We start from the raw sequence: 53,254 nt of genomic DNA, 5'->3' as shown, positions 1-53,254 counted from the left end.
GGGGGTCTACAGGTGACCGCCCACCTCAACCTCGCGCCCCGCACCCGACCAGCGCCCCTGGCCCCGCGCGGGTTTGCGCACGCGCCCACCCAGCCCAGCCCCGCGCGGGTTCGCGCACGTGTCCACCCAGCCCAGCCCCGCGCGGGTTCGCGCACGCGCCCACCCAGCCCAGCCCCGCGCGGGTTCGCGCACGTGCCCACCCAGCCCAGCCCATGCGGGTTTCCCACACCCAACCAACAACCTCCAGCCCGCGCGGGGTCAGGAACAGACGCCCAACAACCTCCCCCCGCGCCGGCCCACCGACCTCACTCCCACCCCCACCCTCTACCCCCACCGCCAACTTTGTCCTCCCACAGGACAAAGATCAAAGAATCTAGTGAAAAGGTCTTCCCCTCCCAGCAAAAGCCGGTTACGTTCTCGCCAAGCCCGACCCCCGCACCCCCCGCACCCCCGCACCTCGACCCGCCCACCCCCCAAAACCCCGAAGGGACGGCGTGATGCGCATGACCGCCCGCCCGCAGAACCCGCATCAGGCCACCCTGCTGCGGCTCCTGCGCGATGAGGGGTCCACCTCCCGTGCCGAGTTGGGCGACGTCGTCCATCTCTCGCGCTCCAAGCTGGCCGTCGAGTTGGAGAAGCTGGTCGCGCTCGGGCTCGTCGAGACCGCCGGGCTCGCCGCTTCGCGTGGTGGGCGGCGGTCCGGCATCGTCCGGCTCGCGCCCTCGCTCCGCTTCGTCGCCTTCGACATCGGCGCCACCTCCGTCGACGTCGCCGTCACCAACGGTGAGCTCGAAGTCCTCGGGCACGTCGGTGAGGAGTGCGACGTCCGCCAAGGCGCCACCGCCGTCCTGGAGCGGGCGCTCGAACTCCTCGGCAAGCTCCGTCAGGAAGGGCTGATCCCCGGCCCCGTCCACGGCACCGGCATCGGCGTCCCCGGGCCCGTCTCGTTCCGCGAGGGCATGCCGGTCGTGCCGCCGATCATGCCCGGCTGGGACCGCTTCCCGGTGCGGGAGGCCATCGGCCAGGAGCTCGGCTGCCCCGTCCTGGTCGACAACGACGTGAACATCATGGCCCTCGGCGAGCTGCACGCCGGGCCCGCCCGGTCGGTGGCCGACTTCCTGCTGGTCAAGATCGGTACCGGTATCGGGTGCGGTGTCGTCGTGGACGGCGCCATCTACCGGGGCGTCTCCGGCAGTGCGGGCGACATCGGGCACATCCGCGTCGACGACGAGGGCCCGCTCTGCGTCTGCGGCAACACCGGGTGCCTGGAGGCCTACTTCGGCGGTGCCGCGCTCGCCCGCGACGCCACCGAGGCCGCCCGTTCCGGCGCCTCACCGGCGCTCGCCGGGCTGCTCGGCGACCGGCCTTCGCTGACCGCCCAGGACGTCTCCATCGCCGCCGCCGGCGGCGATGCCGCGTCGGTGCGGCTCATCCGCGAGGGCGGGCGGCACGTCGGCCAGGTCCTTGCCGGGCTGGTCAGCTTCTTCAATCCCGGACTCGTCGTCATCGCGGGCGGCGTCGCCGGGCTCGGCCACACGCTGCTCGCCGAGATCCGCTCGGTGGTCTACCGCCGGTCGTTGCCGCTGGCGACCGGCAACCTCCCCATCGTCCTGTCCGAACTCGCGGGTACGGCGGGCGTCATCGGGGGCGCCCGCCTCATCAGCGACCACACCTTCACCCCTGCCTGACCGACCCACCCCTGCCTGATCCTCTTCCCCCGAGGAGGCCCGATGGGCCAGTACAACGGCGATCCGCCCGTCCTGTTGCGGATGCGCGGGATCGTCAAGCGGTTCCCGGGCGTGCGCGCCCTGGACGGCGTGGACCTCGACGTGCGCCCCGGCGAGGTGCACTGCCTGCTCGGCCAGAACGGCGCGGGCAAGTCCACCCTCATCAAGGTGCTGGCCGGGGCGCACCGGCCCGACGAGGGTGAGATCACCTTCGGCGGCGAGCCGTTCGCCCCGGCGACCCCGACCGCCGCCATGCGCGCCGGGATCGCCACCATCTACCAGGAGCTCGACCTGGTGGACGGCCTGTCGGTCACCGACAACGTCTTCCTCGGCCACGAGCGCTCCCGGCTCGGCTTCACCCGCCGCGAGGAGGGCGACCGCCGGGCGCGCGAGCTGCTGGCGCGGCTCGGGCACGGCGAGATCCCGCCGCGCCGCGAGGCCGGGCGGCTCCCGGCGGCCGGGCGGCAGGTGGTCAGCATGGCGCGGGCGTTGTCGCACGAGGCGCGGCTGATCGTGATGGACGAGCCGTCGGCGGCCCTGGCCCACGACGAGGTCGACAACCTGTTCCGCATCATCCGCGAGCTGACCCGCGAGGGCGTCGCCGTCGTCTACATCTCGCACCGGCTGGCGGAGATCCGCGAGATCGGCGACCGGGTGACGGTGCTCAAGGACGGCCGCACCGTCGCCCGCGACCTGCCCGCCCGCACCACCCCGACCAACGAGATCGTCGCGCTGATGACCGGCCGCGACATCGAGCACGCCTTCCCCGACCGCCCCGCCCCGGACGCCTTCGACGACCGGCCCGAGGTGTTGCGCGTGGAGGGCCTCACGCTGCCGGGCTCGTTCGAGGACGTGTCGTTCGCGGTGCGCGCCGGCGAGATCGTCGGGCTGGCCGGGCTCGTCGGCTCGGGCCGTTCGGAGATCCTGGAGACCGTCTACGGGGCGCGCCGCGCCACCGCCGGCCGCGTGCTGATCGACGGCCGCCCGGTGCGGCCCGGCAGCCCCGGCGCGGCCGTCCGGCGGGGCATGGGCCTGGCCCCCGAGGAGCGCAAGAGCCAGGCCCTGCTGCTGGACCAGAGCGTGGCCGCCAACATGAGCATGGCCGGGCTCGACCGCTACTCGGCGTTCGGCTGGCTGAACCGGCGGCGCGAGCGCGCCGACGTGCGCGCCCAGATCGCCGCCCTCGACATCCGCCCGCCCGACCCCGACCGCCCGGTCGCCACCCTGTCGGGCGGCAACCAGCAGAAGGTCGTGCTGGCCCGCTGGTTGCTGGGCGACCGGCGGCTGCTGGTGCTGGACGAGCCGACCCGCGGCGTGGACGTCGGGGCCCGCGCCGAGCTGTACGGGGTGGTCCGCGAGCTGGCCGCCCGGGGGATCGGCGTGCTCCTGGTGTCCAGCGAGGTGCCCGAGGTGCTGGGCCTGGCCGACCGCGTGCTGGTGGTGCGCGAGGGCCGGATCGTGCACGAGGGCGACGCCCGCGGCCTCGACGAACCGGCCGTCCTCAACCTGATCATGGAAGGGAGCGCGTTGTGACCGCAGGCGACACCGACCTCAAGACCGCCGCCGTGCCGAAGGCGCCGCGGGTGCGGCGCGAGGTCCACCACATCGGGCTGGTCGCCGCGCTGGTGCTGCTGGCGCTGGTGGGCGTGGTCACCGAGCCCGACAACTTCGCGACCTCCGGCAACGTGGCGGGCATCCTGGCGCTGGCCGCCACGATCGGCGTCATCACCGTCGGCATGACCTTCGTCATCATCGGCGGCGGCATCGACCTGTCGGTGGGCGCGCTGATGGCGCTGGCGTCGGTGTGGGCGACGACGCTGGCCACCCAGTCCTACGGCCCGGTGGTCATGGTGGTCTGCGCGCTGCTGGTCGGCACCGGCGCGGGCCTGGTCAACGGGCTGCTCATCGCCTACGGGCGGCTCGTGCCGTTCATCGCGACGCTGGCGATGCTGGTGGCCGCGCGCGGCCTGGCGCAGCGCATGTCCGACCGCAAGACCCAGCTCGTGCGGCCCGAGAACGACGCCATCGAGGCGCTCTCCACCACCAAGGTGCTGGGCCTGCCGCTGGTGGTGTTCATCTTCGCGGCCGTCGCGGCGGCCGGGTGGGTGCTGCTGAACCGCACCACCTTCGGCCGCCGAACCTTCGCCGTCGGCGGCAACCCCGAGGCGGCCCGGCTGGCGGGCATCGACGTGCGCCGCCACACCCTGATGTCGTACGCGCTGTCCGGCCTGTGCTGCGGCGTCGCGGCGATCATCATCATGGCCCGCACCACCACCGGTTCCAGCACCCACGGGGACCTGTACGAGCTGGACGCGATCGCCGCCGTCATCATCGGCGGCACGCTGCTCACCGGCGGGCGCGGCACCCTGGCCGGGTCGATCCTCGGCGTGCTCGTCTTCACCCTGATCACCAACCTGTTCATCCTCAACGGCCTGCAGACCAGCGACCAGCTCATCGCCAAGGGCGCGATCATCGTCGTCGCCGTCCTGCTGCAACGCCGCGGCCTGCGCGCCCCCACCTGAGCACGCCCCACCCGAGCACGTCCCCGTTGAGCGCCCCCACCTGAGCACCCCCCGCCGCCACCCATCCCCCTCCCTGAGCATCCCCCCTGCCTGACCCCACCCCTCAGGAGCACGCCCATGTCCGAGCACACCAGCGACCGCCCCACCACCCCCTCCCGCCGCGGCCTCCTGTTCGGCGGCGCCCTCGCCGCCGCCGGCACCCTGGCCGCCGCCTGCACCGGCAACGACCCCAAGGAGACCACCCCCGCCGCGCAGACCGGCAACCTCGGCGGCGGCGACAACGCCAAGCCCGGCCGCCCCGTCACCATCGGGTTCTCCGCCCCGGCCGCCGACCACGGCTGGATCGCCGCCATCACCAAGAACGCGCAGGCCGAGGCCAAGCGCTACTCCGACCTCACCTTCAAGCCGGTCGAGCCCACCAACGACATCAACCAGCAGATCTCGGCCGTCGAGTCGCTGATCTCGGCCAAGGTGAACGCGCTGGTGCTGCTGCCCAACGACGGCGAGCAGCTCAACCAGGTCGCCCGCAAGGCCATGGACGCGGGCATCCCCGTCATCAACCTCGACCGCGTCTTCCCCGACAAGCTCTCCTACCGGACCTGGATCGGCGGCGACAACTACGGCATGGGCGTGGCCGCCGGGCACCACGTGGGCCGCCGCCTCAAGGAGAAGGGCGTCGCCAAGCCCGTCATCGTCGAGGTGCAGGGCATCGCCACGCTGCCGCTCACCCAGGAGCGCAGCAAGGGCTTCGCCGACGCGCTGAAGACCTACGGTTTCTCCGTCACCGCCAAGCAGGACGCCAAGTTCACCGTGGAGACCGGCAACCAGGTCGCCAGCAACCTGCTCCAGGCCCACAAGAAGATCGACGCGCTGTGGAACCACGACGACGACCAGGGCGTCGGCGTGCTGGCGGCCGTCAAGCAGGCCGGGCGCAAGGACTTCTTCATGGTCGGCGGCGCGGGCTCGGCCAACGCCATGCGGGAGATCAAGTCCGGCGGCGTGCTGGAGGCCACCGTCACCTACAGCCCCACGATGGCGGCCTCGGCGGTGCGGGTCGCGCGGCTGATCGCGCAGGGCAAGGGCATGGCCGACCTGATGGAGCTGCAGGTCCCGCAGTCGCTCACGCTGACCTCCGAGACCGTCACCCGCCAGAACGTCGACCAGTACCTGCCGCTCGGCTTCGAGTCCTGACGGCGTGACCGACCAAGGAGGGTGCGCATGACGACAACACCGGGCGAGCTGGGGATCGGCCTGGTCGGGCACGCGTTCATGGGACGCGCGCACTCCCAGGCGTGGCGCGCGGTCGCGCCGTTCTTCGGGCCGCCGCTGACGCCCGTCATGGCCGTGCTGGCCGGTCGCTCCGCCGGCCGCGCCGGCGCGGCCGCGCGGCGGCTCGGCTGGGCGGCGGCCGTCACCGACTGGAAGGACCTGCTGCGCCGCGACGACGTCCAGCTCATCGACATCTGCACCCCCGGCGACACCCACGCCGAGATCGCGGTGGCGGCGCTGGAGGCGGGCAAGCACGTCCTGTGCGAGAAGCCGCTCGCCAACACCGTCGAGGAGGCCGTCGCGATGACGGCCGCCGCCGAGCGCGCCCGCGTCCGGGGCGTGCGCTCCATGGTCGGCTTCAACTACCGGCGCGTGCCCGCCGTCACGCTGGCCCGCGACATGATCGCGCAGGGGCGGCTCGGCACGCTCCGGCACGTCCGCGCCCAGTACCTCCAGGACTGGCTGGTCGATCCGGACGCCCCGTTCACCTGGCGCAGCGACCGCGACCGGGCCGGGTCGGGCGCGCTCGGCGACATCGGCGCGCACATCATCGACCTGGCGCAGTTCGTCACCGGGCAACACCTGACGGGCGTGTCGGCGCTCAGCGAGACGTTCGTGCCCGAGCGCCCGCTGCCGGACGGCGGCACCGCGCGCGTCACCGTGGACGACGCCGCGCTGTTCATCGGCCGCACCGGCGGCGGCGCGCTGGCCTCGTTCGAGGCCACCCGCTTCGCCGCCGGGCGCAAGAACTCGCTGCGCATCGAGGTCAACGGCTCGGCGGGCAGCGTGGCCTTCGACCTGGAGTCGCTGAACGAGTTGTGGTTCCACGACCACACCGAGGACCCCGCGACCGCCGGTTTCCGGCGCGTGCTGGTCACCGAACCCGTGCACCCCTACGCGGGCGCGTGGTGGCCGCCCGGCCACGTCCTCGGCTACGAGCACACCTTCACCCATCAGATGGCGGACCTGCTGGCCGCCATCGCGGAGGGCAGCGACCCCGCGCCCTCGTTCGCCGACGGCCTCCAGGTGCAGCGGGTCCTGGCCGCCGTCCAGGCCAGCGCCGAGTCCGGCGCGTGGACGCCCGTCGAGCAGCCAGCGGAAGGGAACCAGCCATGACCCGACCGGTCACCCTGTTCACCGGCCAGTGGGCCGACCTGCCGTTCGAGGAGGTCTGCCGACTGGCCGCCGGGTGGGGCTACGACGGCCTGGAGATCGCCTGCTGGGGCGACCACTTCGACGTGCGGGCGGCGCTGGCCGACGACGCCTACGTGCCGCGCCGGCTGGAGATCCTCGCCGAGCACGGCCTGAAGGTGTGGACGATCTCCAACCACCTCGTCGGCCAGGCCGTCTGCGACCATCCGATCGACGAGCGCCACGAGGCGATCCTGCCCGCCCGCATCTGGGGCGACGGCGAGGCCGAGGGCGTGCGGCGGCGCGCGGCCGAGGAGATGAAGGACACCGCCCGCGCGGCCGCCAAGCTCGGCGTCTCCACCGTCGTCGGGTTCACCGGCTCGTCGATCTGGCACACCGTGGCGATGTTCCCGCCGGTGCCGCCGTCGATGATCGAGCGCGGCTACGCCGACTTCGCCGACCGCTGGAACCCGATCCTGGACGTGTTCGACGAGGTCGGCGTGCGGTTCGCGCACGAGGTGCACCCGAGCGAGATCGCCTACGACCACCACACCACGGTGGCGGCGCTGGAGGCGGTCGGGCGCCGCCCGGCGTTCGGGCTGAACTGGGACCCCTCGCACATGATCTGGCAGGACGTGGACCCGGTGAACTTCCTGCACGACTTCCGCGACCGGATCTACCACGTGGACTGCAAGGACACCCGGCTGCGCGCCCGCGACGGGCGGCGCGGACGCCTGTCGTCGCACCTGCCGTGGGCCGACCTGCGGCGGAGCTGGGACTTCATCTCCACCGGGCGCGGCGACGTGCCGTGGGAGGACTGCTTCCGCGCGCTGAACGCGATCGGCTACGACGGCCCGATCTCGATCGAGTGGGAGGACGCGGGCATGGACCGCCTCCAGGGCGCGCCCGAGGCCCTGGAGTTCGTGCGGGCCCTGAACGCGATCACCCCGCCCACCGCCGCGTTCGACGCCGCCTTCGGCACGGAGTAAGGAGGAGCGAGCAGGAGGGACCGGCTGACGGTCAGACCGTCCGGAAGTCGGCGAAGTCGAAGCCGGGGGAGACCACGCAGCTCACCAGCACCTCAGCGTCCCCGGCCGGGCGTGCGGCCTGCCACACCCCGGCCGGGACCAGCGCCTGCGGCACCTGGCCGCGCTCCACGTCCGCGCCCATCGTGACCGTCTCGGCGTCGCCGGGGCGGTCACCGTTCCCGCCGAGCAGCAACGACAGTGGACCGCCCCGGTGCCACAACCACACCTCGTCGGAGCGCACGACGTGCCAGATCGACTCCTCGCCCGGCGGCAGCAGGAAGTAGATGCCGGTCGCGCTGGCGCGCTCGCCCGGATAGCCGTCGGGGGTGAAGGAAGGGGTGGTCCGCCACGTCTGCCGGTACCAGCCGCCCTCGGGGTGCGGCAGCAGGTCCAGGGCCTCGGCGGTGGCGGGGCGCGGGAGGACGGCGTTGTGCCGCCCGTCCGGGCCGCGCCGCAGGTAGCGGACGCGCGCGTCGGTGCGGTCGATCACGCCGCGCTGGCCCGTCTGGGGGTCCAGGTCGACGGCCAGGACCTGGCCGTCCTTGAACTCGGTGTCGGCGAGGGCCAGCGCGTCGGCGTCGTCGTCGGGTCCCCAGATCGCCCCGGCCTCGGCGAGGACGAAGCGGGGGCCGGACTGGGCGCGCCAGGAGTCGAGCGTCGTCAGCAGCAGCACGGTCCGAGCCTAACGAGTGTTCATGATCCCCCGTGGGAGGGAGGCGGCCACCCCGCGCGCGGGAGGTGCGGGAACGGCCCGCGCGGCGAGCATGAGGGCGTCGATGAAGATCCGTTCTGAGGAGACCCCATGGCCGCCACCGCACGTCCCGTTCCCCGCTGGGCCGAGTGGGCGGCGCACGCCGTGCCGCTGGTCGTGCTGCCGTCCGGTCTGTGGCGGTTCGCTCTGGGATTGGGGGTGCCGCTGGGCTTCGCCGAAGGGTCGGACCTGGCGGACTTCCCGCACCCGGTCGTCACGCCGTACGTGTTCGGGCTCAGCCTGGTCGCGGAGTTCTTCGCGTTCCTGACGCTCGGACTGGTGCGCGGCTGGGGCGAGGTGTTCCCCCGCTGGATGCCGCTGATCGGCGGCCGTGACGTGCCCGCGCTGGCGGCGACCGGCGTCGCCTCGCTGGGCGCGGTCGCCGTCTCCCTGATCTTCGGGGCGCTCGGGCTCGGCTGGCGGGACGCCATGGCCGCGCCCGACTCCCCGCACGGGTTCGGCGCGCTGGTCATGAGCGCGGCCTACCTGCCGCTACTGGCGTGGGGCCCGCTGCTGGCGGCCGTGACCGTGCACTACTACCTGCGGCGGCGGGGTCACTCCATCTCCGACAACCGCGCCGGGTCGAACACCAGCGGGAACGGCGTGTCCACCACCACCGCCTCGCCGGACTTGGCCTTGCGCCGCACCCGGTAGCCGTCGCCGTCCAGCTCCAGCAGCGTCATGGTCGGCCGCGGCTCCAGGTCGATGATCCAGTAGTGCGGGATGCCGGTGGCCGCGTACTCGGCGACCTTGGCGACCCGGTCGGCGCTCTCGCTGGCGGTGCGCGGGGTGACCACCTCGGCGACCAGGATCAGGTCCGGCCCGTAGTAGGAGCGCGTCTGGCGCTCCAGCGCGATGCGGGCCACGTCGCGCGCCACCATGAAGACGTCGGGCTTGCGGATCCCGGCGTGCGTGGTGACGTGCTGGGGCGCGCCCGCCACGTGCACGTCCGCGTCGGCCTGCCGCGCGGCGTCCTTGAGGATCGTGCGCAGCTGCTCGGCGGCGTTGTCGTGCCACATGTCGCCGGGCAGCTCGGTCAGCCAGCCGTGGGCCAGCTCGAACCGGTCCCCGTCGTCGGGCTGGGCGTCCAGGTCGTACAGGGTGTAGGGCCCGTGCGGGTGGCCGACCGCAACGCTCACCGGCACCGTCCTCCCGTGAAGATGATCAACGTGGGTTCGAATCTAGCCGACCGTCCGGCGGGCGGCCCGGCACAACGCGCCGGGAGTATCTCTCGATAGGAGAGGAAAAACGCGTTACGATACATCTCGACTTCGCCTTGACCCTCCCGGCGCGTGAGGGTTCACAGTGGGGGGCGGACCGCCGCGAAGGAGACAACCCCATGACCGTCGAGCAGCGCCCCGCCCTGCGGGCCTCCGACAGCGACCGCGACGAGCTGCTCGTCCGGCTGCACACCGCCTACGCCGAGGGCCGGCTGACCGAGGACGAGCTGGACGGCCGCATCGAGAGCGCCCTCGCCGCCCGCACCCAGGACGAGCTGGCGCGCCTGGCGGCCGACCTCCCCGCCGCCCGCCGTCCCGTCCCCGCCGCCCCCGCGCACGGTCCGAGCGGCGCGCGGCCGGCCGGGCGCTTCCAGCTCGCCTACAAGAGCACCGTGCGCCGCACCGGCCGCTGGCGGCTGCCCGACGTGCACACCACCGTCGTCTACAAGGGCAGTGGCCTGCTCGACCTGCGCGCCGCCGACCTGCCCGGCCAGGTCGTCACGCTGCGGGTGGTCGCCTACAAGTCCACGGTGCGGATCGTCGTGCCGGAGGGCGTGCGCGTGGAGATCAGCGGCGTCGGCGTCTCGGCCGAGACCCACGACGCCGCCGACGACGCCCCGGTCGTGCACGTCAAGGGGCTCGCCTACAAGGGCACGATCGAGGCAATAGATCATTTGCACCTCGCCTGAGGTGATATGAACACTCGCGCGGCCCTATCGGGCGCCGTTCGCGCCGATGTCCGTACGCGGACGGATTCGGCGCGGTTTGATGGTGAGCCGGCACGACCTCGCGTCGTGCGACGGCGCACGGCACCTGGCAGGCGAAGGAGCGGGAGTGACGGCGAAATCCCCGGAGCAGGACGGCATCGTGGCCGAGGACGCGGGGGAGGACCTCACCGGCCCGCTCGCCTCCCGGCGCATCCGGCGCCGCCTGGCCGCCGAGCCGCCCCGCCCGGACGACGTCCCGCCCGGCTCGGTGTGGCAGGCCGCCGAGACGGCCTGGCGCGCGGCGGGGGTGCCGTGGGCGCACGAGACGCCGGAGCGGGATCGGACCGTTCCGAAGGAACGTTCCGCACCGCGCCGCAAGGCGGCGCGTGCGCGTGCGACGGGCTCGGTGAAGGACGCGGCCCGACCGAAGGCCGAGACGAAGGTCGAGCCCCCGGCCGAGGCCAAGCCCGCGACCAAGCCGAAGCCCGCTGCCAAGCCGAAGCCCACGGCGAAGGCGGAGACCGCAGCTAAGAGGAAGCCTGCGGCGAAGCCGGAGCCCGCGCCCAAGGTTGAGCCCACGACCAAGGTCGAGCCCGCATCCACGGCCGTGCCCGCATCCAAGCCCGCATCCAAGGCCAAGCCCACGACCAAGGCCGCCTCGCAGTCCGAGGCCAAGCCCAAAGCCAAGCCCGCCGCTAAGCCTGAAGCCAAGCCCGCCGCCAGGAAGGCTCCGCCGCAGGCCAAGCCCGCTTCCGGCCGCTCCCGCCGCAAGGTCCTCGTAGCCGTCGCCGGAATCGCCGCCGTGGCCGCCGGAGGCGCGGTGTACGCCGTCACCGGCGACTCCGGCCAGGACGCCAAGCGCCCCGCCGTCGCCGGAGCCGTCCCGGCCGACGCCCTCTTCGCCGCCGACCCGGCCGCCAAGACCGACGGCCTCGCCCAGGACCTGTCCGCCGTCGTCTCGGCGGGCGGCACCATCGTCGCCGCCGGGGCCGAGACGCCGGGCAAGGGCCGGGAGCGCGCCCAGTTCCTCGTGTCGGGCGACGCCGGACGCACCTGGCGGCTCGCCAAGGTCCAGGCCGCCGACGGCTCCGAGCCGCTGCTCGGCGACCGGCCCCGCCTCCTGGCGGGCGACGCGGGCGGGTGGGTCGCGCTCGGCGTCTCCGCTACCGGTCCCGTCGTCTGGACCAGCGCCGACGCGCAGACCTGGACGCGCCAGGCGCCCAGTCCCGCCTTCCGGCCCGGCGACCAGGTCCTCGGCCTGGCCCGCACCGCCTCCGGCTTCGTCGCCGTCGGCGCGAGCGGCGGGCGCGGCGTCGTCTGGACCTTCGCCAACAACGCCTGGCAGCGCAACGACCGGCTGAACGCCACCAGCGTCACCGGCTTCGACCGCGTCGCGGCGAACGGCGGCACCCTGGTCGCGCACGGCACGTTCTCGCGCGTCGAGACCAAGAAGAAGAAAAAGCGCACGGTCCGGGGCGAGGGCGTGTGGCGCTCCGCCGACGGCGGCCGCACCTGGACGGCGGTCGTGCTGCCGCAGGCGCAGGGCTCCTACGGCCCGACCAAGGCCCTCGTCACCGGCCCCGGCGGCTTCTACGCCGTGCGCGAGGGGCAGCGCACCACCGGCCCGAAGAAGAAGCGCACCACCACCCGGTACGGCGTGGTGTTCGCCTCGCCCGACGGCCGTGCCTGGACGCCGTCCGCGCAGCTCAACGGCCCCGCGTTCGGCGGCGTCGAGCGTCTGGCCGGGTCGCCGTCCGGGCTGGCCGCGGTGATCCTCGGCAAGGGCGGCGCGCGGACGGTGCTGCGCAGCGGCGACGGCCGCGCCTGGCAGCCCGCCGGAGCGCCCGGCACCCCGTTCGTCGGCGGCCTCGCCGCCACCGCGACCGGCGTCGTGGTCGCCGGGCGCACCCCCGGCGAGGACCCCTACCTCGCCTCCGGCGGCACACCCGTGGACCTGCGCGCCGTGCCCGGCGCGCTGCGGGCCGACCGGGGCGTCTCCGCGATGGACGCCCGCGCCGGGCGCGTGGTCGCGGTCGGCGGCACCAACGGCGACGCCGCCGTGTGGACCTCGCCCGGCGACGATTCCTGGACCCGCGCGCAGACCCCCGACTTCGGCGGCGGCAAGGCGGGCGGCCCCGGGCAGCCGCGCCGCCACCTGACCGGCGTCGCGTCGGGCCCGTCCGGCTGGCTGGCCGTGGGACGCGTCGAGATGCCCAAGGGCGGCACCGCGCCGCTGCTGGCGTCCTCCGCCGACGGCGCGTCCTGGCGCGTGACGCCCGCGCCGCGCGGGATGCAGACCGCCGCCGGTGCCGTGCACGGCGGCTTCGGGCACGTGGTGGTCGGCATGTCCGGCGGGCGGCCGGCCGCCTGGCGTTCGGTCGACCTCAAGATGTGGATCCCCGGCTTCGGCGCGGTCAAGGGCGCGTTCGACGAACCCGGCTGGATGAGCGGCGTCGCCGTCACCTCCCAGGGTTACGCGGCGGCCGGCGGCCGTAGCGTGCAGGGCAAGGCGCGGCCCGCGCTGTGGACGTCCCCGGACGGCGTGAAGTGGACCGCCGCGCCCGCGCCCACGCTGCCGCCCGGCGTGGTCGCCGGAGGCTACTTCCAGGTCGTGGCGAACGGCGGCACCGTGGTCGCGCTGGGCTGGGGCGACCCCGCGCCCGGCAAGCCGCCGGTCGCGTTCTACGGCGTGTCCACCGACGCGGGCCGCACCTGGCAGAGCCGCGTGCTGGACGGCGCGGCGACGCTGTCCACCGCGAGCGCGTCCCCCAAGGGCCTGGTGCTGGCGGGCACGACGCCGCAGCGCGACGCGGCGTTGTGGACGTCGCCGGACGGGCTGACCTGGCGGCGGCTCCCGGCCGTCCCCGGCCTGGGAGGGCCCGGTGACCAGCGCGTCACCGCCCTGACGACCCGCGACGGCACGTTGCGGGCGGCCGCCGCCGAGGCCGGGCACCAGGGCGAGCGGTCGTTGTGGTGGCGGACAATGGTGCCATGATCGACGTTCTCGCCCCGTTCCCCCGGTACCCGCTCGGCCACCTGCCGACCCCGCTGGAGCCCGCGCCCCGGCTGGGCGAGGCGCTCGGCGGCCCGGAGATCTGGATCAAACGCGACGACTGCACCGGGCTGGCGCTGGGCGGCAACAAGACCCGCAAGCTGGAGTTCCTCATCGGGCGGGCGCTGGCCGAGGGGCACGACACCGTCGTCACGTTCGGGGCGGTGCAGTCCAACCACGCCCGGCAGACCGCCGCCGCGTGCGCCCGCGCCGGGCTGCGCTGCGAGCTGCTGCTGAGCCGGTCGGTGCCGCGCGGCGACACGTTGTACGAGACCTCCGGCAACGTGCTGCTGGACGGCCTGCTCGGCGCGCGCGTGCGGATCGTGGACGGGCTGGACGACACCGTCAAGGCGCTGGAGGAGATCGGCCCGGCCTGCGTCATCCCACCGGGCGGCTCCAGCGCGACCGGCGCGCTCGGCTACGTCGCCGCCGGGCTGGAGCTGGCCGCCCAGATCGGCCGCGACCCCGGGCTGCCCGACCGCGTGGACCGCGTCGTGGTCGCCACCAGCACCACCGGCACCGCCGCCGGGCTGGTGCTGGGGCTGGCGCACGCCGGGGTGGCCGCGACCGTCGAGGCGATCTGCGTCTACGAGCCCGCCGACGTCACCGCCGCCTCCCTGGACGCGCTGCTGGAGGAGACGGCCGAGCTGATCGGCGTGCCGGTCCCGGCCGGGGGCCGCCAGGTGCGCGACGACTGGTTCGGCCCCGGCTACGGCGTGCCGACGCCGGAGATGGCCGAGGCCGTGCGGCTGTTCGCGCGCACCGAGGGCGTGCTGCTGGACCCGGTCTACTCGGGCAAGGCCGCCGCCGGGCTGGCGGGCCTGGTCCGGGCCGGGGTGATCGGCGCGGACGAGACCGCCGTGTTCTGGCACACCGGCGGCTCGCCCGGCCTGTTCGTCTACCCGGAAGTGGTCAGGGAGCCGTGCTGAGGGCGGCGGGCGTCACCCGTTGCAACCGCAGGAACAACCCTTCGGGCATGAGCATCCACCGCCGTGTCCGCAACTGCATCCACCTTTGGTCATGGACGGAACGTACCTCCGCGGCGACAGCCCGTCTATGGCCCGGACGCGAGGTGGACCTGTCGCGGGCGGTCAGGCGTCGATGTGCATGTCGATGCCCAGCAGCACCAGGAACCACAGCAGGACGGCCAGCAGCGCGCTGACCACCTGGCGCACCAGCCCCTCGGTGATGTAGCCCCGGTCCACGGCGACGAAGACGCCGATCACGAGGTAGACCAGGGCGACGATGCCGATGGACCGGCGGCGGGTGCGGTAACGGGAGACCATGGCGGCGGCTCCTCTCAGGAGGTGTCGCCCGCCCGGTCCCCGCGTGATCCACGGCGAAACGCCGATCCACTTCGGGGCGTGCCGCGCTGATCGTTTCGCCCTTCCCAAACCCGCGCCGGGGCCCGCGCGGCTCCGCCGGGTCGGGGGCGCGCCCGGCCGCCCGCGCACGGATGTAGCGAATCGCCCGTTCGCCGCGATAAAGGGATATGCCGCGGTGGTCGGCGGCTCTGGGCAGCGCCCGCCGACCGCCGCGCTCTAGGATCCGGGCCGCTTGTCCGTCATGTCGATGCGCACGAGCGTGGGGTCGTGGTCGTCGGCGCGGTCGGCGAACTCGGCGTTGCGGTGCACGACGTCGTACTCGTGCTTGCGCTTGGCGAGCGACGGGCTCAGCAGGATGTGGTCCGACATCTGCGAGTTCCCGCCGGAGACGGTGGTGTAGCGATCGGCCTCGGGGAGCTTGGCGGGCGTCTCGCTCAGCCCGGCCTCCTTGGCGAGCGTCTTGACCGGGGTGGCGAACTCGCGCTCGTTGAGGTCACCGGCGACGATCACGTCGGCGTCCTTGGCCAGGGAGCGCACCGACTTCACGAAGCCCGCCACCACGCGCGCCTGCGCGTCGCGCCGCCACTCGCTGGGCCGCACCGGCGGCTGGTTGCGGCCGTACACCGGCTGGTCGTCGCCGGTGCGCGGGAACCAGTGGTTGGCCACCACGATGATGCGCCGCCCCTGCCAGGTGACCTCACCCGCGACGGGCTTGCGGGTGCCGCCCCAGGCGGGGTCGGCGGGCTCGATGCGACCGGGGCTCAGCGACAGCCGCACCTTGCCGGGGCCGTCGCCCAGCACCTTGACGGCGGTGCCGGAGCGAGCGGGCTCGCCGGGCGTCTGGTCCTCGGCCGCCGCGCCGGGGCGGTCCACGAAGTCCAGGCCGCGGTCGGCGCGGAACAGGAAGCCCACCCGGTTGTTGCCGCCGGGCTCGCCGCCGTCGGAGTTGTTGCGGGGCACGACCGACCGCCAGTCGTAGGCGGGGCCGCCCACCGCGCTGATCGCGGTGATCAGCTCGGCGACGGTCTGGTCGGCGGCCACGGTGCCGTCGTCGTCGGTGCCGCTGTTGTCCAGCAGGCCGGTGACGGTGATGAGGTCGGGCGACTTCAGGCCGGTCACGACGTCCTGCGCGAGCTGCCGGAAACGCTCGGGCGGGGTGTCGGGGTTGAGGCCCTCCATGCCTGCGGTGGCGACCGTCAGCTCGCCGGGCGCGGCGGCGCGGGTGCTCTCACGGACCAGGCCGCCGCCGCTGCGGGCGGGGGTGGCGGTGAGCAGCAGCTTGTAGTCGCCGTAGCCGTAGTCGAGCACGCCGTCGGCCGCGCCGGGCAGCCGGTCGCCGACGTTCATAGCGGGCAGCGGCACGAGGGCGTCGTCGAGGGTGACGCGCTCGGGGTTGGGGTCGTCGGCGCGCAGCAGGATGCCGCCGCGCGCGGTGCGGACGCCCGCCCCCGCGCCGCCTGCGGGCAGGACGGGGATCTCGCCCGCGCGGGAGGGGCCGACGGCGACGGCGTCCTCGACGCGGACGCGCATGCCCTCCAGGGACTCGTAGAAGTCGAGGGCGTCGCGCTTGGGGTTGAAGGCGCCTGCTCGTTCGACGTCCAGGGTGCCCTTGTCGGCGTTGACGGCGGCGGGGGCACGACGGCCCTTGGGGCCGAGGACGACGGGGGCGGGCAGCGGGACGCCGCGCGCCTCCACGGTGGTGGCGGTGGCGTCGATCTCGGTGCGGCCGAGCCCGGCGGGCTTGGCGCCGCCGGGGCGGAACTCGCTGATCCGGCCGTCCACGCGGACCGCGTCGCCGACGGCGACGGTGGGCTTGGCGCGGGTGTAGACGAAGACGCCTTCGGAGGTGGCGTCGTTCCGGTCGGGCCTGGGGTCCTGCATCCAGAAGCCGGTGCCGGCGAGGGCGGTGACGACACCGGGGACGCGGGCGACGTCGCGGTTGGCGAGGGGGGAGAGGTGGGCGGCGCCCTGGATGTCGCGGATGAGGGGGGCGGGGGCGGAAGCGGGGACGCCGGGTGGGGCGGCTTGCCGGGTTGTGTGTTGGGCTGCTTGTGCGGCGGCCGGGAAGGTGGTCAGGGGCAGGGTCGCCAGGGCTGCGGCGAGCGCCGCGCGGACCGGCAGGGGACGGCCGTAACGCCTTGTCGTTGCGATGTGCGCCACCCGCTTCCCATGATCATTTCACCTGGACACATTGAACACGAGAAGGATGGCACGGAGGCGGATCTGCGGCACAACCCAACCTGAGAATTTCTTTTGGGGATGGCAAGGGCGGGCGGGGGCGAGGTCAGGACGGCAGCGCCGCCCGGACCCTGGGGCCCGGGCGGCGCTGGTAGTGCCTGGGGTGGGTCAGTCGAAGAGGACCACCTGGCGGATCACGTCGCCCTTCTGGAGGGCCTTGACGGCGTTGTTCAGGTCCTCGAAGCCGATGCGGCGGGTGATCAGGCCGTCGATGTCCAGCTTGCCCGCGCGCCACAGGTCCACGAACAGCGGGATGTCGCGCTTCAGGTCGCAGCCGCCGTACAACGACGCCTTCACGTTCTTGCCCTCGAACAGCAGCGAGAACGCGCTCATCTGCCAGTTGTCGTCGGCGGCCCCCGCGCCCACCACGATCACGTCGCCGCCCCGGCGGGTGGCCGCCCACGCGGTGTCGATCGCGGCGGACTTGCCGACGACCTCGAAGGTGTAGTCGAAGCCCTGGCCCAGCGTCAGCAGGCCCTTGGCCTCGTCCAGGCCGTCCAGGGTCGCGGTGTGGGTCGCGCCGAACTGCTTGGCGATCGGGTGCTTGGCCTCGTTGGGGTCGATGGCCAGGATGGTGGACGCGCCCGCGATCTTGGCGCCCTGGATGACCGACAGGCCCACGCCGCCCGCGCCGACCACCGCGACCTTGGAGCCGGGCTTCACCTGCGCGGTGTTGATGGCCGCGCCCACGCCGGTCGGGATGCCGCAGCCCAGCAGGGCCGCGTACTCGAACGGCACGTCCTCGGCCACCTTGATGACGCCGCGCGCCGGCATCACCAGCTCCTCGGCCCAGGTCCCGGTCCCGGCCATGCCGAACGCGGGGCTGCCGTCGCCCAGCTTGAAGGTGGGCTCGCTGAAGGCGGCCGCGATCGAGGTCATGCACAGGTAGGGCTCGCCGCGCAGGCACTCGGCGCAGGAGCCGCAGTCGGGCGTCCAGTTGATGACGACGTGGTCGCCCACCTGCACGTTGGCGACGTGCGACCCGACCTCGGTCACGACGCCCGCGCCCTCGTGGCCGACGACGGTGGGCGGCATCGACGGCAGCACGCCGGTCATGGTGGACAGGTCCGAGTGGCAGACCCCGGTGGCCTTGATCTTGACCTTGACCTGGGCGGGGCCCGGATCGACGGTGGTGACGTCGTCGCGCAGGTCGAGCTCTGAGTCGCCGACCGCATGCAGGACCGCGGCGCGTGCCATGGCTGCCTCCACATCGAGGGTCGGACGCCGTGCCACGGCGTCCCGGAAGGGGTGGGGTGGGGCGTGGCGGGGGAGGGCTACTCGTCCAGGGCGAGGGCCGCCTTGGGGCAGGAGCGCACCGCGTGCCGGACCTTGTCGGCCTGGTCGGCGGGCACCTCCGGCTGGAGGATCTCCAGCTCGTCGTCGTCGGTGAGGTCGAAGACGTCGGGGGCGAGTCCGACGCACACCGCGTTGGCCTCGCACACCAGGGGGTCGACTCGTACTCTCATCGCCTTCTCCGTTCACGTCCCGGTGAGGGTGCGGCAGGTCACGGCCAACATACCGAATCCAGTTCGGTTCGGCGGGCGGGGCCGGGCAACGGCCTGGGGCGCTCGCTCACCCGGAAAGTAGAACACGTTTCAGTATGGAGCGGCAAGACTCGCGTCTCACCAAAGTGATCTCGATGTACCCGCCGTGCCAGGCTGGGCGGCGACGGCCCGGGGGACACCAGGCCGTAAGGTGCCCGGATGCGGATAAAGTGCGCGGCGGAGGAGATCGATGACTGAGACCATGGCGTCCACCCCCGCGGGGACGACCGCACCGCCCGCGATGCCCGGCGACCTGCTCCGGGCGGCGCGCTGCGCCAAGGGCTTCATGCCCGAGAACGAGGGCAGGGCCCTCTACGAGACCGCCGTGGCGTACGGGTCCCGGCCCGACCTCGGCGGCCCGCTGCTGGAGGTCGGCACCTACTGCGGCAAGTCGGCGATCTACCTGGGCGCGGCCGCCCGGCACACCGGCGGCACCGTCGTCACCGTGGACCACCACCACGGCTCGGAGGAGAACCAGGCCGGCTGGGAGCACCACGACCCCTCGCTGGTGGACCCGCTGACCGGCCGCATGGACACCCTGCCGGTGTTCCGCAGGACCATCGCGGCGGCGGGGCTGGAGGACCAGGTCGTGGCGGTCGTGGGCGCGTCCCGCACCGTCGCGGCGTTCTGGAACACGCCGGTCGCGCTGCTGTTCATCGACGGCGGCCACGCCGAGGAGCACGCGCGCGGCGACTACGAGTGCTGGGCCCGGCACGTGGCGGTCGGCGGCGCGCTGGTGGTGCACGACGTGTTCCCCGACCCGGCCGACGGCGGCCAGGCCCCCTACCAGCACATCTACCGGCGCGCCGTGGAGAGCGGCGTGTTCGAGGAGCGGCGCGTGGTGGGCTCGCTCCGGGTGCTGGAGCGCGTCAACGACGGCGACCCGCTCGGCGGCTGAGACATGACGCGACGGGCCCGCGCCCCCGGCGGGGACGCGGGCCCGTTTCGCGTCCCTACAGGCGCGTCCGCACCGGGTTCGCCACCGACATCAGCGCGCAGCCGCACGCCACCGGGTCGGCCGCCGACGACGGCCCCAGCGGGCGTCCGGCGATCTCCTTGAAGATCTGCGAGCCCGCCGACGTGCCCTCCAGCGCGTCGGCCGCCAGGATCACCGCGGCGGCGGTGTAGGTGGACCGGTCGCCCGGGAAGTGCCGCTGGTTCTCGAACTGCCAGCCCGTCCAGTACGAGCCGTCCTCGTGCCGCAGGTGCTGGATGGTCGTGAACAGCTCCAGCGCCCGCTCGCGGTCGCCGGCCGCGTCCAGCGCCATCACCAGCTCGCAGCTCTCGGCGGCGGTCACCCAGGGCTGGTCGGACACGCACCGGCAGCCCAGCTCGGGCACGACGAAGGTGTCCCACTGCTCGGCGAACCGCCGGTAGGCGGCCGCGCCGCGCACCGGGCCGCCGAGCACCGGGTAGTACCAGTCCATCGACCAGCGGCTCTTGTCGGCGAACGCCTCCGGGTGCGCGGCCACCACGTGGCCGAGCTGGTCGGCGGCCAGCTCCCAGTCCGGCTGCGGCTCGCCCAGGTGCTCGGCGAGCGCCACCGCGCAGCGCAGCGCCTGGTAGATCGACGAGCAGCCGGTCAGCAGCGCGTGGTCGGACGCCTCGCCGCTCTCGTGCCGGATCCAGATGATCTCGCCGCGCCGGGTCTGCAGGCCCAGCGTGAACTTGATCGCCCGGTGCACCACCGGCCACATCCGGCGGGCGAAGTCCTCGTCGCCGGTCATCAGCAGCTCGTGCCAGACGCCGACGGCGATGTAGGCGGCGTGGTTGGACTCGCCGCCCGGCTCGGTGACCTCGCCCAGCACCCACTTGGCGGGCCAGGACCCGTCGGGCCGCTGTACGCCCGCCAGCCACTCGTAGGCGCGGCGGGCCTGCTCGCCCAGCCCGGCGACGGTCAGCGCCATCGCGGCCTCGACGTGGTTCCAGGCGTCCACGTGGCCCGGCACGCCGTGCGTGGGGGAGAACCAGGGGATCGCCCCGGACTCCTCCTGCTGCCGCACGATGCTCTGCGCCGTGGCCAGCGTGTCGGCCGAGGTCACCACGCCGGCGACGGCGGGAGCGGCGATCTCAGACCGCATCCGCCGTCTCCTTGGCCGCCGGCCTGCTCGGCGCGGCCGGCTTGGTGAAGTAGACGACCACGCTCTTGCCGATGAGGGGGTTCATGACGCGCTCGGCGAGCCGGGTGGCCAGCGGGCGCTTCATGATGTCCCAGACCAGGACCTGGTGGTAGGCCTTGGCGAGCGGGTTGGCGTCGTTGTCCACGCCCACCGCGCACTTGATCCACCAGTACGGCGCGTGCAGGCCGTGCGCGTGGTGGTGGCCGTCGACCCGGAAGCCGAGCGACTTCAGCTTGGCCTCCAGCTCGGCGCGGGTGTAGATGCGCACGTGGCCGCCGGGCGCGGTGTGGTAGTCCTCCGACAACGCCCAGCACACCCGCTCGGGCAGCCAGGACGGCACGGTGACCGCGAGCTGGCCGCCGGGCTTGAGCACCCGCAGCAGCTCGGCCATCGCGCTCATGTCGTCGGGGATGTGCTCCAGCACCTCCGAGGCGATGATCTTGTCGAAGTGGTCGTCGGGGAACGGCAGGTCGAGCGCGTTGCCCTGCACGGTCTCGGCGGACGCCTTCTCGGGGACCTCGCCCTCCAGCCGCATGGCCCCGAACATCGTCTCGACGCCGGCCAGCTCGTCGGCGTCCAGGTCGAAGGCCACGACGTTCGCACCCCGGCGGTACAGCTCGAAGGCGTGCCGTCCGGCGCCGCATCCCATGTCCATGATGCGTTCGCCAGGGGTGACGCGGAACCGCTGGAAATCCACGGTCAGCAGGGTCGTGCTCCTTCCGTACGGGGAGTCCTCCGACGGAGGTCCCTCATGCCTTGCCCGCGGCGAGCCGCAGGTACTGGTGCTGGGTGATCGCGGTCCGGTAGTGCTCGACCGTGGCCTGCGCCACGGCCCGCCAGGTGTACCGCTCCTGCACCCGGGCCAGGCCCGCCGCGCCCACCTTGCCGCGCTCCGCTGGGGAGTCGTGCAGGCGGCGCAGCACGCCGGCCAGTTCCTCGACGTCGCCGGGCGCGACCAGGATCGCGGCGTCGCCGACGACCTCCGGCAGGGCCCCGGCGCGGCTGGCGACCAGCGGGGTGCCCGACGCCATGTGCTCGACGGCCGGCAGCGAGAAGCCCTCGTAGCGCGAGGGCACCACCGCGACCTCGGCCGACGCCAGCAGCTCGCCCAGCTCGCCGTCGCTGATGCCGCTGACGAACCGCACGCGGTCGCCGAGCGCCAGCTCCTTCACCAGCTTCTCGGTGGGGCCGTCCTCGCGGGGGCGGCTCACCACGACCACGTGCACGTCGCGCTCGGTGGCGACCTTGGCGACCGCGCGCAGCAGCACGTCCACGCCCTTGATGGGCGCGTCGGCGCTGGCCATCGCGACGATCCGGCCGGGCACGCGCTCGCCGCGCGGGTGGAAGATGCCGGTGTCGACGCCCAGCGGCAGGATCTCGATGTCGCGCGGGTCGACCTTGAAGTCCTTGACGATGTCGACCTTGGAGGAGCCCGACACCGTCAGCACCGGGCCGATCCGCCGCGCCACCTGGGCCTGCATGGTGACGAAGCCGTACCAGCGGCGCTTGCCGAGCTTCTGCTTGAGCCCCTCGGCGGCCTCGATCTCGATGCGCCGGTCCACGCTGATCGGGTGGTGGATGCTGGTGACCAGCGGCAGCCCGGCCCTGGCGATGCCGAGGTTGCCGAGGCCGAGCACCTGGTTGTCGTGCGCCACGTCGAAGTCGCGGCGGCGGCGGCGCAGCTCGCGCAGCACCCGCAGGCTGAAGGTCAGCGGCTCGGGGAAGCCGCCGGTGCGCATGTGCGCGAACTCCAGCACGTCGATCCAGTCGCGGAACTCCTCGCGCCGCGGCGTGCGGAAGGGGTCCTCGTCGCGGTACAGGTCCAGGCTGGGGACCTTGGTGAGGACGATCTCGTCGCGGTCCAGCTCGGGGTAGGGCTGGCCGGAGAACACCTCGACGGCGTGCCCGAGGTCGACCAGCTCCCGGCTCAGGTGCCGCAGGTACACGCCCTGGCCGCCGCAGTGCGGCTTGCTCCGGTACGAGAGCAGGGCCACGCGCAATGGCCCCTCCGACGGCTCAACTGCCTCAGCCACGCCGGCACCCGCTCACGCGCCACTCCTGTCAGTCGTGGGACGCCGGGCACAGGCGCACCGGCATCTCCTTGACGCCATTGATGAAACTCGACCTTAGTCTGCGTACGTTACCGGACGGTTCGATATTGGGCATGGAGTCCAAAAGTGTTTGGAAGAGCACACGGAGTTCGAGCCGTGCCAGGTGAGCGCCCAGGCAGAAGTGCGGGCCGCCGCCCCCGAAGCCCAGGTGCGGGTTGGGCGAGCGGCCCACGTCGAAGCGCGCGGGGTCGGTGAAGGCGGCCGGGTCGGCGTTGGCGGAGGCGTAGAACACCACCACCTTGTCGCCCTCCCTGATCTTCCGGCCGCGCAGCTCGGTGTCGCGCACGGCGGTCCGCCGGAACAGGTTGACGGGGGTGACCCAGCGCACGATCTCGTCGGCGGCGGTGGCCAGCAGCGAGCGGTCGGCGCGCAGCCGCTCCCACTGGTCGGGGTGCTGGAAGAAGGCGTGCATGCCGCCGGAGGCGGCGTTGCGGGTGGTCTCGTTCCCGGCCACCGCGAGCAGCAGCACGAACAGCTCGAACTCGTCGCCCGACAACACCTCGCCGCCGGGGCCGGGGTCCAGCAGCCGGGTGACGATGTCGTCGCGCGGGTTCTCGCGCCGCTCGGCGGCCAGGCCGTTGGCGTAGGCGTACAGCTCGGTGGCGGCGGCCTGGCCGTCCTCGGGGGAGCGCTGGAACTCCGGGTCGTCGCCGCCGATCAGCGTGTTGGACCAGTGGAAGATCTTGTCGCGGTCCGCGGGCGGCGCGCCCAGCAGCTCGCAGATCACGTACAGCGGCAGCGGGGCGGCGAGGTCGCGCACGAAGTCGCCCTCGCCGCCGCTGCCCTCGGCCCGGTCCAGCGTCTCGGCGACCAGCCTGCGGCAGATGTCGCGGATGTGGTCCTCCAGCGCGCCGATCGCGCGGGGCGTGAAGCCCCGGTTGACGATGCCGCGCTTGCGCGAGTGCTCGGGCGGGTCCTGGTTCAGCATCATCAGGCGCTGGAGTTCCAGGTGCTCGGGCGGCGGCTCGTCGAACAGCGCGAGCCGCTCGTGAGAGGAGAACACCTCCGGATGCCGCGACACGTGCACCACGTCCTCGTGCAGGGTCACCGCCCAGAACGGCGGGTACCCGCGCGCCGGGTCGCCGTGGTGGCGGTGCACGGGGTCGTGCTCGCGCAACCAGGCGAACTGGTCGTGCGGGACGCCGCCGCGCTCGTAGCGGCCCGGGTCCACCAGCTCGATGTCCGGCGCGGCGCTCACCGGACCGTCGCCTTGCTCTTGGAGGACTGGGGCTCGGACGGGGTGAAGGCCACCTGCAGCTCCTTGATTCCGTTGACGAAGTTGGAGCGCAGCCGCCGGGCCTCGCCGACCGGGCGGATGTCGGGCATCCGGTCCAGGATCGTCTCGAACAGCACCGACAGCTCCAGCCGGGCCAGGTGGGTGCCGAGGCAGAAGTGCGGGCCGCCGCCGCCGAAGCCCACGTGCGGGTTGGGGTCGCGGGCGATGTCGAAGGCGAACGGGTCCTCGATGGCCCGCTCGTCGCGGTTGGCCGAGCCGTAGAACACCACGACCTTGTCGCCCGCCTTGATCTGCTTGCCGCCCAGCTCGGTGTCGCGGGTGGCGGTGCGGCGGAACAGGTTGATCGGGCTGGTCCAGCGCACGATCTCGTCGGGCGCGGTGCGCAGCAGCGCCCGGTTGGCCTTCAGCTTCTCCCACTGCTCGGGGTGCTCGAAGAACGCCAGCATGCCGCCGACCGAGCCGTTGCGGGTGGTCTCGTGCCCGGCGATCACCAGCATCAGCAGGAAGAGCTGGAACTCCTCGGTGCTGAGCCGCACGCCGTTCTCGTCGGGCTGGAGCAGCTTGGTGGCGATGTCGTCGCGCGGGTCGGCCTCGCGCTGGGCGGCCAGCTCGGCGGCGTAGTTCATCAGCTCGCCGGCGAACTCCTTGGCCTGCTCCTTGGCGCCGTTCAGCTCGGGGTCCGCGAAGCCGATGATCTTGTTGGACCAGTCGCAGATCTTCTGCCGGTCCGTCACCGGCGCGCCCAGCAGCTCGCAGATCACGTAGGCGGGCAGGTGGGCGGCGATGTCCGCCACGAAGCACGCCTCGCCGCGCGCCACCACCTCGTCGATCAGCTCGTGGCAGATGTCGCGGATGTGCTCCTCCAGCTGCTTGATCATCCGCGGCGTGAAGCCCCGGTTGACCTTCGCCCGGTTCCTGGTGTGGTCCGGCGGGTCCTGGAACAGCATCATCATCCCGTACAGCAGCACCTCCTCCTCGGTGAACTCCTCGTACATCGAGGTGCGCACGTGGCTGGAGAAGATCTGCGGGTTGCGGGAGACGGTCACGACGTCCTCGTGCCGGGTGACCGCCCAGAAACCGGGCACCGACTCGTCCAGGTCCCGGTGCCAGTGCACCGGGTCGTTGTCGCGCAGCCAGGTGAACTGCTCGTGCGGGATGCCCCCGCGCTCGTAGACGGACGGGTCGATGATGTCGATCTCGGGGGCCATGGGGTGATCCTCCGTGCCGGGGTGGAAGGCAGGCAGACGGCGAGGACCGGCGCGGCGGTCCCCGGGGCGTGCGGGGTCTCGGTCGGACGCGGGCCCGTGATTGAGCGCTTGCTTGGTGAGGTTTATAGAACAGGTTCTAACATGAGACTGTAGTCTCATCAAGAGTCTCACCGGGGTGTGACGCGTGTCGCATCGCAGCCTGAAATGCCCCGTTCGCGCCACGTGTCGGGCCCCGGGCGGCCGGGTACGGGGAGTTGCTTCCCGTCGCACCCGGCGGCCTCTCAGCGCAGGGCGAAGCGCAACGTTCCGCCCTCGTCCAGGCGGCGCGCGACGCCGCGTTTCTCCAGCACGAGCAGGTGCGCGGCGGCCTCGCCGGTCGCCATCCGCTTGGCGGTCGCGCCCATGTCCGCCCACGCCTCGCGCCAGCGCAGCCCGGCCGCCAGCTCCCACAACGTGGTGGGCGCGGGCGACAGCAGCCCGGTCAGCTCGGCGAGCCGCTCCTCGTGGTGGGCGATGATCTCGCCGGTCCGCCCGGCCAGCCCCGCGAAGCGGTACTGGTGGGCGGGCAGCACCTCGCCCGCGTCCACCGTCGCGACCCTGCCGAGCGAGGCCAGGTAGTCGCCCAGCGGGTCGGTGTCGGTCCGGTCGTAGGGGTACAGGCCGATGTGCGGGGTGATGCGGGGCAGCACGTGGTCGCCGGTGAAGATCCGGTCGCCGTCCTCCAGGTGCAGGCAGATGTGGCCGGGGGAGTGGCCCGGCGTCCACACCGTGCGCAGCCGGCGGCCCGGCAGGTCCACCAGCTCGCCGTCGTCCAGCTCGCGGTCGGGCGCGGCGGGCGGGTCGATGTGCTCGCGCGGCGAGCCCGGCCCGCCCAGCTCGTCCGCCCCGGCCCCGGCCCGGCGCATCGCGGCCAGCTCCCAGGTACGGTCGGCGTCCTGCTCGACCACCTCCCGGAACAGCCGGACGATCGCGGCGTCGTCGCGGTGCATCGCCACCCACGCGCCGGAGGTCTCGCGGACCCGCCCGGCGAGGCCCGCGTGGTCGGGGTGGTAGTGGGTCACCACCACGCCGTGCACGTCGGCGATGTCCATGCCGAACGCGCCGAGCCCGTCCTTCAGCGCCGCCCAGGCGTCCTCGTGCTCCCAGCCCGCGTCCACCAGCACCGGGCCGCGCGGCGACTCCAGCGCGTAGACCAGCGTGTAGGCGAGGGGGTTGCCCGGGATCGGCACCGGAACGCTCCAGACCCCGCCGCCGAGGTCCTCCGGCCGCGCCCGCACCGGGTCAGACCCGCTCGATGATCGTGGCCGACGACAGCGCGCCGCCGCAGCACATGGTGACCAGCGCCGTCTGCGCCGAGCGCCGCTCCAGCTCGTGCAGCGCGCTGGTGAGCAGGCGGGCTCCGGTCGCGCCGACGGGGTGGCCGAGCGCGATCGCGCCGCCGTTGACGTTCACGGTGTCCATGTCCGGTTCGTGCACCGACGCCCACGACAACACCACCGAGGCGAACGCCTCGTTGATCTCGGTGATGTCGATGTCCCCCATGGTCATCCCGGCGCGGGCCAGGACCCGTTCGGTGGACTGCACCGGCCCGTCCAGGTGGTAGTACGGCTCGGCCCCGACCAGCGCCTGCGCCCGGATGCGGGCGCGCGGGCGCAGCCCCAGCGCGCGGGCCTTCTCCTCTGACATCACCAGCACCGCGGCGGCCCCGTCGGAGATCTGCGAGGAGGTGCCCGCGGTGTGCAGCGAGTCCTCGCCCATCACGGGCTTGAGCTTGGCCAGGCCCTCGGCGGTGGTCTCGCGCAGGCCCTGGTCGCGGGTGACGGTCATGGTCTCGCCGGTGGGCGTGCCCTCCTTGTCCACCTGCGGCGCGTCCAGCGGCGCGATCTCCCGGTCGAAGCGGCCGTCGGCCCACGCCTTGGCCGCGAGCTGCTGGGAGCGCGCGCCGAAGGCGTCCAGGTCGGCGCGGGTCAGGCCGCGCCGCTGCGCGATGCGCTCGGCCGCGCCGAACTGGTGCGGCATGTCGATCGACCAGTCGTCGGGACGGGGGTTGGCGGGCAGCACGTTGCTGCCGAGCGGGGCACGGCTCATCACCTCCACTCCGCAGCCGATCGCGACGTCCACGACCCCGGCGGCGACCTGCGAAGCGGCCAGGTGCACCGCCTGCTGCGCCGAGCCGCACTGCGCGTCGATCGTGGTGACGCCGGTCTGCCAGGGGAGCCCCGCGTACAACCAGGCGTAGCGGCCGACGTGCCCGCCCTGCTCGCCCGCCTGCGTCACGCACCCGGCGAAGACCTCCGCCACCTCGGCGGGATCGATCCCGGTCCGCTCGACCAGCGCGTTCAGCGCGTGCGCCAGGACGGCCTGGGCCTTCAGCCCCGCCAGCCAGCCGTTGCGCTTCCCGAGCGGTGTGCGTACCGCCTCGACGATCACCGGGGTGCCCATGCGCTCTCCTCGCTAGAACGTGATTCGCCTCCCGACTGTAACGTGTTCTAGTTTTGCGCGGAAGGGTCCGCCGTGTCCGCCGGGGGGCGGCGCAGGCCCTACCATTCCTGGGTGCGCGACGCGCGCCGGGAGGAGCACCGATGACCGACGGCAGACCGGAGCCGGTGTTCGACGAGGACTTCGTCCGCGGCGCGACGATCACCGAGCCGTCGGCGCGGGAGCGCGCCAGGCGGCCGGGGCCCGTCGAGCGGAGGAGGGCGCGGCGGGCCGAGCGCGGGCGGCGCGCGGCGGCAGCGGCGGCCTACCGCGACCCCAGCGGGCGGGCGGCCGTCGTCAAGGTGCTCGCGGGCGTGCTGGTGCTGCTGGCGATCTCCACCGCGCTGTGGTGGTGGACCCGGCCGCGCGTGCAGGAGGCCCCGGTCAAGCTGGGCGCGCCGACGCCGAACGACAGCCGGAGCGCCGAGCCGCGCGCCGACGCCCCGTTCGCCGGATCGCCCGCCGAGGACTACGCCGACGGCGCGGCCGGGATCGCCACGCTCGCGCCCATCGCGGCCAACGGGCTCGACAAGGGCGACACGGCCCGCGCCTACGAGCGCGTCAAGCAGCTGCTGATCGCGAGCAACCTCGACCCCGAGGTCGTCTTCGAGGGGCGCACCGGAAAGCTGGACAAGCTCGTCGATCCCCTGCAGCGCGCCGAGATGCGCCGCGACCTCAAGTCGCGCGGCGAGCGGGCCCGGGTGTGGCGCACCACGTTCGCGCCCGGCTCGGCCACGCGGGTCGGCGCGGTCGTCAAGGTGCACGGCACTGCCACCGCCGCGCCGCACCGGCGCGACGGACGCTCGGGCGTGCTGGTGAAGACCGACCACAACTTCGTCTACGCCGTGCGGCCGCCCGACGACACCGCCGAGGTCATGCGCGTGGTCGTCCGCCGCACCGACGACTTCTTCCTCAGCGGGGAGGGCGGCCGGACCGTCATCTGGAAGGCCCGGGGCGGCGACTCGCCCGCCCCCGTGCGCTGCGACATCGAGGACGGCCTGCTGCACCCGATCTTCCGCCGCGACGAGGCCGGGGCGGTGCCGACCGGCGAGCCCGTGGACCCCTACGACCTCTCCCGGCCGCTCGTCGGCGACGGGAGTTGCCACCAGGTGTCGCGCACCTAGACCGTCCCGGCAAAGCGGGTGAGTAGTGATACTCACCCCGAACCGGGCTAGAACGCCCCCCTGTGGTTCCGTAGGGTCTCCCTATCGGTGCCGATCGCGGCCGGTCAGGCTGGATTCCGGACGACACCGACCAGCAGACCGGGGGCCCTGTCCATGCGAGCACGCATCACCGCGGCGGCGGCGTACCTGCCCGACCGCACCCTCACCAGCGCCGAGGTCGAGGCGCGCGTCGCGGCCGAGAGCGACGGCTACCGGCCGCACCCCACCATCGTGGAGCGGCTGACCGGGATCGGTGCCCGGCACGTCATGGCCGACGGCCAGCAGGCGTCCGACCTGGCGGTGCACGCCGCCCGCGCGGCGCTGGCCGACCGCGGGCTGGACGCCGCGCGGCTGGACCTGCTGATCTTCGGCTCGGCGTCGCAGGACCTGGTCGAGCCCGCCACCGCGCACATCGTCGCGGCCAAGCTCGGCGCGACCTGCCCCGTCTTCGACGTCAAGAACGCCTGCAACAGCTTCCTCAACGGCCTCCAGACGGCCGACGCCCTGATCCGCACCGGCCAGCACGAACGCGTGCTGGTGTGCACCGGCGAGAGCCCGTCGCGCGCGATCCGCTGGAAGGTCCGCGACCGCGCGCAGTTCGCCGACGCCTTCGCGGGCTACACCCTGTCGGACGCGGGCGCGGCGGTCGTCGTGGAGGCCGCCCCGGACGGCGGGATCTTCTACCGCGACTTCGCCGCCGTCTCGGCCGCCTGGCAGGTCGGCACGCTGCCCGGCGGCGGGTCGATGCACCCGCGCGACCCCGAGCACACCTACTTCAGCGGCGACGGGCGCAGGCTCAAGGACGCGTTCGTCGCCACCGGCCCCGAACTGTTCCTGACCGCCCTCGCCAAGACCGACCTGACCTGGGACGACTTCGCGGTCGTCGCCGTCCACCAGGTCACCCTGCCCTACCTGGAGGTATTGCGCGCCACGCTGGGCGTGCCGCCGGACAAGCTCGTGGTGACGCTGCCCGAGCACGGCAACGTCGCCTCGGCGTCGCTGCCGCTGCAACTCGCGACGGCCCTGCGGGAACGGCGCTGCGGCCCCGGCGACCGGGTCGCCCTCGTCGGCCTGGCCGGGGGCGTCAGCCTCGGCGTGATGTTCGCGGAGTTGTGACCGATGGACCTGTGGATCGTCGTCCCCGCCTACAACGAGGAACGCTCGATCGGCGCGACGCTGCGCCGCCTCGCCGAGCAGTCCGACGCCGACGCGACCGTGGTCGTGGTGGACAACGCCAGCACCGACCGCACCGCCGAGGTGGTCCGCGCGTTCGCCGCCGACCACCCCAAGACCGACCTGCGGATCATCACCGAGCCGGAGAAGGGCACCGGCGCCGCCGCCGACACCGGGTTCCGGCACGCGATCGCCGCCGGGGCCACCCACGTCGCCCGCACCGACGCCGACTGCCTGCCGCACCGCGACTGGACCGCCGCGCTGAAACAAGCCTTCGACGACGGGCTGGAGCTGGTCAGCGGGCCGCTGCTGCCGCGCACCGACGAGTTCCCGCTGAAATGGTGGGAGCGGCGGCTGCTGCCCGCCGTGGTGGACATCGCCGCGCTGTTCGGCCGGTTCCGGCCCGGCAACCAGGACCCGCTGTACCTGGGGCCGTACGTGATGATGCCCGGCTGCAACATGGCGATCACCGCCGACCTGTACGAGCGGGCGGGCGGCTTCCCGCGCACCCGCATCGAGGACGTGCACGAGGACCGCGCCCTGGTGAACCGGGTCCGCTACCTGACGGCCGGGTACGGGTTGCGCGACGACATGGTCGTGTACGGGTCGGTGCGGCGGCTGCGGGCGTTCGGCCTGGTCAGGACGCTGGGCTGGTACGCCGACCACCGCTACCGCCCGGCCGTGGTGGACATCCGACTCGGGGACATCCGATGAGCGGCTGGGAGCGGCGGCTCTACCTGAGCGCGCACCCGTTCGCCTACCCGCTGCTGCGTGGCCTGGCCCGGCGCGGGCCGGTCGTGCGGGTGCCGGGGCTCGGCGTCGTCGTCAACGACGCGGCCCTGGCGCGCGAGGTCCTGATGGACGGCGAGACCTTCCGCAAGGACGGGCCGGGCTCGCCGGGCGAGCTGTGGACGCCGGTGCTCGGCCCGTCGGTGCTGCTCAACATGGAGGGCGAGGGCCACCGAGCCCTGCGCCGCCGCCTAGCGGAACTCTTCACACCCACCTACGTCGACGGGTTGTGCACCCGCGTCCTGGCCGAACCGCTCGCCGATCTCACCGACCGGCTGGAGCGCGGCGCGGTCGTGGACCTGGTGGACACCATGCGGGTGCTGGCGGGCGCGGTGATCGGCGAGGTCATCGGCCTGGACACCCGCTGCGAGGCCGCCTACCGGCACCTGTTCGAGCAGGGCGAGCGGATCGTGTCGATGGTGTCGCTGCGCACCCGGCGGTTGTCGCCCGCGCAACTGGAGATCGCCCGCGAGGTGCTGGACCCGCTCGGCGACATCGCCGCCAAGGCGTACGCGGCCGGGGACGAGGGCACGGTCATGGGCCGGATGCGCACGCTCGGCCTGTCGGAGGCCGAGGCGCGCGGCGCGGCGGCGGCGTTCTTCCTGACCGGCACCGAGACGGTCGCGACGCTGGTCCCGCGCCTGATCGCGCTGCTGCACGACCACGGGCAACTGGCACGTGTGGCCGCCGGCCCCGCCGGCCTGCTGGACCGGGCCATCGACGAGGCCATGCGCGTCACGACGCCCACACCCGTCATGTTGCGCAGCGTGCACCGCGAGACCGAGATCGGCGGGACGCGGGCGGGACCAGGAGACCGGGTGCTGATCGCGACGCACAACTGCTGCCGCGCGCTCGGCCCGTTCGACCTGGACCGGCCGCACCCGCCGGAGCTGCGGCGGTTGTGGTTCGGGGCCGGGCCGCACTTCTGCCTGGGCTACCCGCTGGCCATGGCCGAGACGCGCACGGTCGTCCGCACGGTGCTGGCCGCCCGCCCGGTGATCACCCGGCGGGCGGCGGCGCGCGGGGTGCTGATCCCGACCTACGCGCGGCTGATGATCCGGAAGGGGGACCGGTGACGCTGGTGCGCAGGCTGCTCGACCAGGCCGCCGCGACGCCGTCGGCGGTGGCGCTGGTGGCGGGCGACGGGACGGAACTGACCTACGGCGACCTGCGACGACGGGTGCTGGCCGTCCGGCACGGCTTGCTTGCGGCGGGCCTGGCCGAGGGGGACGGGGTGCTGTTCTCGGTGCGCCCGTCGCCGGAGTCGCTGGTGCTGGCGCTGGGCGTGGTGGCGGCGGGCGGCGTGGTGGTGTTCGCCGACCCGGGGGCGGGCCCGGAGATGTTCACGGCCCGCCTCAAGTTGGCGCGCCCGCGCTGGTCAGCGGCCGAATCGTTGCTGTACGCGGGCAGCAGGCTAGGACCGGTGCGAGCCTACGCACGCCGCAAGGGCCTGCTACTCCCCAACCTGGCCGACCTGCAAGTCCCCGGTGACAGCGTGGGGATGCGGCACATCTATGTCGGGCGCTGGTTGCCTGGCGTTCCGCGTGGTGCGCTGGCGTTCGGCAAGCTCGCCGCCGGGCCCGCGCCCGAGCCGGACGTCGAGAACGACCCCGACGCGCCCGCCGCCGTCATCTTCACCTCCGGCACCACCGCCGCCCCGCGCGCCGTCGTCCACACCCAGGCGTCACTGGCCGCCGCGCTCGACCTCTTCCGGGAGCGCCTGCCGCTCGGTCCCGGTGACGTCGTGCACACCGACCAGCTCATGCTGGGCCTGCCGACGCTGATCTCGGGGGCGCGCTGGTCCATGCCGCCGCTGTTCTGCCCGCCCGCCGACTTCGCCCGCCAGCTCGCCGAACGCCGCGCCACCCACACCTTCTGCGTGCCCGTCCACCTCGCGGAGATCCTGGACGCGGCCGAGAAGCTGCCGGATCATCTCCGCTACGTCCTGCTGGGCGCGGCCCCCGCACCCGCCGGAATCCTGCGCCGCGCCGTCCAGGCCGCGCCCGCCGCCGACGTGCTGTCCGTCTACGCGATGACCGAGATCCTGCCCGTCGCCATCGCGTCCGCACAGGACAAACTCGCCCACACCGAATCCGGCGCGGAAGGCGACCTGCTCGGCGAGCCGCTCACCGGCACCGCGTTCACCGACGACGGCGAACTGCTCCTCTCCGGCCCCAACCTCTGCCACGGCTACCTGGGCGAACCGCCCCTCGACCGCCTGCCCACCGGCGACCTCGCCCGCCTGGAAGACGGCCGCCTGGTCCTGCTGGGACGCAAGAAGGACATGCTGATCCGCGGCAAGTTCAACCTCTACCCGGGCCTGTACGAACCGGCGATCGCCGCGCTCCCCGGCGTCGCCGAGGCCGCCATCGTCGGCCTGCCCGACGCCGAGACCGGCGACGAGGAGGTGGTCCTCGCCGTCGTCGCCGAGCCCGGCGGCGACGTCACCGGCCTGGACCGCCGCCTGCCCGGCGTCCTCGACCATGACGCGCTGCCGGACCGCATCGTCGAGCTGCCCGAATTGCCGCGTTCGGGGCGGGGCCGCAAACTCGACCGGGAACGGCTGCGCGCACTGGTACGGGGGAGATGAGATGAAGATCGCGGTGACCGGCGCGTCGGGCTTCGTCGGGGGAGCGGTCTGCCGCGCCCTGGCCGGTCAGGGTGTGCAGGCCCTCGCCTACGGCCGCCGCGCCGAGGTCCCGCGCGGCCACCTGGCGGGCGCGCCCTACCGGCGCTGGGACCTCACGCGCGGTCCCGTTCCGGACGCCCCCGCCGTGGACGCCGTCGTGCACTGCGCGGGCAGCGTCACCGACTGGGGACCGGCCGCCGGGCTGTTCGCCGCCAACGCCACCGGCACCCGGAACGCGCTGGCGTCCTTCCCCGGCGCGCGGTTCGTGCACGTCAGCACCGCCAGCGTGTACGACCCGTTCCGGCCCACCGTCATGGCCACCGAGGACCAGGCCCCCACCGCCCGGTACCTCAACGCCTACGGCGCGTCCAAGGCCGCCGCCGAGCGCGCCGTCCTGGCCGTCATGCGCGGGCGCGGCCCGGCCCGCTGGCACGGTCCGGCCCGCCGCGAGGCGATCGTCCTGCGGCCGCACGCCGTCTACGGCCCCGGCGACACCACCCTGCTGCCGCGCGTGTTGTCGGCGGTGCGCGGCCCGCTGCTGCCCGCCGCCGGGACCGGCCGCCAGAAGGTCAGCCTGACCTCGGTCACCAACCTGGTGGAGGCGTGCCTGCTGGCGGCGACCGGCCCGGTCGGCGCGGGCGTCTACAACGTCGCCGACGCCGAGCCGGTGGTGATCGACGACGCGTTCCGCGCGATCCTCGCCGAGCGCGGCGTCAACGCCCGCCCCGTCTACCTGCCGCGCCGCGCGGCCTGGCCGGTGGCGGCGGCCGTGGAGGGCGCGTTCCTGCTGGCCCGCCGCCCCGAGCCGCCCCGCCTCACCCGCTACGCGATCAGCCATCTGGCGGTCGAGCGCACCCTCGACATCACCGCCGCGCGCGACGCCCTGGGCTACGACCCCAAGCCGACCTCGTTCGCCGGGGCGGCCGACTGGTAGACGGCCGGTGGACCGCGCCGTCCACCGATCGGTGGACGGCGGGTTCAGCCGGTCGGGGCTCATGCCGGACGGGCCCCCGGAGCGACGATTCGATCATGACGAATCTTCCTCTGCGGGCGGCTCGCTGGAGCGCCCACCACCCCTGGCGCGCGGTGCTGATCTGGGTGTTGTTCGTGGCGGCCTGCCTGGGCGGCGGCATCGCGGCCGGCACGAACTCGGCCACGGCCAAGGACTTCGGCGTCGGCGAGGCGGGCCGGGCCGAGGCGGTCGCGATCGACGCCGGGATGCAGCGCCGCCCCGTCGAGCAGGTCATGATCCGGGCGAGGTCCGGCACGCTCGACACCGCCGCCGCGCAGGCCGCCGCCCAGGACGTGACGCGCCGCATGCGCGAGCTGCCCGAGGTCGCCTCCGTCGCGCCCCCCGTGCGTTCGCCCGACGGCCGGACGCTCATGGTCGAGGTGACCATGAAGGGCGAGGAGCTGGCCGGGCGCAAGAACGTCCCGCCGCTGCTGGAGCGCACCGCCCAGGTGCAGAAGGCCCACCCCGGCCTGGTGGTGGAGGAGACCGGCAGCCCGTCGATCAGCAAGGGCGTCAACGACCAGCGCGGCGAAGACCTGGCGCTGGCCGAGATGATCACGTTGCCGGTCACGCTGCTCACGCTGCTGCTGGTGTTCGGCTCGGTGGTGATGGCCGGGGTGCCGGTGCTGCTGGCGCTGTCGTCGATCATGGCGGCGGTGGGCCTGTCGATGGTCGTCTCGCACCTCATGCCCGACACCGGTGTCGGCACCAACCTCATCCTGCTGATCGGCATGGCGGTCGGCGTGGACTACACGCTCTTCTACCTCAAGCGCGAGCAGGAGGAGCGCGCCCGGTCCGGCGGGCGGCCCGCCCCCGAGGCGCTGGTGGACGCGGCGGCGGCGACGGCGGGCCGGGCCATCGTGGTCTCCGGCCTGGCGGTGATCGTGTCCACCGCGACCCTGTACCTGGCGACCGACGTCATCTTCTCCTCGCTGGCCACCGGCACGATCCTGGTCGTGGCGGTCGCCGTGGCCAGCTCGCTGACCGCGCTCCCGGCGCTGCTGGTGAAGCTCGGCCACCGCGCCAACCGCCGCGCCGCGCGAAAGGGCGTTGAGCCTAAGTCGCGGAAGGCGGACGAGAACGGGCGCGTCTGGAACGCGCTGCTGTGGCCCGCCCGCAAGCACCCGGCGATCACCCTGGTGGCGTCGGTGCTGGCCCTGCTCGCACTCGCCGCCCCCGTGCTGAACATGAAGCTGGTCGAGGTCAACCGCGACCTGTTCTCCCGCGACATCCCCGCCATGCAGAGCTACGACCGGCTGAACGCCGCCTTCCCCGAGCGCCGGGCCGAGCACCGCGTGGTCGTCCGCGCCGAGGCGGGCCGCGCTGGAGAGGTCGCCGCCGCGCTCGGCGAGCTGGGACGGCGCACCCAGAACGACCCGATGTACGCCCGGAACACCACGCCCGTCCTGAAGGTCTCGCCCGACAAGCGGGTCTCGGTCCTGATCGTCGCGGTTCCGTTCTCGATCAGCTCCGATCAGGCCGCCGCATCTCTGGACCGCCTCCGCTCGGTCCACATCCCCGCCACGATCGGCCGGACGGACGGCGCGGAGACCGGCGTCACCGGCGACGTCGCCCGCTCGGTGGACTACGTGGACCACCAGAACGCCAAGCTCCCGCTGGTCGTGGGCGCGCTGCTGCTGCTCACCCTCGTCATGACGGCGATCGCGTTCCGGTCGGTGGTGATCGGCCTGATCGGCATGGCGCTGAACGTGTTGTCGGCGGTGGCGGCGCTGGGCCTGCTGGTGACGGTGTTCCAGGGCACCTGGGCCGAGGGCGCGCTCGGCTTCGAGTCGCTCGGCGCGATCGCCACCCGCGTGCCGCTGTTCCTGTTCGTGATCCTGTTCGGGCTGTCGATGGACTACCAGGTGTTCGTGCTGAGCCGCATCAGCGAGGCCGTCCGCGCGGGCGTCCCGCACCGGGAGGCCGTCCTGATGGGAATCGGCCGCTCGGCGCGGGTGGTGACCAGCGCGGCGGTCGTGATGGTGACGGTGTTCGCCAGCTACGTCTTCCTGCACCTGATGGAGATGAAGCAGATGGGCTTCAGCCTGGCGGTGGCGGTGCTGCTGGACGCCGTCGTGATCCGCCTGATGGTCCTGCCGTCGGCGCTGCTGTTGCTGGGGAGGCGGAGCTGGTGGCCGTCGCGCCCGGTGGGAGAGTGGGGATCATGCCCCCCGAAGCACACGACTCCCTCGCTTTCTGGCGCGGAACGCTGAGCCGCTGGAACGTGGTCTGGTGGTTGCTGCTCGGCCTGATGTTCCTCGCGATCGCCGCGCTCCGGGACCGGGGCCCGCGCGAGTACGGGGCGCTGGCGGTCCTCGCGACGATCGCGGCGTGCCACCTGGCCCTCGGCCGGTTCCTGCGGCCGCACGCCTACCTGGCGGTGCTGGCCGCGGGGATCGGGGCCCTGTCCTACCTGTGGAACGGCAGCGGGGCGCTGTTCCTGGTGGCGCTGCCGCACTTCTGGATCCACGCCCGGTCGCGGCGGGCGGCGATCGTCCTCAGCGGGGCGGCGTGCCTGGCGGGCGCGGCGGGCAGCGTGTTGCGCCAGGGCTGGACCGCCGCGGCGTTCAACACGGTGGTGTCGGTCCTGGTGTGCTTCGCCGCCAGCGTGCTGATGGGGTTGTGGGTGCAGACCGTCGTCGAGCAGAGCCACGAGCGCGCCCGGCTGATCGACGAGCTGGAGCGCGCCCAGGCCGAGCTGGCGGCGGCCCACCTGCGGCAGGGCGCGGCCGAGGAGCGCCAGCGCATGGCCCGCGACATCCACGACACCATCGCGCAGGGCCTGGCCTCGATCATCGTGCTCGCCGAGGCGGCCCGCGAGGGCCTGCCCGGCGACCCCGGGACCAGCGCCCGCCAGCTGTTGTCGATCGAGAAGACCGCCCGGGAGAACCTGACCGAGGCGCGCGACCTGGTGGCCGCCGGGCAACCGGCGGCCGCGGGGCCGTTCACGCAGACGTTGCGCCGCACGCTGGACCGGTTCGTCGAGGACACCGGCCTGGCGGTGCACGCCGACCTCGCCGACGTGGCCGCCGACCAGCCGACGCGGGTCGCGCTGCTGCGCTGCCTCCAGGAGTCGCTGGCCAACGTCCGCAAGCACGCGGCGGCCTCCTCGGTCACCGTCGTGCTGGTCGCGACCGCGCACGGCGTCGAACTGGAGGTCACCGACGACGGGGCGGGGTTCACGCCGGGCCCCGGCCCCGGATTCGGCCTGGCGGGCATGCGGGACCGCCTGGCCGGGCTGGGCGGACGGCTCACCGTCACCGGCTCGCCGGGCGACGGCACCCGCGTGCTCGCCCAGATCCCCCTGAACAGCGAGGTAGCGACATGACCGGCCGCCTGCGGATCATCCTGGCCGACGACCACAGCGTGATGCGGGCCGGGGTCGGCGCGCTGCTGGCCGCCGAGCCCGACATCGAGATCGTCGGGGAGGCGGGCGACGGCCGCGAGGCGGTGCGGCTGGCCGGGCTGCACGCCCCCGACGTGGCGCTGCTGGACCTGCGGATGCCCGGCATGGACGGCGTCGCGGCCACCGCCGAGATCGGCGCCCGCCACCCCGGCACCCGCGTGCTGATCCTCACCACCTACGACACCGACACCGAGATCGAGCGCGCGGTGGAGGCCGGGGCGGTCGGCTACCTGCTCAAGGACGCCACCCGCGAGCAGCTCGCCGCCGCGATCCGGGCCGCCGCGCGCGGCGAGACCGTCCTCGCGCCGCGCGTCGCGCAGAAGCTGGTCGCGCGGATGCGCGCACCCGTCCAGGCCGCCCTGACCGCGCGCGAGGCGCAGGTGTTGCGGGCGGTCGCCGACGGCCTCACCAACGCCGAGATCGGCGCGCGGCTGGTGGTGGCGGAGGCGACCGTCAAGACCCACCTGCTGCGGATCTTCGCCAAGCTCGACGTCAACGACCGGACCCGCGCCGTGGTGGTCGCGATGGAACGGGGGCTGCTGCCATGACCGCCGAAGAGTTCCCCGGCGCGCTGCGCGGGGCGCGGCGGCGGCGCCGTCTCAGCCAGCTCGACCTGGCCCTGCGCGCGGGCACGACGCAGCGCCACCTCAGCTTCATCGAGAGCGGCCGCTCGCGGCCCGGCCGGGCGATGGTGGTCCGGCTGGGCGAGTCGCTGGAGCTGCCGCTGCGCGAACGCAACGCCTTGCTGCTGGCGGCCGGTTACGCGCCCGTCTACCCGCGCACCCCGCTGGACGACCCGGACCTGGCGCACGTGCGCGCCGCGCTCGGGCACATCCTCGCCGGTCACATGCCCTATCCGGCGGTGGTGGTGGACGACGGGCACGACCTGGTGCTGGCCAACGACGCGTTCGGGCTGTTCACCGAGGGCGTCGCCGCCCACCTGCTCCGGCCCCCGGTCAACGTGCTGCGCCTCGCCCTGCACCCGGCGGGCGTGGCTCCCCGGATCATGAACCTGGGCCAGTGGGCGCGGCACATCCTGGACCGGCTCCCGCCCGGCGACCTGCGCGCCGAGCTGGCCGCGTACGCGCCCCCGGCCGAGCCCGACGCCGAGCACGTGGGGTTCGCCGCGCCGCTGCGGTTGCGCACGCCCTCGGGCGAGCTGCGGCTGACCACCACGATCACGACGTTCGCGACGGCGCTCGACGTGACCGTGGCGGAGCTGAGGCTGGAGGCGTTCCTGCCCGCCGACGCGGCGACGGCCCGGCTGCTGGCCGGTCAGCCGGGGAACATGTAGTCGGCCTCGATCCGGCCGTGCTCGTCCAGCACCAGCACGTCGACGCCGCCGCCCGCCGCCTCGCCGCCGGGCGGCACCGCCTCCCAGGCGAGCTTGACGACGTTGCGCAGGCGGACCGCCTCGCCCGCGGGCCGGAAGGTGAGCTGCCCGGACGCGACGAACTCCGCATGGCTGCGGGCGACGCGCGTCTCGATGGCGTCGTATCCCTGGGCCTCCAGAACGGAGCCGTCGAAACCCAATCCAGCCGCCATCTCACGAATCTCCTGAGGCGGATGCAGAAGGTGCACGCCGTCCTGGGCCCACAACTCCTCGATGGCCTTGCGGCGCAGGCCGGGGTCCGGCTCGTTCCAGAGCGCGACGAAGCGTTCCGCCAGCTCCTGCACGCTGTTCTCGGTCATGGTTCTTCCTCCACGGATGTTTCCCCTGTTCCGTGACGAGCATGGGAGAACGACCGCAGCCCGACAATTCCTCACAGGGAATGACAACCCCGCTGCGGAACGTCAAGAACCCACTACCTAGAGTGGTCGTACTGGGGGAAGGAGAACCGCTCATGCACGCCGTCACCTATGACGCCTATGCCGACGACAACTCCCGCCTGAAGTTCGGCGAGGTCCCCGATCCCCGCGTGGGGCCGGGCCAGGTCCTGGTCGAAGTACGCGCGGCGGGCGTGAACCCGGTGGACTGGAAGGTCATGTCCGGCGGCCTGGACGGCATGATGGAGGCCGTCTTCCCGGTGATCCCGGGCTGGGACGTGGCCGGGGTGGTGCGGGCCGTGGGCCCCGACACCCCCGAGTTCGCGCCGGGCGACGAGGTGATGGCCTACGCGCGCAAGGACGTCGTGCAGGCGGGCACGTTCGCGCAGCTCGTCGCGGTGTCGGCGGCCGACGCCGCCCGGAAGCCGGCCGCGCTGGATTGGGCGCAGGCCGGGGGCCTGCCGCTGGCCGGGATGACGGCGCAGCGCTCGCTGGACCGTCTCGACGTCGGGCCCGGCGACACGCTGCTGGTGCACGGCGCGTCCGGGGGAGTGGGCAGCATGGCGGTGCAGATCGGCCGCGACCGTGGGGCCCGCGTGATCGGGACGGCGTCCGAGCGCAACCACGACTTCATCCGCGAACTGGGCGGCGAGCCGGTCTCCTACGGGGACGGCGTAGTGGATCGCGTCCGTGCCCTCGCTCCCGACGGCGTCACCGCCGTCGCCGACTTCGTGGGCGGCCAGCTCGACACGACCCTGGCGGTGCTGGCTCCGGGCGGCCGTCACACCTCCGTCGCCGACAACACGGTGGAGCAGCACGGCGGCCACTGGATCTGGGTGCGCCCGGACGGCGCGAAGCTCGCGGAGCTGGCCGCCCTGACCGAACGCGGCGCGCTGAAGGTCACGGTCGCGGGCACCTATCCGCTGGACGAAGTGGGCGCGGCCTTCGACGCGAGCCGCGAGGGGCACACCCGGGGGAAGCTCGTCATAGTCCCCTGATCGGCGACAATGGGACGGTGTCTGAGAAACGTCCCGACCTGCGGGCCGACTGCGCGAACTGCTTCGGCCTGTGCTGCGTGGCGACGGCGTTCTCGGCGTCGGCGGACTTCGCGTTCGACCGGTCCGCCGGGACGCCGTGCCGGAACCTGCTGGCCGACTTCCGGTGCGGGGTCCACGCCGAACTACGGGACATCGGGATGCGGGGTTGCACGGCCTACGACTGCTTCGGGGCGGGCCAGAAGATCTCGCAGGTGACGTTCGGGGGCCGGGACTGGCGATCGAACCCGGACACACCGATGTTCCAGGCGTTCTCGATCATGCGGGACCTGCATGAACTGCTCTGGTACCTGAACGAGGCCCTATCCCTACCGGACACAAACCCGGTGCACGCTGACCTGCACAAAGCCATAGCCGAAACCGAGGCCCTCACCTTCCAGGACCCCGAGCCGCTGGCCGCCACGAACGTCATGACCCAGCACAAAAAGGTGAACCCGCTCCTGGCCCGAGCCAGCGAACTGACCCGAGCCCGCGCAGGCCGCAAGACCCGCAACCACCGGGGCGCCGACCTGATGGGAGCCCGCCTGAAAGGGGCGAACCTGCGGGGCGCGAACCTGCGCGGCGCGTACCTGATCGCGGCCGACCTGCGGAACGCGGACCTGCGCATGGCCGACCTGATCGGCGCGGACCTGCGCGACGCCGACCTGTGCGGGGCGGACCTGACCGGCGCGCTCTTCCTGACCCAGGCCCAGTTGAACACGGCCAAGGGCGACGCGGCGACAAAAATCCCACAAGCCCTGACCCGCCCCGCGCACTGGCCCTAACGTTTGAGGTGGCGGTAACTGTCGGGATTCCGCTCCAGGAACTCGGCGAAGCTCTGCGCAGGATGCCCGGTAAGCCGAGGCACGGTGTCGGACACGGTGCTCATCTCACCCGTGGCAATGGCTTCATAGGAGGTCACCCACCCGGCAACCTCCCAATCAGGCGCGTTGTACTGAGCCCGCGAGGCATAGGCCTCGTCCTGAGTCTCGGCGACATACTCCACAGGCCGTCCCGCAGCCCGCCCCAGCTCCTCCGCAGCCTCCGCCAAGGTGAACGCCGCAGGCCCGGTCACGTCATAAGTGACCCCGTCATGCCCATCACCCAGCAGCACAGCAGTGACGACATCAGCAATGTCATCGTGCGCCACCGCAGAAACCCTGCCGTCGCCACCAGGCCCCTGCAACACCCCGTCCGCACTGGCCATACTGGCCAAAGCGGCCTGGTAGAAGCTGTCGCGCAGAAAGGTATGGCGCACCCCCGTAGCCCGGATGTGCTCCTCGGTCTTCCAGTGATCACGGGCGAAGGTGAAGGTGGCGTCAGGCGCGGCCCCCAGAAACGACAGATAGACGATCCGCCCGACCCCCGCAGCCACAGCGGCGTCCACGGCGGTGAAGTGCTCCCGAACCCGATCCGGAGCCTCGCTGGCCGAAACCAGAAAGAGCGTGCCCGCATCCCCGACCGCCGCACGCATGGCATCCGCATCGTCATAAGAGGCGGCAGGCGCAGCGACAGCCCCAGGCAACTCAGGCAACCGATCAGGATGCCTACCAAGCAACCGCTGAGCGGCCCCCGCATCGGCAAGCCGCCGCGCGACCCGCCCACCCACCTGCCCGCTGGCCCCGGTGACGGCAATGACAGACGACAAAGCAACCCCCTAAGTAAGCCCCTGAACTGGGACGATTCCCACCCAGCCCGGAACTTAAGCGGGTGGTTGCTCAGGGGGTGCGGGTGCGGGCTACTTCGGCGGCCAGGGCTCGTAGGGCGGGCAGGGTCTCGCCCTCGCTCGGGTTGAACAGGGTCGTTCGGGCGATCACGACCTTGTGGCGGGTCGAGACGTAGATCTTCTGGTCGCCCAGGCCCGAGGCGTAGTAGCCCTCGCCCGGGTCGAGCCACCAGTGCAGGCCGTAGCGCGGGTTCAGGCCGCTCTCGGTGGTGGCCTCGGTGACCCAGGACGCGGGCACGACGCGGCGGCCGTCCACCACGCCGCCGTCGAGCATCATCTTCCCGAAGCGCGCGAAGTCGCGGTTCCGGGCGTAGACGCAGCAGTAGCCGAGGCCGTTGCCGCGCGAGTCGTTGCCCAGGTAGGCGGTCCCGGCCATGCCGGACGGCTGCCAGATCTTCTCCTGCACCCAGGTGTGGAACGGGACGCCGGTCGCCTTCTGCACCACCAGCGCCAGCACGGCCGAGTCCATGCTCGCGTAGTTGAAGCGCGTGCCCTGCGGCCAGCCCTGCCGCCGCGTGGCCGCCAGTTGCAGCGTGGACTGGGCGCCGAGGCTGGAGCCCACGTGCAGCGGGATGTCGTCCACCGTCTCGTTCCACTGGATGCCCGACGCCATGCGCAGCAGGTTCCGCAGCGTGATCTTGCCGTAGTCGGCGGCGGCCAGTTCGGGCACGTAGTCGGCCACGGTGTCGGTCAGGGCGGCGATCCGGCCCTCGGCGAGGGCGATCCCCACGGCGTCGGAGGTGAAGGACTTGGCCATCGACCAGGACTGGAACAGCGAGTCCTGGGAGTAGCCGGGCGCGTACCACTCCTTCACGATCGCGGAGCCGTCCAGCACGACCAGGCCCTGCGCGGTGCGCGCGAGGTAGTCCTCCAGCGTGCGGGTCTGCCCGTCGACGGTGTAGGTCACCTTGAGCGGGCGCGGCGCGCTCGTCAGGCGGGCCGGGGTCGGCGACGCGGTGAGCGGGTCGAAGCCCGGCAGCACCGAGTAGGGCCAGACCGGGGCACTGGGGCCGCTCGGGGCGTTGGCGACGGGCTTGGGCGCGGCGTCCGCCGGAGCGACGGCGCCGAAGGCCAGGGTGGCGGCCAGGGGGAGGGACAGCAGGCTGCGGCGCATCGGGGCTCCAGGGACGGGGGCGGATCGGAGCGGAGCGCCGAGGTGCAGGGGGTCCTGTTCACATCGGCTTGTTGACGTTAGATCCAAAAAGGGGCGGTGGCCATGGGGAGGGCTGCCAAAGCCGGGCCGGAAGATCCTCATTCCCCGCACAAGACGCCGGGGGAGTCTCGTGCCGGGCCGGGGTGCGTCGCGGCGGGGACGCGCGGCCCGCCGCGACGCTCATCCGGCCGCTACTTCACGGACTTGCCGCGGTAGCCGACCGGTCCCTCGTTGGGGAACTGGGCGGTGCCGCTGAACGAGGCGCCCTCGTCGAAGAAGGTCACCGTGCCGTTGCCCTGCGGCCCCGACCAGGTCACCGTCGTGCCGGTGCCGGGCCGGCCGGTCTCGGGCACGACCTGGCCGCGGTTGGTGATGGTGATCTCCAGGTCCTGGTCGGCGTGCCAGGCGGCGTCGGGCCCGCCCCACTGGATCTCGGTGTGGTAGGTCGCCATGGGCGTCTCCTCTCCGTCACGTCCAACTTTCCGGGGCGGCGCCGCCACCCTCAGTAGACAGCAGGGACCCGCCGAGGGCATCGGGGGACCGCTGTCCGCAAACGGACGAGAGATTCTTTTCAGGACGTCACTCCTATGTCATCATTGATGACATCAGCGATGACGGAGGTGTCCGGTGGCCCAGCGAACCCGCCTGACCAGGGAACGCATCGTGACGGCGGCCGTCGCGATCGCCGCGCGCGGCGAGGCCGACGGCCTGACCGGCCGCGCGCTCGGCGAGGAGCTGGGCGTGGACCGCTCGGCGGTGTGGCGGCACTTCCCCGACAAGGACGCGCTGCTGCTCGCGGTCGGCGACCGCCTGCTGTCGATGGCCGCCGATGCCGTCCCCGACGGCCTCGGCCCGCGCGACCGCCTCGCCGAGCTGGCCCGCCAGGTCGTGCGCGTCTTCGTCGCCCACCCCTACGTCGGCGCGGCCGTCGCCTCCCGCACCACGCGCGGCCCCGGCGAGTTCCAGGTGGTGGAGGGCATCCTCGGCGCGCTCACCGAGCTGGGCCTCGGCGGCGACGACGTCGTCCGCTACTACCGGATGATGGCCGACACCGTCCTCGCCTACGCCGGGACGCTCGCGCACTACGCCGTCCTGCCCGCCGACGTCCGCGCGGGCGACGAGCGCGCCTGGATCGCCGAGTACGCCACCGCCGACCCGGACCGGTACCCGCAGATCCACGCCCACGCCGCCCGGCTGGCGGCCGTCACCCCCGACACCGTTCTGGAGACCATGGTGGAAGCGCTCTGGCTCGCCGTCGAGGCCCGTGTGGAAGGCGGCCGAGCATGAGCCGGACGCTCCGCGCGGTCATCGCCATCCCGCTCGTCCTCGTCGTCGGCCTCTACGTCGGGACCTGGGCGCTGAAGGTTCCGCAGCCTCCGACGCTCTACAAGTTGCTGACCACGCCTACTTCGCAGGTAGGCAAGCTGTATCCGGCGAGTGACGTGCCCGCGACGCGTCCCGCCGCGCTGCCCGTCAAGGCGCGGGCGCTGCCCGCCACCGTGCCGTGGAAGGGCAGGCAGGTGCCGGTGGCGGAGTTCCTGTCCACCACGCACACCAACGCGTTCGTGGTCGTCCGGGACGGCGCGGTCGCCCACGAGTGGTACCGCGACGGCGTGCGCGCCACCGACCGGCTGGCGTCCTGGTCGGTCGCCAAGTCGCTGGTCTCCCTCATGATCGGCCAGGCGGTCGGGGAAGGGAAGATCCGCGAGGACGACCGGCTGGTGGACGTGCTGCCCGAGCTCAGGACCGGCGGCTCCTACGACACCATCCGCATCCGCGACCTGCTCGACATGACGGCGGGCGTGGACGTCTCGGAGAACTACAACCAGTGGTGGCCCTTCACCGGCACCGCCCGCATGTACCTCACCCGCGACCTGCCCGGCTTCGTCAAGGACCACCGCAAGGTGACCTTCGAGCCCGGCAGCAGGGGCGACTACCGCAGCGTCGAGACGCAGCTGCTCGGCATGGCGCTGGCCAAGGTCGAGGGCAAGCCGCTGGCGCGCCTGCTGGCCGAGCGCCTGTGGGGCCCGGTCGGCGCGCAGGACGGCGCGACCTGGAACCTGGACCGGCCCGGCGGCACCGAGAAGGCGTTCTGCTGCGTCAACGCCACCGCCCGCGACTACGCCAAGATCGGGCAGCTCGTGCTGGACGGCGGCAAGGCGGGCGGCGCGCAGGTCGTCCCGGCCGCGTGGATCAAGCGGATCGCCACGCCCGCGCCGCACAGGCTGGGCGAGTGGAAGTACGCCGCGCAGTGGTGGCACCCGAGCGGCGGCGACGGGGCGGCGTACTCGGCGCTCGGCGTCTATGGCCAGTACGTGTACGTCGACCCGCCGTCCAAGACGGTGATCGTCAAGCTGAGCGACCACGGCGACGAGCAGGACGAGCAGGACACCTTCGACGTGCTGCGCGCCGTCAGCCGTAGCGCCGCCGGGTAGCGGTGATCAGGGCCAGCGCCGCCGCGATCCCCGCGCACGCCACGGCCGACCAGAAGGCCGCCCGGTGGCCGAGGGTCTCGGCGAGCCGGCCCGACACCATCGCGCCCGCCGAGGTGCCGAGGATGATGCCGCTGCCCAGCACCGCCATCGCCTCGCCCATGCGCTCGGGCGGCGCGACGCGCTCGGTCAGGCCGAACATGGTGATGATGTTGGGCGCGTAGGTCAGCCCGAGGACGGTCACGGCCAGCGCCAGCGCGCCCATGCTGCCCACCGCGAGCAGCGGCAGGCACAACGCCGTCTGGACGATGATGACCAGCCGCCACTGCGTCCGCGGTGCCAGCCGTGACGGGCGCGCCGTCATGACCAGGCCGACCAGCGCGCTCGGCACGCCCATCAGCCCGTAGACGAGCCCGGCCGCGCCGGGCTGGCCGAGTTTCTCGGTCAGCTCGGTGATGCCGGTCTGCAACGACCCGAAGACCATCCCCTGGAGTGCCATCCCGGCGCACAGGAAGCACAACGCGGGCGACAGTAGCCGCCTAGAGGAAGACGTCCGGCGAACCGTTTCTGCCCGCGCCGTACGGTGCAACGCGAAAAGCGGCCCGCACACCGCAACCAGACCCGCCGCCACCAGCATCCCGGCGGCCGGGTCGATAACGGCCAGAACGCCGACGAGCGCGGGCCCGGTCACGAAACTGGTCTCGTCCACCGTCCCGTCGAACGACAGCGCCGAGGACGTCAGGCGCGCATCGCCCTTGGCCAGCGACACGAGCCGACTACGCGAAAGCGGCCCGACCTGCGGAACCGACAGCCCCGCCATAAGCGCCAACGCGCCCTGGATAACCGACGGCCATCCCGCCATGGCGGCGACGACCAGAAACGCGATCGCCGCCGCATTCCCTAGGGACGCGGCCAGAACCGTAGGCCGCTGTCCTTTGCGGTCGGCCAGCCGTCCGATGAGGGGCCCGCCCGTGGCCTGCCCTAGGGCGAACGCGCCCGCGACCAGACCGGCGGTGGCGATGCTGCCCGTCCGGTCGTTCACCAGCAGCAGCGACCCGATCGGGCACATCGCCGCCGGAAGCCGCGCCAGGAACGAGACGACCGGGAGCGCGGGCCCCGACAACGCGATGACGTCACGGAAACCGGCCCCGCCTCGGGTGGTGGAGGCGGGGCCGGTCCGGAGACCGGTGATGGGGGCACCGGTCTGGTCCATTAGGCGCGCAGCTCCTTGACGGCGGTTTCCACGGCGTGGCCGTAGGCGGGGTCGGCGGCGGCGAAGTGCGCGACCATCCGGTCCACGATGCCGTCGTCCGACACCTGCGAGAGGCCGCCCGCGATGTTGGCGACCAGGCGCGCCTGCGCGGCCGGGCCCATCAGACGGAACAGCGTGCCCGCCTGGACGAAGTGGTCGTCGTCGCGGTGCAGGACCGGGGCGTGGTTGGCGGCCTGCCCGGACACCTCCACGCCCAGCGCCAGCGGCCGGTCCGTCTGCACGGGGCCGCCGAAGCTGTCGGGCTCGTAGTTCTTGGCGCGACCGCCGTTGCCGTCGAAGCGCATCGCGCCGTCACGGCCGTTGTTGTGGGCGGTGGTGGCGTGCGGGGCGTTCACCGGAAGTTGCGTGTGGTTGACGCCGAGCCGGTAGCGGTGCGCGTCGCCGTAGGCGAACAGGCGGCCCTGGAGCATCTTGTCCGGGGACGGCCCGATGCCGGGGACGAAGTTGTTGGGCGAGAACGCGCTCTGCTCGACCTCGGCGAAGATGTTCTCCGGGTTGCGGTTGAGCACGAGCTTGCCTACGCGCACGCGCGGGTAGTCGGCGTGCGGCCACACCTTCGTCAGGTCGAACGGGTTGAACCGGTACCGCGCCGCGTCCTCGACCGGCATGAGCTGCACGTACATCGTCCACGACGGGAACATGCCGCGCTCGATGGCCCGGTGCAGGTCCTGCTGGTGCGAGTTGCCGTCCCGCCCCACCAGCTCGCCGGCCTCCTCGGAGGTGAGGCAGCGGATGCCCTGGTCGGTCTTGAAGTGGTACTTGACCCAGTGGGCGCGGCCCTCGGCGTTGACCCACTGGTAGGTGTGCGAGCCGAACCCGTCCATGTGCCGGTAGGACGCCGGGACGCCGCGGTCGCCCATCAGCCAGGTGACCTGGTGGGTGGCCTCCGGCGAGTGCGACCAGAAGTCCCAGACGTTGTCGGGCTCCTGCACGCCGGTGAACGGGTCGCGCTTCTGGCTGTGGATGAAGTCGGGGAACTTCAGCGGGTCCTTGATGAAGAAGACCGGGGTGTTGTTGCCGACGAGGTCGTAGTTGCCCTCCTCGGTGTAGAACTTCACCGCGAAGCCGCGCGGGTCCCGCACCGCGTCCGCGCCGCCGAGGCTGTCGGCGACGGTGGAGAAGCGGAGGAAGACCTCGGTGCGCTTGCCCACCTCCGCCAGGAACGCGGCGTGGGTGTAGGGGGTGACGTCGTCGGTCACCTCCAGATGGCCGTACGCGCCGGCGCCCCGGGCGTGCACGACGCGTTCGGGGATGCGCTCGCGGTTGAACCGGGCCAGCTTCTCGATCAGCTGCTGGTCCTGGACGAGAAGCGGCCCGCCGGGCCCCGCGGACTGGCTGTTCTGGTTGTCCGCGATCGGGGCACCGGACTCGGTCGTCATGATCGGTCGGCTGGTCAAGTCTCCACCTCCAAGGTGAGCCGACGGTACGTTCGCGGGCCCCGCCCCGGTCAAGGCGATCACGACAACTCTGGAGGAAGCTCCTCACCCGGCACGCGGCGCGGAAGGGAAGTCGGCACGATCCTCCAAAGCACGAGGAACGCGGCGAGAACGGCGGAGGCGACGGCCTGGTACCCGACCCAGATCTCACCTCCGCCGGAGCCGAGCAGCAGCGCGACGACCGTGACCAGAACCCAGCCGGTGTCGTAGGCGGCCATGAGCCACAGATAGACCCGCAGCGGCCGGACGCGCGCATACCGGATCTCGGCCAAGCCACACACGAGCAGGAACACACCGGAGACGACCATCAACCAGACCGCGACACCGAGCAGACGCCCGAGCGGACCGGCGGCGGCGACGTAACCGGCGGCGAGCAGCAGCTTGACCAGGCCGTCTGCGACGATGCCCGCCCGCATGCCGCCGGTGGCCGGTGATGATGTGGCCTGGACGTGGAACATGGGGCCTCCTGCCGCCGTTTTGATAACCGGATTACTAGGATAACTAGATTATGAGAATGTCGAGAGCCGAGACCAAGGAGCGCAACCGCCGCGCCCTGCTGGACGCGGCGCTGCACCGCGTCACCCGGGACGGCCACCGCGCCCGCCTGGACGAGATCGCGGCGGAGGCGGGCCTGACGACCGGCGCGGTGTACTCGTTGTTCGGCAGCAAGAACGGCCTGCTCATGGCGCTGGTAGCCGACTACCTGGAGCCGTTCTACGAGGAGATGAGACAGGCCGTTCCGGCTGGGGCGGACTTGCTGGGGGCGGTGGAGGCGTTCGCGCGGTACTACTGGCGGACGTGCGAGGACCCGGATGCGAGAGCTGCTGTGGCGCTCCAGATCAGCTTGTTGGACATGGCGCTGCGGGATTCGGAGCTGGGGGAGCGGTTCGCGACGTCGGTCCGGGCGCAGGAGGAACAGTTGATCGCGCTGTTCACGGGCAGAGCGCGCGAGGGCGGGAGCGTGACACCAGGCCAGGCGCAACGACTGGCGACTGCCTTGCGAGCACTCTTCGTCGGCCTCTCGCAGGGGGTGGCCCTGGGCCTAGCCCACGGAGTGGACGAGCAGTACTTCGCAGACGCGGCCCGAGCCCTTGCCGCCAACGCGTCCTTCTTGGGTCAGGGGAGGGACACCGCACCCTGATCGGAGCGCTGGGTCGCCGCCGCGAGAGCGTCCGGATCGGCCGCGCCCAAACCGTCCAGCAGTCCTTCGAGGCTGGAGGAACTGATGAGGATGACACCGGACGCGCGCCAGACATCCCGGTCGCAGACCCAGATGTCCCAGTGAGGGAAGAGATCGCGGACGAAGGAGAGCAGGAGAAGGCGGGCGGTCACGGGTAGCTCTCCCGGAGGAGGGCCCAGACGGCCTTGCCGGAGGGGGCGAGGGGAGTGGTGCCCCAGTCGCGGGCCATCTCGGAGACGAGGAGGAGCCCGCGCCCGGAGAGGCGTTCGACGTCGAAGGGCTGGGCGACGGGCGGTGCGTCGGAGGTGTCCCAGACTTCGAGGACGGGCCCGGCGTCGGCGAGATAGGCGCGGACGGCGATGGGGTCGCCGGGCTGGGAGCCGTGCTTGTAGGCGTTGGTGACGAGCTCGGTGGCGATGGTGGCGGCGAGGTGGACCGAGGAGGCGTCGAGCCCCGCCCGGGTGAGGACGGCGGTGACGAAGTCGCGCGCCTTCTTGATCGACTCCGCCCGCGCCGCTATCACGAGCGATGCCACCTCGGCCGGAGCCGCGGGCGCTTTCTCGACTTTGATCATTTGACGGCCTTTGCTCGGTAGTTGTGTCCCTCTCCGTTGATAAGCCCCTTGGGGCATACAGGCCATCAGCCCGAAGCAATCGTGTAAAAGTCGAAAAGCTGCACGAGCTTTGTGAAGTGCTGCGAAACTTGCTGTCAATCTAGTCAAAGCAGGTGATCATGCCTCGTGGGCGGAAGCGCAGCACCGGTGAAGCCGCACTTCAGGCGTTCGGCCGACAGATGAAGCAACACAGAATCCAGGCGAACGTGGTGCAGCAGGCCATAGCGGCGCAAACCTCGACAAGCGTTTCGTACGTCTCGCTGGTCGAAACCGGGAAACGACACTGCAAGCGTGATTTCGCGGCAGTGGTTGACGACATGACCCGAGCCAAGGGCGCGCTGCTGCGGGTATGGGATGACCTCAACCATGACGACGGGCCGCTACCGTCCTGGTTCGACTGGCCCGCCATCGAGCAGGAGGCCGTCATCTTGACCTCCTGGAACACCTTGTTGGTGCCCGGCCTCCTCCAGACACCCGAATATGCGCGCACGATCCTGCCGACCGAAGCCGCGGTGGAGGCGCGCATGGCGAGGCAGCGCATCCTGACCAGGGAGAAGCCCGCGCCTCCTACGTTCGTGGTGCTCATGAGCGATGTGGTGCTCTGGTGTGAAATGTGTTCATCCGAAATCATGCGTGGGCAGTTGGAGCACTTGCTCGCCATGGCGGAACTGCCCAACGTCCGTATGCAAATTGTCCCCTTCCCTGGGGCGGCTCCGGGTTCGGGTGGAGGTTTCGTCATCGCCACCTTGGGTGACGGGAGCGAGGTCGCCTACATGGATGCATCGGCACGGGGATCCACGACGGACGAAAGGTTCGATCTTGCTGCGATGTCAAAGACGTTGATAGACCTGCGGGCCAGCGCACTGCCAGTGGCCATGTCGCTGGACATGATAAGGAGGGTGAAGGAGGAGAAATGGAGTTAAAGCCCTTCGCCCAGCAGGCTTGCCGTGACGGCACCCATCTGCATGCCTGTGTTCGTTAGTGTGCGGAGGGTGAAGGCGTTCAACACGACAGGGCCTTGCGATCCAGACCGGCACTACATGCTCGATCCGCTGGCTCGGCTGCCGGAGGCGCGCGGGCTGGTGGAGCAGGGCAAGTACTTCGTGGTGCACGCGCCCCGGCAGACCGGCAAGACCACCGCGCTGGCGGCACTGGCGCGCGAGTTGAACGCCACCGGAAGGTATGCGGCGGTCAGCTTTTCGTGCGAAGTGGCCAGGATGACCGGCGATGACGTGGGCTGGACAGAACGGCTCGTCCTGCGCTCGATCCAGGACGCGGCGCGGACGCTGGGGATGCCGCAGGGATGTCTGCCGCCGACTCCTTGGCCGGAGAACATCCCCGGGTTCACCCTGATAGAGGGGCTGCGAGTGTGGGCGGATCAGTCCCCTCGTCCCTTGGTGTTGTTATTCGATGAGATCGATTCGTTGGCGGGTACGGGCCTGGAGTCGGTGCTCAGCCAGCTCCGTGACGGCTATACCTCGGCTGATACGCCGTTTCCTCATGCGGTGGTGTTGTGCGGGATGCGGAACGTGCGGGACTACCAGGCGGCCTCGGACGGCGACCCGGATCGGTTGGGGACGCCCACTCCGTTCAACGTCAGTGCCGCGTCGCTGCGGATCGGTGACTTCTCCTTCGCCGACGTGGCCGAGTTATACGGCCAGCACACCGCCGCCACCGGCCAAGTGTTCACCGATTACGCGGTGCAGCGGGCTTTTGAGGCGAGTCAGGGGCAGCCGTGGCTGGTCAACGCGCTGGCGCGGGACGTCATTGAGATGATGCGGGTCCCGCTCGATCAGTCGATCACCGATACGCACATGGAGCAGGCGATGGGGCGGCTGATCACCCAACGCGCCACCCACCTGGACTCCCTGGTGGTCCAACTGGACGAGCCCCACATTCGGCGTTTCATCGAGCCGATGATCACCGGTGGGTGGGTTCTCAAGGAGCAGAGTTACAGCGACGACCTGTCCTATGCGCGTGACCTGGGATTGGTCACCCGTTCGCTGCCACTCCAGATCGCCAACCCCATCTACCAGGAAGCCATCGTCCAAGTCCTGGCGCAGCCCCTGCTCGATGGGATCGACGCTGATCCGAGTGCGCTCCTGCTGCCGGACGGTCGCTTGGACATCGCCATGCTGCTGGAGGAGTTCGTGGCGTTCTGGAAGGTCAACAGCAAGATCATCGATACGCGGTACACCTATCAGGAGGCGGCCTGCCATCTAGCGTTCATGGCGTTCTGTCGGCAGGTGGTCAATGGCGACGGGTTCATCGACCTCGAATACGGCTTGGGGCGCAAGCGCCTGGATCTCGCCATCCGTAAGCCCTTCACCGACGGGCGTGGGTGCAGGGCCGTGCAGTGGTCGGCGTTCGAGTTGAAGGTCCGCACGGATGACAACGGTGATCAGGTGTCGAGTGGGCTGGAGCAGTTGGACGGTTATCTGAACCGGCTCGCGCTGGATACCGGGACGTTGATCGTGTTCGACCGTCGTCGGGATGCGGCTCCGACCTCGGAGCGCACTCGTCTGACGGAGGCTGAGACACCCAAGGGTCGGATGGTCACCCTCTTGTTGGCTTGACCGGCGCCCTCTGGCTGCGCGGGTGCGCGCGGCATGTGGGCTGGGGTTGTTGGCTGGGTGTGGAAAACCCGCGTGGGCTGGGGTCGCTGGGCATCTGGAGCAACCCCGCGCGGGCTGGGGGTTGTTGGCTAGGTGCGGGAAACCCGCGCGGGGTTGGGGTTGGGTGGGCCTGTGTAGACCCCCACGGGCTGAGTCGGTGCCTCGGCCTCGGGGAAAGCGTCGTG

General features: G+C 72.5%; 50 protein-coding genes. 28 read left to right on the top strand and 22 right to left on the bottom strand.

Features of this window, described 5'->3' with window-relative positions; all coding sequences use genetic code 11:
- Positions 1 to 497 precede the first annotated feature (497 nt).
- From AH6_RS34970 to AH6_RS34945, 6 genes are all read left to right on the top strand, one after another.
- Entirely contained in the window at positions 498 to 1,688 is a 1,191-nt protein-coding gene (locus tag AH6_RS34970; RefSeq protein WP_218006003.1) for an ROK family transcriptional regulator, read from the top strand.
- A 42-nt stretch (positions 1,689 to 1,730) separates the two neighbouring features.
- On the top strand, positions 1,731 to 3,260 hold the full coding sequence (locus AH6_RS34965) for a sugar ABC transporter ATP-binding protein (RefSeq protein WP_067488810.1): 1,530 nt from the start codon (positions 1,731 to 1,733) through the stop codon (positions 3,258 to 3,260).
- Positions 3,257 to 4,249 (top strand): ABC transporter permease, encoded by a 993-nt coding sequence (locus AH6_RS34960; protein ID WP_083983774.1) that lies wholly within the window; start codon positions 3,257 to 3,259, stop codon positions 4,247 to 4,249. The genes AH6_RS34965 and AH6_RS34960 overlap by 4 nt, the downstream gene beginning before the upstream one ends.
- Before the next feature lie 117 nt (positions 4,250 to 4,366).
- Complete coding sequence (locus AH6_RS34955) at positions 4,367 to 5,440, top strand: ABC transporter substrate-binding protein (protein WP_067488809.1); 1,074 nt, start codon at positions 4,367 to 4,369, stop codon at positions 5,438 to 5,440.
- Between the two features lie 27 nt (positions 5,441 to 5,467).
- Complete coding sequence (locus AH6_RS34950) at positions 5,468 to 6,634, top strand: Gfo/Idh/MocA family protein (protein ID WP_067488804.1); 1,167 nt, start codon at positions 5,468 to 5,470, stop codon at positions 6,632 to 6,634.
- Positions 6,631 to 7,638, top strand: coding sequence for a sugar phosphate isomerase/epimerase family protein (locus AH6_RS34945; RefSeq protein WP_067488802.1), 1,008 nt, complete (start codon positions 6,631 to 6,633; stop codon positions 7,636 to 7,638). Before AH6_RS34950 ends, AH6_RS34945 begins: the two co-directional genes overlap by 4 nt.
- A gap of 31 nt (positions 7,639 to 7,669) precedes the next feature.
- Here the strand turns inward: AH6_RS34945 and AH6_RS34940 are convergent, their stop codons facing one another.
- Entirely contained in the window at positions 7,670 to 8,347 is a 678-nt protein-coding gene (locus tag AH6_RS34940; RefSeq protein WP_067488819.1) for a cupin domain-containing protein, read from the bottom strand.
- Between the two features lie 132 nt (positions 8,348 to 8,479).
- On the opposite strand from AH6_RS34940, the gene AH6_RS34935 reads away from it, so the two are divergent.
- A complete protein-coding gene (locus tag AH6_RS34935; protein ID WP_067488800.1) occupies positions 8,480 to 9,082 on the top strand; it encodes a hypothetical protein in 603 nt (200 codons plus the stop codon).
- On the opposite strand, the gene AH6_RS34930 is transcribed toward AH6_RS34935, so the two are convergent.
- A complete protein-coding gene (locus tag AH6_RS34930; RefSeq protein ID WP_067488798.1) occupies positions 8,983 to 9,567 on the bottom strand; it encodes a Uma2 family endonuclease in 585 nt (194 codons plus the stop codon). The genes AH6_RS34935 and AH6_RS34930 overlap by 100 nt on opposite strands.
- Positions 9,568 to 9,767: 200 nt before the next feature.
- Here AH6_RS34930 and AH6_RS34925 point away from each other — a divergent pair, with 200 nt between their 5' ends.
- From AH6_RS34925 to AH6_RS34915, 3 genes are all read left to right on the top strand, one after another.
- Positions 9,768 to 10,337 (top strand): DUF1707 SHOCT-like domain-containing protein, encoded by a 570-nt coding sequence (locus AH6_RS34925; protein ID WP_067488796.1) that lies wholly within the window; start codon positions 9,768 to 9,770, stop codon positions 10,335 to 10,337.
- A gap of 145 nt (positions 10,338 to 10,482) precedes the next feature.
- A complete protein-coding gene (locus AH6_RS34920; protein ID WP_067488795.1) occupies positions 10,483 to 13,350 on the top strand; it encodes a hypothetical protein in 2,868 nt (955 codons plus the stop codon).
- On the top strand, positions 13,347 to 14,336 hold the full coding sequence (locus tag AH6_RS34915; protein ID WP_067488794.1) for a D-cysteine desulfhydrase family protein: 990 nt from the start codon (positions 13,347 to 13,349) through the stop codon (positions 14,334 to 14,336). The genes AH6_RS34920 and AH6_RS34915 overlap by 4 nt, the downstream gene beginning before the upstream one ends.
- A gap of 162 nt (positions 14,337 to 14,498) precedes the next feature.
- Here the strand turns inward: AH6_RS34915 and AH6_RS34910 are convergent, their stop codons facing one another.
- From AH6_RS34910 to AH6_RS34895, 4 genes are all read right to left on the bottom strand, one after another.
- Complete coding sequence (locus AH6_RS34910) at positions 14,499 to 14,693, bottom strand: hypothetical protein (protein WP_067488793.1); 195 nt, start codon at positions 14,691 to 14,693, stop codon at positions 14,499 to 14,501.
- 255 nt (positions 14,694 to 14,948) lie between these two features.
- Positions 14,949 to 16,892 (bottom strand): DUF8508 domain-containing protein, encoded by a 1,944-nt coding sequence (locus AH6_RS34905; RefSeq protein ID WP_083983773.1) that lies wholly within the window; start codon positions 16,890 to 16,892, stop codon positions 14,949 to 14,951.
- Between the two features lie 186 nt (positions 16,893 to 17,078).
- Positions 17,079 to 18,167 (bottom strand): alcohol dehydrogenase catalytic domain-containing protein, encoded by a 1,089-nt coding sequence (locus AH6_RS34900; protein ID WP_067488792.1) that lies wholly within the window; start codon positions 18,165 to 18,167, stop codon positions 17,079 to 17,081.
- 77 nt (positions 18,168 to 18,244) lie between these two features.
- Positions 18,245 to 18,436 carry a ferredoxin gene (locus AH6_RS34895; protein WP_067488787.1) on the bottom strand — a complete coding sequence of 64 codons (192 nt, stop codon included), beginning with the start codon at positions 18,434 to 18,436 and terminating at the stop codon, positions 18,245 to 18,247.
- Between the two features lie 268 nt (positions 18,437 to 18,704).
- On the opposite strand from AH6_RS34895, the gene AH6_RS34890 reads away from it, so the two are divergent.
- Positions 18,705 to 19,412, top strand: coding sequence for a class I SAM-dependent methyltransferase (locus tag AH6_RS34890; protein ID WP_067488785.1), 708 nt, complete (start codon positions 18,705 to 18,707; stop codon positions 19,410 to 19,412).
- A gap of 55 nt (positions 19,413 to 19,467) precedes the next feature.
- On the opposite strand, the gene AH6_RS34885 is transcribed toward AH6_RS34890, so the two are convergent.
- The 7 genes from AH6_RS34885 to AH6_RS34855 form a co-directional block, all read right to left on the bottom strand.
- Positions 19,468 to 20,595: a glycoside hydrolase family 15 protein gene (locus AH6_RS34885; protein WP_067488783.1), complete on the bottom strand. Its 1,128-nt coding sequence runs from the start codon at positions 20,593 to 20,595 to the stop codon at positions 19,468 to 19,470.
- Complete coding sequence (locus tag AH6_RS34880; RefSeq protein WP_174555152.1) at positions 20,585 to 21,340, bottom strand: class I SAM-dependent methyltransferase; 756 nt, start codon at positions 21,338 to 21,340, stop codon at positions 20,585 to 20,587. The genes AH6_RS34885 and AH6_RS34880 overlap by 11 nt, the downstream gene beginning before the upstream one ends.
- Before the next feature lie 43 nt (positions 21,341 to 21,383).
- A complete protein-coding gene (locus AH6_RS34875) occupies positions 21,384 to 22,628 on the bottom strand; it encodes a glycosyltransferase family 4 protein (protein ID WP_245679604.1) in 1,245 nt (414 codons plus the stop codon).
- A gap of 67 nt (positions 22,629 to 22,695) precedes the next feature.
- The gene (locus AH6_RS34870; protein WP_067488777.1) at positions 22,696 to 23,943 is read right to left on the bottom strand and encodes a cytochrome P450; all 1,248 of its coding nucleotides are present in this window, start codon (positions 23,941 to 23,943) and stop codon (positions 22,696 to 22,698) included.
- On the bottom strand, positions 23,940 to 25,190 hold the full coding sequence (locus AH6_RS34865; protein WP_067488775.1) for a cytochrome P450: 1,251 nt from the start codon (positions 25,188 to 25,190) through the stop codon (positions 23,940 to 23,942). The genes AH6_RS34870 and AH6_RS34865 overlap by 4 nt, the downstream gene beginning before the upstream one ends.
- Positions 25,191 to 25,471: 281 nt before the next feature.
- The gene (locus AH6_RS34860; protein WP_067488773.1) at positions 25,472 to 26,467 is read right to left on the bottom strand and encodes an MBL fold metallo-hydrolase; all 996 of its coding nucleotides are present in this window, start codon (positions 26,465 to 26,467) and stop codon (positions 25,472 to 25,474) included.
- Positions 26,468 to 26,471: 4 nt separating this feature from the next.
- Positions 26,472 to 27,632: a steroid 3-ketoacyl-CoA thiolase gene (locus AH6_RS34855; RefSeq protein WP_067488769.1), complete on the bottom strand. Its 1,161-nt coding sequence runs from the start codon at positions 27,630 to 27,632 to the stop codon at positions 26,472 to 26,474.
- Positions 27,633 to 27,772: 140 nt separating this feature from the next.
- On the opposite strand from AH6_RS34855, the gene AH6_RS44370 reads away from it, so the two are divergent.
- The 10 genes from AH6_RS44370 to AH6_RS34805 all read left to right on the top strand — a co-directional run bounded on the left by AH6_RS44370 (position 27,773) and on the right by AH6_RS34805 (position 39,134).
- Positions 27,773 to 28,792 (top strand): SCO2583/SCO2584 N-terminal domain-containing protein, encoded by a 1,020-nt coding sequence (locus AH6_RS44370; RefSeq protein WP_067488768.1) that lies wholly within the window; start codon positions 27,773 to 27,775, stop codon positions 28,790 to 28,792.
- A 153-nt stretch (positions 28,793 to 28,945) separates the two neighbouring features.
- Positions 28,946 to 29,947 (top strand): 3-oxoacyl-ACP synthase III family protein, encoded by a 1,002-nt coding sequence (locus AH6_RS34845; RefSeq protein ID WP_067488766.1) that lies wholly within the window; start codon positions 28,946 to 28,948, stop codon positions 29,945 to 29,947.
- 3 nt (positions 29,948 to 29,950) lie between these two features.
- The gene (locus tag AH6_RS34840) at positions 29,951 to 30,718 is read left to right on the top strand and encodes a glycosyltransferase family 2 protein (RefSeq protein WP_067488764.1); all 768 of its coding nucleotides are present in this window, start codon (positions 29,951 to 29,953) and stop codon (positions 30,716 to 30,718) included.
- Positions 30,715 to 31,869, top strand: a complete 1,155-nt coding sequence (locus AH6_RS34835) for a cytochrome P450 (protein ID WP_067488763.1) — start codon at positions 30,715 to 30,717, stop codon at positions 31,867 to 31,869. The genes AH6_RS34840 and AH6_RS34835 overlap by 4 nt, the downstream gene beginning before the upstream one ends.
- The gene (locus tag AH6_RS34830; protein ID WP_067488761.1) at positions 31,866 to 33,383 is read left to right on the top strand and encodes a class I adenylate-forming enzyme family protein; all 1,518 of its coding nucleotides are present in this window, start codon (positions 31,866 to 31,868) and stop codon (positions 33,381 to 33,383) included. The genes AH6_RS34835 and AH6_RS34830 overlap by 4 nt, the downstream gene beginning before the upstream one ends.
- Before the next feature lies 1 nt (position 33,384).
- Positions 33,385 to 34,356, top strand: coding sequence for an NAD-dependent epimerase/dehydratase family protein (locus tag AH6_RS34825; RefSeq protein WP_067488759.1), 972 nt, complete (start codon positions 33,385 to 33,387; stop codon positions 34,354 to 34,356).
- Positions 34,357 to 34,451: 95 nt separating this feature from the next.
- The gene (locus tag AH6_RS34820; protein ID WP_067488758.1) at positions 34,452 to 36,647 is read left to right on the top strand and encodes an MMPL family transporter; all 2,196 of its coding nucleotides are present in this window, start codon (positions 34,452 to 34,454) and stop codon (positions 36,645 to 36,647) included.
- Positions 36,599 to 37,762, top strand: a complete 1,164-nt coding sequence (locus AH6_RS34815) for a sensor histidine kinase (RefSeq protein WP_067488817.1) — start codon at positions 36,599 to 36,601, stop codon at positions 37,760 to 37,762. Before AH6_RS34820 ends, AH6_RS34815 begins: the two co-directional genes overlap by 49 nt.
- The gene (locus AH6_RS34810; protein ID WP_067488757.1) at positions 37,759 to 38,388 is read left to right on the top strand and encodes a response regulator; all 630 of its coding nucleotides are present in this window, start codon (positions 37,759 to 37,761) and stop codon (positions 38,386 to 38,388) included. Before AH6_RS34815 ends, AH6_RS34810 begins: the two co-directional genes overlap by 4 nt.
- Positions 38,385 to 39,134 (top strand): helix-turn-helix domain-containing protein, encoded by a 750-nt coding sequence (locus AH6_RS34805; protein WP_067488756.1) that lies wholly within the window; start codon positions 38,385 to 38,387, stop codon positions 39,132 to 39,134. Before AH6_RS34810 ends, AH6_RS34805 begins: the two co-directional genes overlap by 4 nt.
- Here AH6_RS34805 and AH6_RS34800 read toward each other — a convergent pair.
- The gene (locus tag AH6_RS34800) at positions 39,116 to 39,532 is read right to left on the bottom strand and encodes a hypothetical protein (protein ID WP_067488755.1); all 417 of its coding nucleotides are present in this window, start codon (positions 39,530 to 39,532) and stop codon (positions 39,116 to 39,118) included. The two genes, AH6_RS34805 and AH6_RS34800, sit on opposite strands and share 19 nt — an antisense overlap.
- A 152-nt stretch (positions 39,533 to 39,684) precedes the next feature.
- On the opposite strand from AH6_RS34800, the gene AH6_RS34795 reads away from it, so the two are divergent.
- Complete coding sequence (locus AH6_RS34795) at positions 39,685 to 40,605, top strand: NADP-dependent oxidoreductase (RefSeq protein WP_067488754.1); 921 nt, start codon at positions 39,685 to 39,687, stop codon at positions 40,603 to 40,605.
- A 17-nt stretch (positions 40,606 to 40,622) separates the two neighbouring features.
- Positions 40,623 to 41,426, top strand: coding sequence for a pentapeptide repeat-containing protein (locus AH6_RS34790; protein WP_245679603.1), 804 nt, complete (start codon positions 40,623 to 40,625; stop codon positions 41,424 to 41,426).
- On the opposite strand, the gene AH6_RS34785 is transcribed toward AH6_RS34790, so the two are convergent.
- The 3 genes from AH6_RS34785 to AH6_RS34775 all read right to left on the bottom strand — a co-directional run bounded on the left by AH6_RS34785 (position 41,423) and on the right by AH6_RS34775 (position 43,972).
- A complete protein-coding gene (locus AH6_RS34785) occupies positions 41,423 to 42,289 on the bottom strand; it encodes an SDR family oxidoreductase (protein WP_067488753.1) in 867 nt (288 codons plus the stop codon). The genes AH6_RS34790 and AH6_RS34785 overlap by 4 nt on opposite strands.
- Positions 42,290 to 42,359: 70 nt before the next feature.
- On the bottom strand, positions 42,360 to 43,481 hold the full coding sequence (locus AH6_RS34780; protein ID WP_067488752.1) for a serine hydrolase domain-containing protein: 1,122 nt from the start codon (positions 43,479 to 43,481) through the stop codon (positions 42,360 to 42,362).
- A gap of 230 nt (positions 43,482 to 43,711) precedes the next feature.
- On the bottom strand, positions 43,712 to 43,972 hold the full coding sequence (locus AH6_RS34775) for a hypothetical protein (protein WP_067488751.1): 261 nt from the start codon (positions 43,970 to 43,972) through the stop codon (positions 43,712 to 43,714).
- A 175-nt stretch (positions 43,973 to 44,147) separates the two neighbouring features.
- On the opposite strand from AH6_RS34775, the gene AH6_RS34770 reads away from it, so the two are divergent.
- Complete coding sequence (locus tag AH6_RS34770; RefSeq protein ID WP_067488750.1) at positions 44,148 to 44,807, top strand: TetR/AcrR family transcriptional regulator; 660 nt, start codon at positions 44,148 to 44,150, stop codon at positions 44,805 to 44,807.
- On the top strand, positions 44,804 to 45,955 hold the full coding sequence (locus AH6_RS34765; protein WP_067488749.1) for a serine hydrolase domain-containing protein: 1,152 nt from the start codon (positions 44,804 to 44,806) through the stop codon (positions 45,953 to 45,955). The genes AH6_RS34770 and AH6_RS34765 overlap by 4 nt, the downstream gene beginning before the upstream one ends.
- Here the strand turns inward: AH6_RS34765 and AH6_RS34760 are convergent.
- The 3 genes from AH6_RS34760 to AH6_RS34750 all read right to left on the bottom strand — a co-directional run bounded on the left by AH6_RS34760 (position 45,933) and on the right by AH6_RS34750 (position 49,119).
- Entirely contained in the window at positions 45,933 to 47,165 is a 1,233-nt protein-coding gene (locus AH6_RS34760) for an MFS transporter (RefSeq protein WP_083983772.1), read from the bottom strand. The two genes, AH6_RS34765 and AH6_RS34760, sit on opposite strands and share 23 nt — an antisense overlap.
- Entirely contained in the window at positions 47,165 to 48,604 is a 1,440-nt protein-coding gene (locus AH6_RS34755; RefSeq protein WP_067488747.1) for a catalase, read from the bottom strand. Before AH6_RS34755 ends, AH6_RS34760 begins: the two co-directional genes overlap by 1 nt.
- A gap of 77 nt (positions 48,605 to 48,681) precedes the next feature.
- Positions 48,682 to 49,119 carry a hypothetical protein gene (locus AH6_RS34750; protein ID WP_067488745.1) on the bottom strand — a complete coding sequence of 146 codons (438 nt, stop codon included), beginning with the start codon at positions 49,117 to 49,119 and terminating at the stop codon, positions 48,682 to 48,684.
- 56 nt (positions 49,120 to 49,175) lie between these two features.
- On the opposite strand from AH6_RS34750, the gene AH6_RS34745 reads away from it, so the two are divergent.
- The gene (locus tag AH6_RS34745; protein ID WP_067488811.1) at positions 49,176 to 49,802 is read left to right on the top strand and encodes a TetR/AcrR family transcriptional regulator; all 627 of its coding nucleotides are present in this window, start codon (positions 49,176 to 49,178) and stop codon (positions 49,800 to 49,802) included.
- Here the strand turns inward: AH6_RS34745 and AH6_RS34740 are convergent.
- Together AH6_RS34740 and AH6_RS34735 are read right to left on the bottom strand one after the other, a co-directional pair.
- Complete coding sequence (locus AH6_RS34740) at positions 49,778 to 49,993, bottom strand: hypothetical protein (protein ID WP_067488743.1); 216 nt, start codon at positions 49,991 to 49,993, stop codon at positions 49,778 to 49,780. The genes AH6_RS34745 and AH6_RS34740 overlap by 25 nt on opposite strands.
- Positions 49,990 to 50,415 carry an ATP-binding protein gene (locus tag AH6_RS34735; protein WP_067488742.1) on the bottom strand — a complete coding sequence of 142 codons (426 nt, stop codon included), beginning with the start codon at positions 50,413 to 50,415 and terminating at the stop codon, positions 49,990 to 49,992. The genes AH6_RS34740 and AH6_RS34735 overlap by 4 nt, the downstream gene beginning before the upstream one ends.
- Before the next feature lie 158 nt (positions 50,416 to 50,573).
- Here AH6_RS34735 and AH6_RS34730 point away from each other — a divergent pair, with 158 nt between their 5' ends.
- A complete protein-coding gene (locus tag AH6_RS34730) occupies positions 50,574 to 51,377 on the top strand; it encodes a helix-turn-helix domain-containing protein (RefSeq protein ID WP_245679605.1) in 804 nt (267 codons plus the stop codon).
- A gap of 69 nt (positions 51,378 to 51,446) precedes the next feature.
- Positions 51,447 to 53,030 carry an ATP-binding protein gene (locus AH6_RS34725; protein ID WP_218006002.1) on the top strand — a complete coding sequence of 528 codons (1,584 nt, stop codon included), beginning with the start codon at positions 51,447 to 51,449 and terminating at the stop codon, positions 53,028 to 53,030.
- Positions 53,031 to 53,254 lie beyond the last annotated feature (224 nt).

Source organism: Actinomadura hibisca NBRC 15177 (genome assembly GCF_001552635.1).
Lineage (GTDB): Bacteria > Actinomycetota > Actinomycetes > Streptosporangiales > Streptosporangiaceae > Spirillospora > Spirillospora hibisca.
This window is presented reverse-complemented; position numbering and strand designations above follow the sequence as displayed.

What these genes read in the sequence shown, in the direction of transcription:
- AH6_RS34970 (WP_218006003.1), top strand. Translation starts at nt 498, where the DNA reads ATGCGCATGACCGCCCGCCCGCAGAACCCGCATCAGGCCACCCTGCTG.
- AH6_RS34755 (WP_067488747.1), bottom strand. Translation starts at nt 48,604, where the DNA reads ATGACGACCGAGTCCGGTGCCCCGATCGCGGACAACCAGAACAGCCAG.
- AH6_RS34890 (WP_067488785.1), top strand. Translation starts at nt 18,705, where the DNA reads ATGACTGAGACCATGGCGTCCACCCCCGCGGGGACGACCGCACCGCCC.
- AH6_RS34950 (WP_067488804.1), top strand. Translation starts at nt 5,468, where the DNA reads ATGACGACAACACCGGGCGAGCTGGGGATCGGCCTGGTCGGGCACGCG.
- AH6_RS34805 (WP_067488756.1), top strand. Translation starts at nt 38,385, where the DNA reads ATGACCGCCGAAGAGTTCCCCGGCGCGCTGCGCGGGGCGCGGCGGCGG.
- AH6_RS34825 (WP_067488759.1), top strand. Translation starts at nt 33,385, where the DNA reads ATGAAGATCGCGGTGACCGGCGCGTCGGGCTTCGTCGGGGGAGCGGTC.
- AH6_RS34910 (WP_067488793.1), bottom strand. Translation starts at nt 14,693, where the DNA reads ATGGTCTCCCGTTACCGCACCCGCCGCCGGTCCATCGGCATCGTCGCC.
- AH6_RS34885 (WP_067488783.1), bottom strand. Translation starts at nt 20,595, where the DNA reads ATGCGGTCTGAGATCGCCGCTCCCGCCGTCGCCGGCGTGGTGACCTCG.
- AH6_RS34955 (WP_067488809.1), top strand. Translation starts at nt 4,367, where the DNA reads ATGTCCGAGCACACCAGCGACCGCCCCACCACCCCCTCCCGCCGCGGC.
- AH6_RS44370 (WP_067488768.1), top strand. Translation starts at nt 27,773, where the DNA reads ATGACCGACGGCAGACCGGAGCCGGTGTTCGACGAGGACTTCGTCCGC.
- AH6_RS34815 (WP_067488817.1), top strand. Translation starts at nt 36,599, where the DNA reads ATGCCCCCCGAAGCACACGACTCCCTCGCTTTCTGGCGCGGAACGCTG.
- AH6_RS34765 (WP_067488749.1), top strand. Translation starts at nt 44,804, where the DNA reads ATGAGCCGGACGCTCCGCGCGGTCATCGCCATCCCGCTCGTCCTCGTC.
- AH6_RS34965 (WP_067488810.1), top strand. Translation starts at nt 1,731, where the DNA reads ATGGGCCAGTACAACGGCGATCCGCCCGTCCTGTTGCGGATGCGCGGG.
- AH6_RS34835 (WP_067488763.1), top strand. Translation starts at nt 30,715, where the DNA reads ATGAGCGGCTGGGAGCGGCGGCTCTACCTGAGCGCGCACCCGTTCGCC.
- AH6_RS34795 (WP_067488754.1), top strand. Translation starts at nt 39,685, where the DNA reads ATGCACGCCGTCACCTATGACGCCTATGCCGACGACAACTCCCGCCTG.
- AH6_RS34760 (WP_083983772.1), bottom strand. Translation starts at nt 47,165, where the DNA reads ATGGACCAGACCGGTGCCCCCATCACCGGTCTCCGGACCGGCCCCGCC.
- AH6_RS34750 (WP_067488745.1), bottom strand. Translation starts at nt 49,119, where the DNA reads ATGTTCCACGTCCAGGCCACATCATCACCGGCCACCGGCGGCATGCGG.
- AH6_RS34945 (WP_067488802.1), top strand. Translation starts at nt 6,631, where the DNA reads ATGACCCGACCGGTCACCCTGTTCACCGGCCAGTGGGCCGACCTGCCG.
- AH6_RS34735 (WP_067488742.1), bottom strand. Translation starts at nt 50,415, where the DNA reads ATGATCAAAGTCGAGAAAGCGCCCGCGGCTCCGGCCGAGGTGGCATCG.
- AH6_RS34900 (WP_067488792.1), bottom strand. Translation starts at nt 18,167, where the DNA reads ATGGCACGCGCCGCGGTCCTGCATGCGGTCGGCGACTCAGAGCTCGAC.
- AH6_RS34855 (WP_067488769.1), bottom strand. Translation starts at nt 27,632, where the DNA reads ATGGGCACCCCGGTGATCGTCGAGGCGGTACGCACACCGCTCGGGAAG.
- AH6_RS34845 (WP_067488766.1), top strand. Translation starts at nt 28,946, where the DNA reads ATGCGAGCACGCATCACCGCGGCGGCGGCGTACCTGCCCGACCGCACC.
- AH6_RS34840 (WP_067488764.1), top strand. Translation starts at nt 29,951, where the DNA reads ATGGACCTGTGGATCGTCGTCCCCGCCTACAACGAGGAACGCTCGATC.
- AH6_RS34935 (WP_067488800.1), top strand. Translation starts at nt 8,480, where the DNA reads ATGGCCGCCACCGCACGTCCCGTTCCCCGCTGGGCCGAGTGGGCGGCG.
- AH6_RS34820 (WP_067488758.1), top strand. Translation starts at nt 34,452, where the DNA reads ATGACGAATCTTCCTCTGCGGGCGGCTCGCTGGAGCGCCCACCACCCC.
- AH6_RS34925 (WP_067488796.1), top strand. Translation starts at nt 9,768, where the DNA reads ATGACCGTCGAGCAGCGCCCCGCCCTGCGGGCCTCCGACAGCGACCGC.
- AH6_RS34730 (WP_245679605.1), top strand. Translation starts at nt 50,574, where the DNA reads ATGCCTCGTGGGCGGAAGCGCAGCACCGGTGAAGCCGCACTTCAGGCG.
- AH6_RS34800 (WP_067488755.1), bottom strand. Translation starts at nt 39,532, where the DNA reads ATGACCGAGAACAGCGTGCAGGAGCTGGCGGAACGCTTCGTCGCGCTC.
- AH6_RS34810 (WP_067488757.1), top strand. Translation starts at nt 37,759, where the DNA reads ATGACCGGCCGCCTGCGGATCATCCTGGCCGACGACCACAGCGTGATG.
- AH6_RS34915 (WP_067488794.1), top strand. Translation starts at nt 13,347, where the DNA reads ATGATCGACGTTCTCGCCCCGTTCCCCCGGTACCCGCTCGGCCACCTG.
- AH6_RS34745 (WP_067488811.1), top strand. Translation starts at nt 49,176, where the DNA reads ATGTCGAGAGCCGAGACCAAGGAGCGCAACCGCCGCGCCCTGCTGGAC.
- AH6_RS34895 (WP_067488787.1), bottom strand. Translation starts at nt 18,436, where the DNA reads ATGAGAGTACGAGTCGACCCCCTGGTGTGCGAGGCCAACGCGGTGTGC.
- AH6_RS34865 (WP_067488775.1), bottom strand. Translation starts at nt 25,190, where the DNA reads ATGGCCCCCGAGATCGACATCATCGACCCGTCCGTCTACGAGCGCGGG.
- AH6_RS34775 (WP_067488751.1), bottom strand. Translation starts at nt 43,972, where the DNA reads ATGGCGACCTACCACACCGAGATCCAGTGGGGCGGGCCCGACGCCGCC.
- AH6_RS34780 (WP_067488752.1), bottom strand. Translation starts at nt 43,481, where the DNA reads ATGCGCCGCAGCCTGCTGTCCCTCCCCCTGGCCGCCACCCTGGCCTTC.